Annotated in this window: 36 protein-coding genes (1 of these 36 cut by a window edge); 16 read left to right on the forward strand and 20 right to left on the reverse strand. The window is 67.3% G+C overall.

The annotated features are described in order from the left end of the window. The 9 genes from OXG83_14210 to OXG83_14250 all read left to right on the forward strand — a co-directional run. On the forward strand, positions 1 to 955 hold the 3' portion of the coding sequence (locus OXG83_14210; protein ID MCY3966185.1) for an acyl-CoA carboxylase subunit beta. Its footprint begins 677 nt before the window's first position; the window shows 955 of its 1632 coding nt (coding positions 678-1632); its start codon lies beyond the left edge, outside the window; the stop codon is at positions 953 to 955. A gap of 102 nt (positions 956 to 1057) precedes the next feature. After that, complete coding sequence (locus OXG83_14215; GenBank protein ID MCY3966186.1) at positions 1058 to 3061, forward strand: ATP-grasp domain-containing protein; 2004 nt, start codon at positions 1058 to 1060, stop codon at positions 3059 to 3061. Between the two features lie 36 nt (positions 3062 to 3097). Then, complete coding sequence (locus tag OXG83_14220) at positions 3098 to 3901, forward strand: enoyl-CoA hydratase-related protein (GenBank protein MCY3966187.1); 804 nt, start codon at positions 3098 to 3100, stop codon at positions 3899 to 3901. Continuing rightward, positions 3898 to 4509, forward strand: a complete 612-nt coding sequence (locus OXG83_14225; protein ID MCY3966188.1) for a glutathione S-transferase family protein — start codon at positions 3898 to 3900, stop codon at positions 4507 to 4509. Before OXG83_14220 ends, OXG83_14225 begins: the two co-directional genes overlap by 4 nt. A gap of 26 nt (positions 4510 to 4535) precedes the next feature. Beyond that, positions 4536 to 5063: a cytochrome c3 family protein gene (locus OXG83_14230; GenBank protein ID MCY3966189.1), complete on the forward strand. Its 528-nt coding sequence runs from the start codon at positions 4536 to 4538 to the stop codon at positions 5061 to 5063. A gap of 7 nt (positions 5064 to 5070) precedes the next feature. Then, positions 5071 to 7362, forward strand: a complete 2292-nt coding sequence (locus tag OXG83_14235) for a molybdopterin-dependent oxidoreductase (protein MCY3966190.1) — start codon at positions 5071 to 5073, stop codon at positions 7360 to 7362. Further along, a complete protein-coding gene (locus tag OXG83_14240; protein ID MCY3966191.1) occupies positions 7359 to 8060 on the forward strand; it encodes a 4Fe-4S dicluster domain-containing protein in 702 nt (233 codons plus the stop codon). The genes OXG83_14235 and OXG83_14240 overlap by 4 nt, the downstream gene beginning before the upstream one ends. Beyond that, a complete protein-coding gene (gene nrfD / locus OXG83_14245; protein MCY3966192.1) occupies positions 8057 to 9454 on the forward strand; it encodes a polysulfide reductase NrfD in 1398 nt (465 codons plus the stop codon). The genes OXG83_14240 and nrfD overlap by 4 nt, the downstream gene beginning before the upstream one ends. Further along, positions 9451 to 9987, forward strand: coding sequence for a DUF3341 domain-containing protein (locus tag OXG83_14250; protein MCY3966193.1), 537 nt, complete (start codon positions 9451 to 9453; stop codon positions 9985 to 9987). The genes nrfD and OXG83_14250 overlap by 4 nt, the downstream gene beginning before the upstream one ends. A 24-nt stretch (positions 9988 to 10011) precedes the next feature. Here the strand turns inward: OXG83_14250 and OXG83_14255 are convergent, their stop codons facing one another. Beyond that, positions 10012 to 12645 carry a TonB-dependent receptor gene (locus OXG83_14255; protein ID MCY3966194.1) on the reverse strand — a complete coding sequence of 878 codons (2634 nt, stop codon included), beginning with the start codon at positions 12643 to 12645 and terminating at the stop codon, positions 10012 to 10014. Between the two features lie 459 nt (positions 12646 to 13104). Between OXG83_14255 and OXG83_14260 the strand changes: the two genes are divergently transcribed. Next, a complete protein-coding gene (locus OXG83_14260) occupies positions 13105 to 14379 on the forward strand; it encodes an acyl-CoA dehydrogenase family protein (protein ID MCY3966195.1) in 1275 nt (424 codons plus the stop codon). Between the two features lie 353 nt (positions 14380 to 14732). Here the strand turns inward: OXG83_14260 and OXG83_14265 are convergent, their stop codons facing one another. From OXG83_14265 to OXG83_14275, 3 genes are all read right to left on the reverse strand, one after another. After that, positions 14733 to 16094, reverse strand: a complete 1362-nt coding sequence (locus tag OXG83_14265) for a histidinol phosphatase (GenBank protein ID MCY3966196.1) — start codon at positions 16092 to 16094, stop codon at positions 14733 to 14735. Between the two features lie 2 nt (positions 16095 to 16096). Then, positions 16097 to 17119 carry an amidohydrolase family protein gene (locus OXG83_14270; GenBank protein ID MCY3966197.1) on the reverse strand — a complete coding sequence of 341 codons (1023 nt, stop codon included), beginning with the start codon at positions 17117 to 17119 and terminating at the stop codon, positions 16097 to 16099. 70 nt (positions 17120 to 17189) lie between these two features. Then, entirely contained in the window at positions 17190 to 18227 is a 1038-nt protein-coding gene (locus OXG83_14275; GenBank protein ID MCY3966198.1) for a DUF3500 domain-containing protein, read from the reverse strand. A gap of 94 nt (positions 18228 to 18321) precedes the next feature. Between OXG83_14275 and OXG83_14280 the strand changes: the two genes are divergently transcribed. Then, entirely contained in the window at positions 18322 to 20529 is a 2208-nt protein-coding gene (locus tag OXG83_14280; GenBank protein ID MCY3966199.1) for a DUF5916 domain-containing protein, read from the forward strand. Between the two features lie 31 nt (positions 20530 to 20560). On the opposite strand, the gene OXG83_14285 is transcribed toward OXG83_14280, so the two are convergent. Continuing rightward, positions 20561 to 22486, reverse strand: a complete 1926-nt coding sequence (locus OXG83_14285; GenBank protein ID MCY3966200.1) for a VWA domain-containing protein — start codon at positions 22484 to 22486, stop codon at positions 20561 to 20563. Between the two features lie 108 nt (positions 22487 to 22594). Between OXG83_14285 and OXG83_14290 the strand changes: the two genes are divergently transcribed. Beyond that, the gene (locus OXG83_14290) at positions 22595 to 23416 is read left to right on the forward strand and encodes a hypothetical protein (protein ID MCY3966201.1); all 822 of its coding nucleotides are present in this window, start codon (positions 22595 to 22597) and stop codon (positions 23414 to 23416) included. Positions 23417 to 23448: 32 nt separating this feature from the next. Beyond that, positions 23449 to 23880, forward strand: a complete 432-nt coding sequence (locus OXG83_14295) for a DUF6152 family protein (protein MCY3966202.1) — start codon at positions 23449 to 23451, stop codon at positions 23878 to 23880. Between the two features lie 35 nt (positions 23881 to 23915). On the opposite strand, the gene OXG83_14300 is transcribed toward OXG83_14295, so the two are convergent. The 11 genes from OXG83_14300 to OXG83_14350 all read right to left on the reverse strand — a co-directional run bounded on the left by OXG83_14300 (position 23916) and on the right by OXG83_14350 (position 34971). Then, positions 23916 to 25019, reverse strand: coding sequence for a hypothetical protein (locus OXG83_14300; GenBank protein ID MCY3966203.1), 1104 nt, complete (start codon positions 25017 to 25019; stop codon positions 23916 to 23918). Between the two features lie 380 nt (positions 25020 to 25399). Beyond that, positions 25400 to 26173: a YIP1 family protein gene (locus OXG83_14305; protein ID MCY3966204.1), complete on the reverse strand. Its 774-nt coding sequence runs from the start codon at positions 26171 to 26173 to the stop codon at positions 25400 to 25402. Beyond that, positions 26170 to 26955 carry an ABC transporter ATP-binding protein gene (locus tag OXG83_14310; protein MCY3966205.1) on the reverse strand — a complete coding sequence of 262 codons (786 nt, stop codon included), beginning with the start codon at positions 26953 to 26955 and terminating at the stop codon, positions 26170 to 26172. Before OXG83_14310 ends, OXG83_14305 begins: the two co-directional genes overlap by 4 nt. 51 nt (positions 26956 to 27006) lie before the next feature. Beyond that, positions 27007 to 28599, reverse strand: a complete 1593-nt coding sequence (locus OXG83_14315) for a hypothetical protein (protein ID MCY3966206.1) — start codon at positions 28597 to 28599, stop codon at positions 27007 to 27009. 491 nt (positions 28600 to 29090) lie between these two features. Next, complete coding sequence (locus OXG83_14320) at positions 29091 to 29390, reverse strand: hypothetical protein (protein ID MCY3966207.1); 300 nt, start codon at positions 29388 to 29390, stop codon at positions 29091 to 29093. Positions 29391 to 29837: 447 nt separating this feature from the next. Then, positions 29838 to 30143 carry a hypothetical protein gene (locus tag OXG83_14325; protein ID MCY3966208.1) on the reverse strand — a complete coding sequence of 102 codons (306 nt, stop codon included), beginning with the start codon at positions 30141 to 30143 and terminating at the stop codon, positions 29838 to 29840. A gap of 27 nt (positions 30144 to 30170) precedes the next feature. Then, positions 30171 to 30479, reverse strand: coding sequence for a hypothetical protein (locus tag OXG83_14330; protein ID MCY3966209.1), 309 nt, complete (start codon positions 30477 to 30479; stop codon positions 30171 to 30173). 70 nt (positions 30480 to 30549) lie between these two features. Then, positions 30550 to 31101, reverse strand: a complete 552-nt coding sequence (locus OXG83_14335; GenBank protein MCY3966210.1) for a cysteine peptidase family C39 domain-containing protein — start codon at positions 31099 to 31101, stop codon at positions 30550 to 30552. After that, positions 31091 to 31597, reverse strand: coding sequence for a redoxin family protein (locus tag OXG83_14340; GenBank protein ID MCY3966211.1), 507 nt, complete (start codon positions 31595 to 31597; stop codon positions 31091 to 31093). Before OXG83_14340 ends, OXG83_14335 begins: the two co-directional genes overlap by 11 nt. Then, the gene (locus OXG83_14345; protein ID MCY3966212.1) at positions 31594 to 31857 is read right to left on the reverse strand and encodes a hypothetical protein; all 264 of its coding nucleotides are present in this window, start codon (positions 31855 to 31857) and stop codon (positions 31594 to 31596) included. Before OXG83_14345 ends, OXG83_14340 begins: the two co-directional genes overlap by 4 nt. 132 nt (positions 31858 to 31989) lie before the next feature. Further along, a complete protein-coding gene (locus OXG83_14350; GenBank protein MCY3966213.1) occupies positions 31990 to 34971 on the reverse strand; it encodes a DEAD/DEAH box helicase in 2982 nt (993 codons plus the stop codon). A 943-nt stretch (positions 34972 to 35914) separates the two neighbouring features. Between OXG83_14350 and OXG83_14355 the strand changes: the two genes are divergently transcribed. Beyond that, a complete protein-coding gene (locus OXG83_14355) occupies positions 35915 to 36814 on the forward strand; it encodes a phytanoyl-CoA dioxygenase family protein (protein MCY3966214.1) in 900 nt (299 codons plus the stop codon). A gap of 2 nt (positions 36815 to 36816) precedes the next feature. On the opposite strand, the gene OXG83_14360 is transcribed toward OXG83_14355, so the two are convergent. Then, the gene (locus OXG83_14360; GenBank protein ID MCY3966215.1) at positions 36817 to 39084 is read right to left on the reverse strand and encodes a DUF5916 domain-containing protein; all 2268 of its coding nucleotides are present in this window, start codon (positions 39082 to 39084) and stop codon (positions 36817 to 36819) included. A gap of 2 nt (positions 39085 to 39086) precedes the next feature. Beyond that, a complete protein-coding gene (locus OXG83_14365; GenBank protein ID MCY3966216.1) occupies positions 39087 to 41333 on the reverse strand; it encodes a DUF5916 domain-containing protein in 2247 nt (748 codons plus the stop codon). Between the two features lie 67 nt (positions 41334 to 41400). Here OXG83_14365 and OXG83_14370 point away from each other — a divergent pair, with 67 nt between their 5' ends. Both OXG83_14370 and OXG83_14375 read left to right on the forward strand, forming a co-directional pair. Further along, the gene (locus OXG83_14370) at positions 41401 to 42705 is read left to right on the forward strand and encodes an MBL fold metallo-hydrolase (GenBank protein ID MCY3966217.1); all 1305 of its coding nucleotides are present in this window, start codon (positions 41401 to 41403) and stop codon (positions 42703 to 42705) included. Further along, entirely contained in the window at positions 42698 to 43216 is a 519-nt protein-coding gene (locus OXG83_14375; GenBank protein MCY3966218.1) for a hypothetical protein, read from the forward strand. The genes OXG83_14370 and OXG83_14375 overlap by 8 nt, the downstream gene beginning before the upstream one ends. Before the next feature lie 7 nt (positions 43217 to 43223). Here OXG83_14375 and OXG83_14380 read toward each other — a convergent pair whose 3' ends face one another. Beyond that, positions 43224 to 45452, reverse strand: coding sequence for a DPP IV N-terminal domain-containing protein (locus OXG83_14380; protein MCY3966219.1), 2229 nt, complete (start codon positions 45450 to 45452; stop codon positions 43224 to 43226). A gap of 59 nt (positions 45453 to 45511) precedes the next feature. Next, positions 45512 to 46021: hypothetical protein (locus tag OXG83_14385; protein ID MCY3966220.1), on the reverse strand; the 510-nt coding region annotated here is incomplete at its 5' end.

Below are 46021 nucleotides of genomic sequence, written 5' to 3' on the forward strand. Positions count from 1 at the left end.
CAAGATGGCGACCGGAGAGGACGCCGAGCCGGAGAGCATCGGCGGCGCGGACATGCACTGCCGCGTCTCGGGACTGGGCGACTACCTGGCGCAGGACGAGATGGACGGTATTCGCCTCTGCCGAGACGTGATCGCCCACCTGAACTGGCGCAAGGAAGGTCCCGGTCCGAGCCTGCCGCCCGACGACCCGGTGCTCGATCCGGAGGAACTGCTTGGCCTCGTCTCCCGGGACCTGCGCTCCCCGCTGGACATCCGCGAAGTGATCGGGCGGATCGTCGACGGATCGCGGTTCGAGGAATTCAAGCCGCTCTACGGGCCGACGATCGTCTGCGGCTGGTCCTCCATCCACGGCTACCCCGTCGGCATCCTGGGCAACAACGGCGCGCTGTTCTCCGAGTCGGCGGAGAAGGCGACCCAGTTCATCCAGCTCTGCAACCAGATCGACGTGCCGCTCCTGTTCCTGCACAACATCACCGGCTACATCGTCGGTACCGACTACGAGCAGGGCGGGATCACGAAGAACGGCTCGAAGATGATCAACGCGGTCTCGAACTCGACTGTGCCGCACCTCTCGGTCATCGTCGGCGCGTCGTACGGCGCCGGCAACTACGGCATGAGCGGTCGCGCGTACGGCACTCGCTTCACCTACATCTGGCCGACCGCGAAGATCGCGGTCATGGGCCCGGAGCAGATGGCCGGCGTGATGACGATCGTGACCCGCAGAGCGGCGCAACGGCGCGGCATCGAGTTCGACGAGGAGGCCGACCGGAAGCGCGCGGCCGGCGTCATCCACTGGGCCGAGAAGCGCTCGCTGGGTCTCTATGCGACCTCCCGGGTTTCCGACGACGGGATGATCGACCCGCGCGACACCCGTACGGTGCTCGGTCTTTCGCTGTCGGCCTGTCACAGCCGGGCGGTCGAAGGGGCGAAGGGCTATGCCGTCTTCAGGATGTGAGCACGGCGTGATCCCCGGGGTACGACGAGCAACCGCCGCGGCCGAAGGGGCACGGTGCTTCTTGCGGTCTTCAGGATGTGAGCGTGGCGCGATGAGGGCGGCATGATCACGCGGCTCCTGGTCGCCAACAGGGCGGAGATCGCGCGGCGGATCTTCCGCTCCGCGCGCGAAATGGGCATCGCGACGGTCGCGGTCTATGCCGACGGTGACGCCGATGCGCCCTTCGCGGCCGAGGCCGATGAAGCGATTGCGCTCGAGGGGCGGTCGTCAGTCGAGACCTACCTGGACATCGGCAAGGTGCTGGCCGCGGCCGCCCGCACCGGCGCCGACGCGGTTCATCCCGGCTACGGCTTCCTGTCCGAGAACGCGGACTTCGCCCGGGCGGTTACCGACGCCGGCCTGATCTGGGTCGGCCCGTCACCCAAGGCGATCGCCGCGATGGGAGACAAGCTCTCGGCCAAGGAGTTGATGCGCAAGGCGGACGTGCCCACGCTTCAGGCCGTCGAACTCGACGAAGGCGCCGACCTGGCCGCGGCGGCGGCGGAAGTCGGCTTCCCGGCCCTGGTCAAGGCCGCGGCGGGTGGCGGCGGCCGCGGCATGCGGGTGGTCGAGTCAGAAGACGAGCTGGCCGAAGCCGTCGAGGGCGCGCGCCGCGAGGCGGAGGCCGCGTTCGGCGACGGCACCGTGTTCCTCGAACGCTGGCTTGCCTCCTCGCGGCACGTCGAGATCCAGATCCTGGGCGATCTGCAGGGCAACCTCGTGCACTGCTTCGAGCGCGAGTGCTCGATCCAGCGGCGCCACCAGAAGATCATCGAGGAGGCGCCCTCGCCGGTCGTGAGCGAGGAACTGCGGGCCCGTATGGGCGCAGCCGCGGTGGCCGCCGGCCAGGCGATCGGCTACAGCTCGGCGGGGACGGTGGAGTTCCTGGTCGAGCAGCCGGCGGATGGTTCCGCTCCGACGGACTTCTGGTTCCTGGAGGTGAACACCCGCCTGCAGGTCGAGCACCCGGTCACCGAGGAGATCACCGGACTCGACCTGGTCCGGGAGCAGTTGCGGGTGGCGCAGGGCGAGGTGCTCGGATTCGCCCAGGAGGATCTGGCCATTCGCGGCCACGCGATTGAAGCGCGGCTCTACGCCGAGGATCCGGCGAACGACTTCCTGCCCCAGACCGGGCGGATCGAGCGCTGGCAGCCGGCCTCCGGATCGAACGCGCGCTTCGACTCGGGCATAGAAAGCGGCAGCGACGTCGGCATCGAGTTCGATCCGATGCTGGCCAAGGTCATCGTCGGCGCGGCGACGCGACGCGAGGCCGCGCTCCGGCTCGCCCGGGTGCTCGAGACGACGCGGGTTCAGGGGATTCGGACCAACCGGGACTTCCTGGTGGCGACACTTCGCTCACCCGAGTATCTGGCCGGCGACACGACGACCGACTTCATCGAGAGGGTGGCGCCGCAGCCACTGCGGCAGCCGTCGGCCGACGAGGTGGTCGCCGCGGGAATCTGCGTCGCGATGGCCGCTCAGCACGACCGCAGGCAGACGGCGCGGATCCATCCGACGATCGTGACCGGCTGGCGCAACACGGTGATGCCCTACGAGCGGGCCGAGTTCGAGATCGCCGCCAGCGAAACGCTTCGGGTCCAGTACCGGATCCAGCGCGACGGCCGGTTCGATACGCGCGCCACGGTCGGCGACGGCGAGCCGAGCCGGCATGCGGTCGAGTTCCATCGACGGACGGAGGATGGCGTCGAACTCGTCATCGACGGCCGCAGGTTCCGGTCGACCGTGACGCCGGATGGCGACCGCTGGCTCGTGCACGGTCCGCGCGGCGATGTCGAACTGAAGGAACTGCCCCGTTTCCCGGTCGCCGGGTTGGAAGCGGTCGCCGGCGGTCTGACGGCGCCGATGCCGGGCAAGGTGATCTCGACCCACGTCACGGTTGGAGATCGGGTCGAATCGGGTCAACTCCTCCTGGTTCTGGAAGCGATGAAGATGGAGCACCGCGTGACGGCGCCGGAGCCGGGCACGGTCTCGGAGTTCCGGGTTGGCGAGGGCGAGCAGGTGGGGAACGGCGAGTTGCTCGTGGTCATCGACGAGGATGCGGCCTAAAGGGTCCGGCGCCGAACTGCTTCGAGGAGGATTGGCATGGGGAACCAGCCGGGGACCGAATACACGCTCTACGAGGTCCGCAGTGGCGCGGCCGTCATCACGCTCAACCGACCGGAACGGCGCAACGCGCTGTCACCGGGTCTGATCACCGAGGTCTATGACCACCTGACGGCGGCCCAGGCCGACGACGCCGTCCGGTCGATCGTGATCACCGGCGCCGGAAAGGGATTCTGTTCGGGGGCAGACCTCAAGCGGCAGCCGGGCGAGGGCGAGTCGGACCGGATCGTTCCCTACCCTGATCTGCTCACTGCGATCTGGGAAGGTGAGAAGCCCGTGATCGCCGCGGTGAACGGCCACGCCTTTGCGGGTGGGCTGGGCATGGTCGCGGCCTCCGACCTGGTCATCACCGCCGAGGAGGCAATGTTCAGCTTCAGCGAAGTGCGGATCGGCGTGATCCCGGCGATCATCGCCGTCGTCTGCCTGCGCAAGCTGGGACCGCACCACGGCATGAGGCTGTTTCTGACCGGCGACCGCTTCAACGGCCGGCAGGCCGTCGAGTACGGCCTGGCCCACAAGGCGGTGCCGCGGGACGACCTGTGGTCGGTGGTCCAGGAGGAGATCGACGCGATCAACCTGGGCGGCCCGACGGCTGTCGTCGAGTGCAAGAAGCTGGTGCGGGCGGTGCCCGACATCTCGCTGGCAGAGGGGTTCGAGCTTACCCAGGGCTGGAGCCGTCGCATGTTCCAGGGCGAGGAAGCCGCGGAGGGTATGGCCGCTTTCCGCGAGAAGCGCAAGCCGAGCTGGGCCGTGGCCGTTGGCTCGGGCGGAGAGTCCTCGTGACGATTCAGCTCTACCACTGTCAGGGCGCCCGGTCGTTGCGTGCCGTTTGGACGCTGGAGGAGATGGGCATCGACTATGACCTGCACGTCCTGCCCTTCCCGCCGCGGGTGTTCAAGAAGGACTACCTCGGCACCAACCTCCTCGGCACGGTTCCCTACATGATCGACGGCGACGTCCACATGACGGAGTCTTCGGGGATCGCGAAGTACCTGGTCGACCGCTACGGCCCGACGCCGCTCGCCGTCGACGTGGACGACCCGGAGTACGGCGCGTACCTGAACTGGCTGTTCTACAGCGACGCGACGCTGACCTTTCCGCAGACGCTGTTCCTCCGTTACACGCGGCTCGAGCCCGAGGAACGCCGGGTGCCGCAGGTCGCTGAGGACTACCGGAAATGGTTCCTGGGCCGGTTGCGGCTGGTCGAGGCGGCGACCTCGGACGGGCGCGATTTTCTGTGTTGCGGCCGGTTCACGATCGCCGACATCTGCGTCGGCTACGGCCTGAAGCTCGCTGCCTCGCTCGGCATCGACGACTTCGGCGACAACGTGCGGCGCTACTGGACGGGCCTGCAGAAGGTCCCGTCATACCAGCGGATCCGCGAGGTCTGAGGCTGCGCGGAGTGGTACGGCGTCGGTTGTACCCGTCCGGTGCGTGGCCGCATTGTCGGTGCGCCGGCCCTCTGGCCGGCATCTGGATTCTGGGACTCGCCCTCGTCGCCTGTGGGCCTAGACAGAACCTGCCGACCCCCGAGCAGCCGATCGCCTACGACCACCAGGTCCACATCGAGGCGGGCCTGGAGTGCACCCGTTGCCATCGAGGCGCGGAGGAGGGGGTCCATGCCGGGATGCCTTCCGTTCAGGCCTGCGCCGGCTGTCATCGTCGTGAGATTCCCGACCACCCGGAGGTCCAGAAGGTCCTGCTCGCGAACGAGAACCGCGAGCCGATCCTCTGGGCCAAGGTCAACGTGATCCAGGACAAGGCGATGGTCCACTTCAACCACCGGGCCCATGCCCGCGCCGGCATCGAGTGCCTGACGTGCCACGGCGATGTCGCCACGATGACGGTCGCCGAGCCCGTCCGTAACGTCGCCGACATGGGGTGGTGCATCGAATGCCACCGCGAGAACGAGGCCAGCGACGACTGTCTGGCATGCCATCGGTGAGGAGGGCATGAGCGACAGCAACAGGCCGCGCGGCGAACCCCGGGTGACGATCGGCCGGCGCGACTTCTTCAAGGTCTACGCCGCAGCCGGGGTCGCGGTGCTGCAGGGTTGCCGCCGCCGGGACGAAGAGTTGATCGCGTCGCCGGTTCGGCGGAGCACGGCTCTGCCGGGAGCGTCCGTGTGGCGTCGCTCGATCTGTGGACAGTGCGGCGCCGGTTGCGAGGTCGAGGTCCGGACGGTCGACCGACTGGCGAAGAAGATCGAAGGGTTGCCGGAGGGCTTCATCAACGGGGGCGGCGTCTGCGCGCTGGGACACTCGGCGCTGCAGGAGCTGTATCACCCGGACCGGGTGACGGAGCCGATGCGGCGGGGCGCTTCGGGCGAGTTGGAACCGGTCTCGTGGGAGGAAGCGCTGGAAGCAGCGGCGACGGCGATCGCGGCCGCGCCGGATTCGACAACTGTTGTCGCCGGCGCGCCGTCGGGGCCACTCCTTGGCCTGTGGCGGCGGTTCGCGACGGCCGTCGGTGCGCCGCCGCCGGTTCACTGGCAGCCGGCCGACGCGGTTGTCGAGCGTGAAGCGGCCCGTTCGGTCTTCGGGGAGTCGACCCGCCCGGCCTATGACCTCGCCCGAGCCGACTACGTGCTCAGCATCGGGGCGCCCTTCCTCGACGGTTGGCGGAGCGCCGCCCATTTCGCAGGCTCCTGGGCTGAGCTGACCGCCGACCGGCGCGGCAAGCTGGTGCAGATCGAGGCGCGCCACTCGTTGACCGCGGCGAATGCGGACGACTGGCTGCCGGTGCGTCCGGGTAGCGAGGGTTTCTTCGCGCGCGGCCTCGCCGGTCTCCTGCTCGGATCGGGAACGGTCGGGGAGGAGGAGCGCGCGGCCTACGAGATGCTGTATCCCGAAGCACCGCCCGACCTGGCGGCCACCGCCGAACGCTGTGGCATCGACCAGACCCGGATCGAGCGACTCGGCGCCGAACTCCAGCGCAGCCGCCGGCCCCTGGTGATGGTCGGCGGCTCGGCGCTCGACGGTGAGAACGGCGTCGCCGCGGGTGCCGCCGGGCTGGCGCTCAATCGGCTGCTCGGTGCGGTGGGCCGCGAGGGCGGCGTCTTCGCCGGGGTCGACTTCGGCTTCGAAGACCGATTGGCCGGCGATGCCGAAGCGGCCCTGCCGTCGGCGACCCTGGCCGATCGCTTGACCGGGGCGCGGAACGCGAGCGTAGTTGTCGTTGCGGAGGCCGATCCGCTCCACGGGATGCCGGGGTTCGCGGCCGCCTTCGAGGGTGCGGCGACGGTGATTGCGCTCTCTGCGTTCTTCGACGACACGACGTCGCGGGCCGATCTGGTGCTGCCGATTCAGACCGACCTGGAACGCTTCCAGGCGGTGGAGCCGGACCCGGTGCGCGGCATCCCGGCGCTGCTCGTCGCATCGCCGACCGTGGCGCCGCGGGGCGAGGCCCGGCATCCGGGCGACGTGGCCCTGGCGCTCGCGGCGGCCGCAGGCAGCGCGCTGCCCTGGCCAGGTTTCCAGGAGGCCGTCGAGGCCTCGCTCAGCGATGCCTACATCGGGACGAGAGCCGATGCCGAGGGTGCCGGAGCGCTGCCGGCATCCCTGATTGCGGGCGCCCTGAACGCCCGTCAGTTCGTGCGCCGCACGACGGACGCCGGGGGCCTGGTCGGAACGGCGGAGATGCGGCGCGCGCCGGCGGGTTCTTCTCAGGTCGACGAGGACGGCGCGCCTGCCGGGCTACCCGATCCTGCTGCGATGCCGGCGCCAGTAGCGCCAGAGGGGGTGGAGTCCTTCACGCTGATCCCGTTCGAGTCGGTGAAGCTCGGCGACGGCCGCGGCGCGAACCGTCCGTGGCTGCAGGAGTTGCCGGACCCCCTGTCGACCGTGATGTGGGGGTCGTGGGCCGAGGTCGCCGCCACGGACGCGGACCGCCTCGGTGTTCGCACGGGCGACATCGTGCGGCTGACCGGTACCGCGGCCGAGATCGAACTGCCGGCGATCGTGCTGCCGACCGTGCGACCCGGTTCGGTCGGTGTGCCGGTTGGCGGCGGTCACGCGGACTACGGCCGCTACGCCCGTGGCCGGGGCGTCAACGTGAACTCGCTACTCGATCCGGACCGCCGGGTCGCTGGCGCCGGCGCGTACGCGCGGAGCGGTGTGCGGGTGCGGGTCGAGCGGCTGCGCCGGCCTCGCCGCGCCGAGCGGCCGGTGATCTACGGCCGCGGCCTGCGCCAGGCCGAGGAAATTCCGGTCGGCTGGGCGCCGCACGATGGAGAGAAGGCATGACGCGCTGGGGCATGGCCATCGATCTCGACCGCTGCACCGGCTGCGAGGCCTGCGTCGTCGCCTGCGCTGCCGAGAACAACATCCAGACCGTCGGCGAGGAACAGGCGCGCGAGGGCCGGGCGATGCACTGGCTGCGGATCGAGCGCTACTACGAGGGCGAGTTCCCCAACGTCCGCACCCGCTTCATGCCCGTGCTCTGCCAGCAATGCGGCGCCGCTCCCTGCGAACCGGTCTGCCCGGTCTACGCCACGTACCACAACCCGGAAGGGTTGAACGCGATGGTGTACAGCCGCTGCATCGGCACGCGGTTCTGCGCGAACAACTGTCCTTACACGGTGCGGGTCTTCAACTGGTTCGACGCCGAGTTCCCGGCGCCGCTCGATTCCCAGTTGAACCCCGACGTGAGCGTCCGCCCCGGCGGCGTGATGGAGAAGTGCACCTTCTGCGTCCAGCGCATTCAGGCCGGCAAGGACGAGGCGGCCCAGGAAGAGCGTGACGTCGCGGACGGCGATGTGAAGACAGCTTGCCAGCAGTCGTGCCCGACGAAGGCGATCGCGTTCGGCGATCTCGAGGATCCGGACAGCGAGGTGTCGAGGTGGGCCGAGTCGCCGCGAGCCTTCAGCCTGCTCGGCGATCTTGATACGCGGCCGGGAGTCGTCTACCTGAGCGGTACGGAGTGGCGGGAGCCGGCGGAGTGACGAGCGAAGTCCAGGCCTCGGCCAAGGCCCTCGACGGCGAGTTGCTTGGCCGCCTCGACCGGCGGCGTCCGGGCCTGCTCGTCGGCTCGCTCGCCAGCGGCGCCCTGGTCCTGGTGTTCCTCTATTGCTGGGGCTACCAGATCACGAACGGCATCGGCGTCACCGGCATCAACCGGCCGGTGTTCTGGGGCTTCTACATCATCAACTTCGTCTTCTGGATCGGCATCAGCCACGCGGGCACGCTGATCTCGGCGATCCTGCGGGTGACGAAGGCGGAGTGGCGGCGGCCGGTCACGCGTTCGGCCGAGGCGATCACCCTGTTCGCGCTCGCGATCGGCGGCCTCTTCCCGCTGATCCACCTCGGCCGGGTGGCGATCTTCTACTACATGATCCCGTACCCGAACAGCCGGATGCTGTGGCCGAACTTCCGCTCGCCGCTGGTGTGGGACATCGCCGCGATCACGACCTACATCATCGGCAGTGCCCTCTACCTGTTCCTGCCGCTGATCCCGGACGCGGCGGTCATGCGGGATCGCGCGGCGGCCGGTCTCAAGAAACGCTTCTACGCGGTTCTGGCGCTCGGCTGGCGCGGCACCGCGCAGCAGTGGCACAGCCTGGAGTGGGGGATCCGGATTCTGGCGGTCGCGATCATTCCAGTGGCCGTCTCGGTCCACACGATCGTGTCCTGGGACTTCGCGATGACCCAGACGCCGGGCTGGAAGAGCACGATCTTCGGGCCGTACTTCGTCGTCGGGGCGATCTTCTCGGGGATCGCGGTGCTGATGATCGCGATGGCGCTGCTCCGGCGCGGCCTCGCGCTCGAGCGCTTCCTGACCGACCGGGTGTTCAACAACCTGGGGCTCCTGTTCGTGACGATGTCCCTGGTCTGGGGCTACTTCACGTTCGCCGAGCACCTGACCGTCTGGTACAGCGGCGATCTGTTCGAGAAGAACGTGCACCATGTGTTGCTGCACGGCGACTTCGCGGTCCCGTTCTGGACGATGGTCGTGGTCAACCTCGTGATTCCGGTCGCCGTGCTCTCCTTCCCGCGGGGGCGGCGGCCGCTGCCGACTGCCCTGGTCGGCTGCGGCGTGCTGGTCGGCATGTGGCTCGAACGGTTCCTGATCGTCGTGCCGGCCCTGTCGACGCCGCGGCTGGCCTACAGCATCGGCGACTACCTGCCAAGCTGGGTGGAGCTCGGGATCATGATCGGTGCGATCGGCGTCTTCGCCTGCCTGTACTTCACCTTCACCCAGTTGCTGCCGATCGTCTCCGTGTGGGAGATGCGGGAAGGCTGGCGGCACGCGGGGAGTGGCGGCGAGAGCGGGCAGACTTCCGAGCCCGCGCCGAGGTCTCCCTCTCCGTCACCGGTGCCGGGAGGAGGGGCTGCATGACCGCGCCCGTCCAGGACCACGTCGTCGAAGCCGTGTTCGAGCGCGTCGAGGACGTGCGGGCGGTCGTCGAATCCGTGCTGGAGTCAGGGGTTGCGGCCTCGCAGGTCGAAGTGCGCAGCCCGGCGCCGCTGGAAGAAGACGAACTGCCGCTGCCGAAGCCGAAGTCCCGGGTACTGCTGTTCGCCCTTGCCGGGGCCGTCCTCGGCGGCCTGACCGCCTTCGGCCTGGCGGCCGGCACCGCGCTGGCTTACCCGTTGCCGACGGGCGGCATGTCGATCGTCGCCGGGCCGCCGGTCGGCGTCGTGACCTACGAGGGCACAGCGCTCGGACTGATCATCGTGACGGTCCTGCGCGTGCTCTGGGAGGGCGGGCTGCTACCAGGCCGGGCGATCCGGAGCGGCCGCGGCCGGGCTTCGGAGCTGGATCATCACGTCGCCAACGGCCGGTTGTTGCTGAGGATTCATGGTTTGAGCGAGAACGAGGCCGGCCAGCTACGCGAGCTGTACCGGCCTCGTGCCTTCAGGCATCGCTGAAGGCGGCACCTCTGGACGATTCGTCTAGTAGGTCAAGCGGAGACCGACCTCGAAGCTCCGCGGCTGCCGGTAGGCGCTCGCTGTGTGCTGGTCGACGCCGGCGCAACCTGGGAGGCTGCCGCAGATGCTTGTGACCTGCTCGCTGTCGAGCGCGTTGTGGACCGAACCGATCACGTTGAGCCGGAGATTCCCGGGAAGATCGAAGTACCTGGTGACATAGAGGTCGATGCGGTACTGATTGTCGGGTGCTTCGCGGCTGCCCCGTGGTTCCAGGAACTCCGTGCCATAGGGATCTCCAGGCTGTGTCGACGAGTAGACGAAGGGAGACCACCAGAACGTGCGGAATCCGACTCCGAAGTCAAGCGGCAGGTCGACATAGCCGTTGAACTTGACCCGATGCTTGCGGTGATCCGCCATGTAGCCGTACCGGTTGTCGAAATGCACGGGGTAGACGTCGAAGGCCGTGCCAGCGTTCTGCGTGTAGCCGACGTTGCCCTCTGAGTCGGAGCGAGTGTAGGAGCCTCGGAGTTCCATCCAGTCGGTGAACCGGGAAACGAACTCAAGAACCGCTCCTCTGTACTCCCGGGTTAAGCCGGGCAGGTTCGCCATGACGTAGTAGTCACAATCGGCGCCCTCGCGAGGAGTCGGTATATTGCCGTTGCAGGTGTCCTCGAAGATGTCTGAGGTTTCCTTGTCAATGTAGGTCAGGGCGATCGACGTTCGGCGCGCCAGATGCCTCTCGACGCCCACCTGCCACTGGTCCGCGAACGTCGGTCTGAGGTCCGGCACGATCGTGCTCGGTGTGCTGGCGAACGTCGTGTTGAAGAACCATCCGTTGGGATCGAACCCCACCGGATCGCTCGTCCAGTTCGGGAACGTGAGGCCCCCGACAGTCTGCTCGCCGGGATACGCGTCGCGGCAGTTGGCACCAAGGCTGGACCTGAACGTCGAACAGGAAATCCACCGAACAGTAGGCTCCGAATTCACTCTTGCGAAGCTGGGCAAGGTCAGAGCGTTGGGGTGCATGTAGCGGCCCCAGTTCGCCCGGACGACCGTCTTGGAGTCGCCGGTGATGTCCCAGGCGAAGCCGATGCGAGGCTGAAGCTTGGACATGTCGGCCACTTCCTCGCCAACATCGTTCGTGAAGGAAACCTCGTCGTTTCGGACACCGAACTTGAGAGTCAGATTGGGCGTGGCTCGCCAAGTGTCCTCAGCGTATGCCGTGAGAGAGCGACCATCGTTGTTGGTCGATGCCTCTATCGGCGAGAAGAGAAAAGTGTAGGGCTGGCCGAATCGGTCGCCGAAGGAGTAGCCGCCACCAGTCGAGTTGTTTTGCGTACGGAAGAAGTTGTCCGCGTGGACGATGCCGAATCGCAGCTCATGGTCGCCGGCGGCGCCATCCGTGAACCACGTGAGACTCGTGTTGTACTCATCGCGCTCGCGATCCGAGAACTGCTGGTTGGTGTAGTTGACGGTACGGGAGCCATCGCCGAACGAGTCGACATGTCCGATCGTGTCGAAGTCGCCGCTTTCCGGATAGGCATCTAGCGAGTTGCGAATGATGGTTGCTTGGAACTCCCACTGAAGATTGGAGGTGGGCACGGCCAGCAGGGTGGCGCCCACGATCTGCGCTGCCTGATCCTGTCGGCTTCCCGCCTCAGCGGCGACGAGGCGACCAGCATTGTCGTTATGGATGGCTGTGTCTTCGCCGTGGTAGCGACCAACGATCTGGTAGTCGTCTCGGGCTTGCCAGGTGATTCTGCCGAAGAGGTTCGTGCCATCGAAGTCCCTGGTCAGCACAGAGCCGGTGGGAGTGCCCTTGGAGCGCACTGGATTCGCGGCGGTGCTGAACCAGAGCTTGTCTCGGGTGATGGGACCTCGGAAGGTAACGCTTGGTTCGGAGAACTCCGTGATGTTGGCGTCCTTATCGAAGTGCTCGCCGTTCGTGTTGAAGTCGGTATCGCGGTAGCGGAGATCGACGGAGCCCGCAAAGCGGTTGCCCCCGGCCTTGGTGACGACATTGATGACGCCACCGGTAGCCCCTCCGTAGCGCGCCTCGTAGCCCCCGAGTTCGAAGTTCACTTCCTGGATCGCGTCGTAGGGGAGATTGAGACCCCAGGTGGCGGTCACGGGATCGGTGGTGTTCGCGCCATCCACGTACCAGGCGTTTTCGCCCAGGGTTGAGCCGTAGACGTTTGGATTGGAGCCGCCGGCGACGCCGCCCGCCTGTTCAAGCATCGTCTGGTAGCTGCGGAAGAGCGAACTGACGGCAGCCTTCTCAAGATAGTCCGTGGAGAAGGTGACGGCCGTAGAGACCTGCTCCGGGTCAACGACCGGGGTTTCCGCGGTTACGACGACTTCCTCGGCGAACTCGCTGACCAACATGGAGAACCTGACCTCCGTAGCGCGGTTGAGGCGGACTTCAACCTCGATCCGCTGCTGAGGAACGAAGCCGTCCAGTTCGGCGTCGACGGTGTAGACACCCGGTGGCAGGCTGGGGAAGCTGAAGCTGCCTTCAGCGTCGGCGAAGTCGGTGCGAGAGCCCATCAGGTTGGGCGAGTTGACGGTGATCGTGGCGCCTGGAAGCGGCGCGCCGTCGGCGTCCATGACCTGGCCGGCAAGCCGGCCGGTGAGCTGAGCGGCCGTCGGGGCGGCCAAGAAAGCAAGCGCCAGGGCGGCGCATAGACCGAGGACCGCGCCTCGGCTCAGGCCGGTACGGTTTCCCCGGTTGTTGGTTTGAAGATGTGACACGAAGGAAGGCCCTCCTGGTTGCGGGGCACAAGGCCGTTCAGCAAGGCGGGTGCCAGTTGTTGTGACGAGGGTCGGACGAGCACCCGGTCGGGCCGTTTGGTGTTGTTTCTACGCAGGTTTCCCGAGTTCGGGCGTCGGTTGTCTCTCAGACGTGCCAGGATGGCGATTCACTGTCCTGGACGGATCTCCTTCGAGTCGCTGGATCCAGCGGATCCATGATTTGGCTCCCGGATTCCGGTTCTTGAATCGGCCGGCCACCGAAGCGGTACCCGCGTGGCTCGGCCTGTGGCGCCAGCGCGCCTGCTGCGATAGCTTCGCGGCCTCAAATCACAGCGCTCTCTATCTGGGAGAAGGAGCAAGCGAGCCATGCCCGATCTCGACCCGTTCGGCATCGACGCCGAGTTGTACGACCTTTCGATGTCCGAGGAAGCGAAGCCGCTTCTGACCAAGGTCAAGAACTTCGTGGCCGACTACGTCGAGCCGATCACCGAGGAGTACTACCGCCGGGGTGAGGGGAGAGAGGACCGCTGGAGCTACGGTGAAGGGCAGTTGGAGCTGCTCGACGGGGCCAAGGCGAAGGCCAGGGAGATGGGCCTGTGGAACTTCTTCCTGCCGGACGCGGAGACGGGCGAGGGGCTGAAGAACCTCGACTACGCCTACATCGCCCAGGTGCTTGGCAAGAACCCGCTCGCCTCGCAGTGCATGAACTGCAGCGCGCCGGACACCGGCAACATGGAGGTACTCGAGCGCGTCGGCACGCCGGAGCAGAAGGAGAAATGGCTGGAGCCCTTGCTCAACGGTGAGATCCGGTCGTGCTTCGGCATGACGGAGCCGAACCTGGCTTCGTCCGACGCGAAGAACATCGGCACCCGGGCCACCCTCGACGGCGACGAGTGGTTGATCCAGGGAGAGAAGTACTACATCTCCGGCGCCGGCGACCCGCGTTGCAAGATCATGATCTGCATGGTGAAGACGAGCCCCGGTGGGCCGGCCCATCGCCAGCAGTCCCAGATCCTGGTGCCGATGGACACCCCGGGCGTGAACGTCCTGGGACCGATGAAGGTCTTCGGGCACGACCACGCACCTCACGGCCACATGCACATCAAGCTGGACAACGTCCGGGTGCCGAAGGAGAACATCCTGCTCGGCGAGGGCCGCGGCTTCGAGATCTCCCAGCTCCGACTGGGGCCCGGCCGGATCCACCACTGCATGCGGTCCGTGGGCCAGGCCGAGAAGGCCCTCGACCTGATGGTCAAGCGCGGCATGTCCCGCGAGGCCTTCGGCCGGCCGATCATCCAGCTCGGCAAGAACATCGAGCTCGTGTCACGCGCACGGATCGACATCGAGGCGATGCGCCTGATGGTGCTCCGCGCCGCCAAGGCGATGGACGTGCTGGGCAACCGCGAGGCGCGGGTCTGGGTCCACGCGGTCAAGGCGATGGTCCCCGAGCGTACCTGCCAGATCATCGACCAGGCGATCCAGATGCACGGCGCCACCGGCGTCTCGCAGTGGACCCCGCTCGCCGACATGTACACCGGCCAGCGGACGCTGCGTATCGCGGACGGCCCGGACGAGGTCCATCACCTCGTCGTCGGCCGCGCCGAACTGCGGCGGTACACGGAGGAGAGCGCGCCGAACTAGCCGGAGACGCGGCGTCGTCGGTTACACCCGCCCGGGCGAGCGCCGGAAGGCCGTCCCTGCGGCCGCTCGCGCTTGATCGGACGATGAGGAGTCGGCGCTCGCTGCGGTCGGCTGCGCTCCGGTTGGGCGTCAGTCGATGTAGGGCATCGGCCGTCGCTTGCCGACAGCCCGCTGGGACGGCCTTCCGGCGCTCGCCCAGGCTGGAGGTCGTCTACGTGGCGTCCTGGTGGCCCGCGGTTGGGGCTCGTGCGTCGACAACGCCAAGTCCTGCGTACAGTGATTGACTAGGGATCCCCGGTGCTGGCGGCGTTCTGGCTGAGCGTCGGTGGGATCCGCGCGAGGCGGTTACCGGCTTACTTCACGTACACCGGATTCGAGTAGATCCACGTTCGCCATTCGCCGTCGACCTCTAGCCAGCCTTCGACTCGGTAGGCACCAGGGCGGTCGAGGCGGTGGGTGAAGGTTCGGGCTTCGGTAGCGGCGATCTCTTCGCCGTTGCGGATGAGTCTGATGTAGGCGGGTAAGGGGAAGTGGGCCTTGAGTTCCGCCGTTCCTCTTGCATCTAGCGTCCACTCATCGCCCATGATGGCGGCCGGCGCTCCGGGTTCGCCGACGAAGAACTGGAAGCCGGTCGGGTCGGCCAGCCAGTCGTGGGCGACGTAGACGTGGCCCGCGGCGACGGCGGCGCGGATGGATGCTTCGTCCAGTACCGGAGCCAGGATGTGGGTCGTTGAGTTGTGCATCGACACCCAGTAGGGGTCCAGGTCGTAGCGGCCGATGACGTCACCGGGCTCGTGGTCGCGAACCAGTTCCGGGATTCGTGGCGCGTCGGCCGTCGTCAGGACCCGCATCTCGTCCGGATCGTCGACGATCGTGCCGACGCGGACGGAGTTGTCGTCGACCTTGATCACGACCAAGACCTGGTTGTGGTGGCAGTCGTTCGCGTTGACGCCGACGATCCGGCGGCGGGCCGTTTCCCGGTCCCACTTGGCGAGGTAGAGAGCCGGGTAGTCGAACTGGGCGCCGAAGACCTCCTCGGGGTACAGCTCGACGGCACGGGCCAGGGCCTTCGACTGGTCCGGGTCGACGATCCAGGCGACCAGGGCGCGCATCGAGTCGCCGTCGTCGAGGGCGTCGGCGTGGCGGTTGTAGATCTCCATGCCGGCCAGGCCGTCCATCGGATGGTCGACCCGCTCTTCGACGTGGGAGAGGAAGGCCATGCCGGCGCCGCGGTTAACCTGGCGGAGCAGGCCGGCGGCGTCACCGGCCATGTACTCGACGACCGACGCCTCGGGGTGGATCAGGAAGCCGTGCGCCTCCGAGCCAGGGACAAACAGAACGCCGTCGCGAAGTCCGCGCCAACCGTCCATGAAGTCGCGCGGCGGCCGGTAGTGGTCGGACAGGAAGACGACATCGACATCGATCCGCCTGGCGTCCCGGAGCAACTCCTCAGGCGTGCCGCCGGTGTGATCCGAGTCGCCGGCGTCGGCGTGGAACACGCCGCGGTAGTCGGTCAGGCCGGGGAGGGGCGGCGGCGGCTGAACCGCCGCGCGTAGCCGTCCGATGTCTGCGTGCGCCGCCGCGAGGCGCTCGGCGCTCAGACGTTCGAGAGTGGTCCAGCGTCGTGGCGGCGGTTCGCCGGACCTCGATTCCTGAGCGTGGCTCCAGGCGGACGCGGCGGCCAGAAGGCCGCAGGCGACAGCCTGGAGCCGCAACCTCACAAGGAGTAGACCCGGGCGGCGGTCCGGTAGAACATCGCGTCCTGCTCGTCGTCCGGGAACCCGGCCGCGATCTTCTTCAGGCCGTTGTACATGGCGTGGTAGGGGATCGAGAACTTGTCGACCGGGAAGTTGCTCTCGAACATGCAGCGGTCGGGACCGAAGCACTCGATCGTGTGCAGGTAGTAACGGCGCTGGGCGGCTACGAGTTCGTCCGAGGTCGCAGGCGTGGCCCGGGTGTTCCAGCCGAAGCCGTTGTCGGGCATCGCCAGGCCCCCGATCTTGGCGACGACGTTGGGGCACTCGGCGATCTCGGCGATGTCGTCCTTCCAGCTCTCGAAGATCTCCTCGCGCTTGTCCGCGTAGGGGCCCACGCCCAGCGGCGTGCCGAAGTGGTCGAGGATCATCGTCGTTTCGGGCACTGCCCGAGCCAGATCGGCGAAGTCGCCGTTCTGGTGGTGGTAGTGCCAGGTGTCGAAGGTCAGGCCGCGCTGTCCCAGCACCGCCATGCCACGCCGGAAATCGTCACGGGCGTAGAGTCCCTCGGGCGCCCGGCCGGCGATCCGCAAGGCTTCGGGGTGGGGATCGCGGGCGCCGGAGTGGCGGATGCCCCGGAACAGGCCGTTGCCGGCCTCCTCGTGGGCGTCGAGCACTTCCGCTACGCCTTCGCCAAGGGTCAGGTTCGCGTGGCTGACAATGCCCGAGATCACAGCACCCTCGCCTTCGGCCGAGGCGGCGGCGTTTTCGGCCACGAACTCCGTCTCACCCACGCACCGCAGGTGCTCGGGACCGTCCTCGCGGTAGCAGGCTCTGCACTCCACGAACACCGTCTTCTCGATGTTGTGGCTCTCGCCGTCCGTGCCGATCGCCTCCGTGTCGCCCCACAGGTCCTCGAGCAGGTAGTCGCCCGTGGGCCGCCGCCACAGGTGATGGTGCGGATCGACGATCCGCCGCGACGGGTCGACGGTTTCTTCCTGAACCTGGGCCAGCCACCCGGCCGTGCCGGGCTTGGGTGCGGACATTGGGCGCCTCCTCTGTCGTCTTGAGGGGCGCTACCCTAGCAACGGAATTGCCGGTCCCGTTGCTTTCCGGTCAGTGCTCGTAGTCGCGGTGATGCTCGGCCAGCAGGTCGCGGCCGAAGTCGCCGTCGAAGTCGCGCCAGACCGTGTGGCTGTGGTTGGCGTTGTTCTGGACGTTGTCGTACTCGATGACGAAGTCCGGCGCCTGGACGCGGTAGTAGTGGGGCGCTCCGGGGTCGCCCGATCCCATCCAGGCGAAGTGGATCGCATTCCCGGCGGCCTTGACCTGGGCGCGGCGCCGTTCGGCGAGGTCGGGCGGCACGTTGCCGGCGTACTCCTCGATCAGCGCGTCCAGCAGAGCCCGCTGCTCCTCGCTGAGGGCGCTTGCCGGCAGGCCCTTGGGAACCTGGCGCTCGACGCGCGGCTGGTTCGAGCTGAAGATGTCGCGGGGTGCCTCCTCGCCGATCGTGGCCCGTTCACGCTGCTCCTCGTCCAGGGACTCGAGCAGGGCCCGGGCAAGGTCTTCTTCGCTCCCCAGGGCGCGGAGTCCCTCGCGCGGCCCGCTCGGCACGCGGTGCGGGTTGGCGCCCAGGAACAGCGGCGTGGAGGCGGTCGCCTCTCCGGCGACGACTGTGAAGTTGAGCGAGACGTGGTGCCCTTCGAAGCTCCAGCCCCAGTCGCCGTCCTCGCTGGGTTCGCCGAAGAACGTGACGTGGTAGCGGAGGGGGTCGCGCATCGACGTGAACCGGTTGGCGCCGGCCGCTTCCTCGAGCCTGCGCAGCACGGTTTCAAGACTCATCACGGTGGTCGTCTTGCCGTAGCCCGTGCGGCTGAGCGATGCGCTGAGCAGGGCGTGGAGCAGGTGGTGCTGCGCCGGGTCCATGTCCAGCATCGAAAGCCCCTTGCGCTCCTTGGGGATGAAGTGCCAGTCGACTCTCTCGGCGGCGTTGAAGTCGAGCATGACCGTCTCGCGCTGGCCGGCGGTCAGGGCGGCGAGGAGGTTGTTCGCGGCCGAGGCCATCGTGTCGGAGGTTCTGTCGTTCCCGGCCGCGCCGAGGAAGCCCGCGGCGCCGGCGCAGCCCAGTGCGAGCAGCAGCATGCGTGTCGACATCGTACGTCTCCTGGTGGAGGTGGGGTGAAGTGCACGATATCGTGCCGTTGCGATGGCTGGCGCCCGGTTCCGAAGCGGATGGGACCGGACTCGGTTGATCGTCCTTCTGCTGGCTCCGATCCTGACCGTCCCGCATCTCGCGGCGGCCGAGGATGGGCCTGTCATGGAGGCGCTCCGCATCAAGCAGCCTGTTCGTGTGGACGGTGAGTTGACGGATTCCGCCTGGTCCACGACCGAGTGGGCGGGCGGCTTCGTCCAGCGCCAGCCGCGCACCGGCGAGCCGTCGAGCGAGTCGACCCAATTCGCGATCGCGTACACGCCCGACACCATGTTCGTCGCGGTGCGGGCGAACGACCGCGAGCCGGCGAGGATCGTCGCGAAGGAGATGGAGCGGGACAGCGACCTGTTCCAGGACGACTCGATCCTGCTGCTCTTCGACACCTTTCACGACGGGCGCAACGCCTACCTGTTCCAGACCAACCCGAACGGCGCGCGTACCGACGCGCTGGTTACCGACGAAGGCAGGGACGTGAACTGGGCCTGGGACGGCGTCTGGGATGTCGCCGCGCGCAGGACGGGGCAGGGCTGGGTGGCGGAGATCGCGATTCCGGTCTCGACGTTGCGTTTCGATCCCCGCGGCGAGGTGTGGGGCCTGAACGTGCAGCGGGTGATCCGGCGCCGAAACGAAGAAACCTACTGGGCGCCCTTGCCGCTGGAGGCGAGCCGCAACAGTGACCTGGTGCAGTACCAGCAGGTCGCCGTCTACCGGGTGTCGCTGGCCGGGGAGATGACCGGACTGCGAGGGCTTCGGCCGTCGCGCCAGCTCGACATCGTGCCCTACGCGGTCGCCGGTCAGAGCGACGACCGGGTCCTCGGGAGCAGCAGAGACGACTTCGACGGCGGACTGGATCTGAAGTGGGGGCTCACCCGTTCCCTGGTGCTCGACCTGACGTACAACACGGACTTTGCCGAGGTCGAGGTCGACGACCAGCAGGTCAACCTGACCCGGTTCTCGCTGTTCTTCCCGGAGAAGCGGGACTTCTTCCTTGAGAACGCGGGCGTCTTCGACTTCGGGCCGCGGCCTCGAGTGCCGTGGGGCCAGCCATTGATGAGGCCGTTCTTCTCCCGGCAGATCGGGCTCGAAGGCGGTCGCACGGTGCCGATCGACGTCGGTGCGCGGCTCACGGGGCGGGCGGGCGGCTGGAACATCGGCGTTCTGGGGATCGGCACTGCCGGCCTCCCGGCGGGGGAGGATGGAGAGCGTGCGGTGCCCGCGGCGACGTACGGCGTGGCCCGGTTCACCAGGAACATCGGCGAGCGGTCGACGATCGGAGGCATCTTCACCCAGCGCGGCCGGGAAGGGCACGGCAGCGAACGGCTGGCGGGCCTGGACTTCGACCTGAAGCCGACCCAGCGGACGGAGGTCTCGGGATTCTGGGCGGAAAGCGACCTCGGGTTGGGTGGGGCCGAGGAGGAGGACAACCAGACCCGGGGCGCGGGCTTCGCCTACCAGGGGCCGGAGTTCAGCGCCACCGCGGACTACGTGGAGGTGCAGCCGGACTTCGAGCCGACGGCCGGTTTCCTACTGCGGCGGGACTTCAGGATGTTCTATCCGCGCCTGGAGTTTCGGCCCAGGATCGAGAAGTGGGGCCTGCTCAACTGGTGGTCCGACCTCGGTGTCGAGCGCTTCGAACGGAGCAGCGACGGCCGGTTGGAGAGCGAGAGAATCGCCTTCTCGCCTCTCGGCTTCGCCACCGAGAGCGGTGAGTTCCTGTGGCTCGGCCGGCGCTGGTCCAAGGAGCAGTTGTTCGAGCCGTTCGAGATCTCGCCGGGCATCGTCGTTCCGACCGGCCTGTACGACAACGATGGCTTTGCGGGTGGTTTTTCCACCAGCGGCAAGCGGCCGGTCTGGTACGACAGCCTGACGTTCTGGGGAGGGTTCTTCGACGGCGACTGGCTGACGACGTCGTCGACCGTGACTCTTCGGCTGTCGAGGCGGCTGCGGACCTCGACTTCCTGGTCGTACACCGACGTGTCGCTTGCCGCCGGGAGTTTCAGCTTCGATCAGTTCCAGCAGCGGTTGGACGTTTCGTGGACCCCCAATGTTCGTCTCAACTTGCTCGCTCAGTACAACACGGCGGACGAACTGCTCGGCGTGAACGCCCGCTTCCACTGGATCTACCGGCCCGGATCGGACCTGTACGTCGTCTACAACGAGAACTGGACCGCGGAGGCGATCCACCGACGAGTGCCCCTCGGCCGGCAGGTGATCGTCAAGCTGAACTACCGCATGCAGCGCTGACGTTCGACCGGGCGGCCGGTGTGCCGCTCGTTCAGGCGACGCTCGGGTCCGGCTGCACCGAGAGTGCCCGCACCACGAAGGAGGAGCGCCCGCTGTTCTCCTCCCAGAGACCGACCGCCAGGCGGTAGCTCCCGGGCGCCAGCAGCAGACCGCTGCGGACGGCGATGTACTGCTCTCCCGCCGCCTCGAGTTCGGCCAGAGGCACCCTGAGATCGAAGTCGAAGTGCTGGGGCGGCATCCGGCTCCCGTCGTCGCGCTGAACCTGCAGCACGACGCGGTAGGTGCCGCTGGCAACAGGGTTTCGGGCAGCTCGCACCGGCACGAGCTCAAGCTCGCCGATGCGCAGGCTGGCAACGACCTCGAGCGGCGTCTGCCCTTGGCTTCGGCCCTTCGGCGGGTCGGCGACCCGGCGGACCTGGACCTCCATGTTGTGCGGATTCTCTTCCCAGCCGAACAGCAGGGTGCCCCAGGCGCGACTGGCGAGGTTCTGCTGGATCGTCACCGGCACATAGCTGGCGCGGTAGCGCACCTTGCCGTGCCGAGCCGCGGACCGCTTCCGCAACCGGAGTGTGACCTCCCGGATACCGGTATCGCCCATCGAGTCGGGCGGTGCGAAGGAAAGCGAGTAGTAGGTCGAGATGTCGACCCTGGTCGACTGCAGGAACTCGCCGACACCGGTCTCGGCGGCGAAGGACAGGCCGCCGGTCAAGCCGGCCAGACTCTCCATGCCGGAGCGAACATCCGACAGTTCGACGATCGAGCCTCGCCCCGCGGCGCTCTCACCCAGATCGCTGATCGACGGGTCGACCACCGGCGGTTTGAGCGGATAGAAGGTGACGCGGTGCGTGTTCGCCAGGGCCGCGAGTTGTTCGAAGGCGTCCGCGCAGCTCAGTTCCGCGGCCAACGTCTGGAAGGACATAGCGCCTCCGTCGTCGAGTTGGGGGTTGTTGGAGGGCAGGCCCATGTCGTCGGCCCGGTCGACGCCGAAGGGCAGGTGGTTGCGGTCGTGCATCTGGAGAGTGCCGGGAGCCCGGATCAACTCGTCCCCTTCGAGCTGACGCGATGCGCCCGCGAGCCGGTCGTACATCGTCTTCGCCGCGCTGTCGAGCGGATGGCGTGGCAGGCCGTCGCTCACGAACAGGATCGCCTTTCGGCCGGGGACGAAGGCCAGGGCCTCGACCAGGGAGCGCACGGCGGCGACGGTCTGCAGGGTGTCGAGCCGCAGAGCTTCGCCGTAGTTGCGCAGGTTCGACTCGACGCTGGCGAGAGACGCTTCGCCGAGCCGGTAGCGGCTGCCCTTGGCGGCCATCAGCCGCAGAGCGTCGCGCAGGGCCACAGAAGCTACGCGCTGCTGGTTGCGGAGACCGGTAGCCGGCGGTTCGCGGTCCGAGATCGCGGTGATTACCGCCTTGACGGCATCGCGGTCGCGTGTGGGCGAAAGCAGCGGTTCGAGGCGCTCCCCGAAGGCGGCAGCCGCAACCCAGGTGGGATTCGCCTCGATCTCCGCGTCCAGGGCCCCGGCGATCTCGGCCAGGGCCATGTCGCGGTGCTTCCGCTGCAGGTGCCGCTCGTCGATGAAGAGCAGGAGCGTGAGGCGGCCGCTGATCGTCTCGCGCAGTTCCTCCCCGGCCGAAACACTCAGGATCTCCACCGGCTCTCCCTGTACCTTGAGATCGAAGTCGTCCTTCGTCAGGCCGGTGACGGGTCGGTCGGAAGAGTCGGTCACCACGGCGTCGAGGCTGATCAGCCGCACGTCGATCGACTCGCGCAGGACGATGTCCTCGCGGATCGGGCGCTGGTCCGGCGGTCGGTCGTCCGGTGCCTCCTCGGCTGGCGGCTCGGTCTGCGCGGCTGCCTGCGGGGGGGCGTGCCAGAGCGTCAGGGCGATGGTCGCGGCCGCGGCGACGGTTGCCGCCAGCCGTTCCGCGGAGCTTCGGAAGAGTCGTGAACCGGGCAAGGCGGCTTCATGTTAACTGGCCTCGTTCACCGGCCTGGCCGCCCGAACCGCGGGCCGCGACGGCTGCTATCCTCACCGTTCCCGGCTCAGAGGATAGGAGATCGTGTGATGAAGCGGAGTCTCATCGAGCGAACGGCGGTCGTGGTGCTGTTGGTGGCCGTCCTTGCGGCGGCGCCGGCCTCGGCGCAGGGTACGGACTACACGGCGCCGCGCACCCATGACGGCAAGCCCGACCTGAACGGGATCTGGCAGGCCCTGGGTGCGACGCATTGGGACATCGAGGCCCACGCGGCCCGTCATGGACCGGTCGTCAAGATGGGCGCTCTGGGCGCCGTCCCCGGCGGCCTCGGCGTCGTCGAGGGCGGGAAGATCCCCTACCTGCCGGATGCGCTGGAGTTGCGGAACAGCAACCGGGAGAACTGGCTGGAGCTCGACCCGGCGGTCAAGTGCTACATGCCGGGTATCCCTCGGGCCAACTACCTGCCCTTTCCCTTCCAGATCGTCCAGACGCCGGATCACATCCTCATCGCGTACGAGTTCGCCAGCGCCAGCAGGGTGATCTACATGAACCGGCCCGACTTCGAGGCTCCCTTCGATACGTGGATGGGGCACTCGCGGGGACGCTGGGAGGGTGAGACCCTGGTGGTCGACGTGACCAGCCAGGTGCCCGACACCTGGTTCGACTCAAGCGGCAACCACCACACGGATGCGATCCACGTCGAGGAGCGCTGGACCGCGACGAGCCCCTACCACCTTCAGTACGAGGCGACGATCACGGACGAGAACGTGTACAGCGAGCCCTGGAAGATCAGCCTGCCGCTCTACCGGCGGATCGACCCGAACATGCAGCTCCTGGAGTTCAAGTGTGTCGAGTTCGCCGAGGAACTGATGTACGGGCACCTGCGCAAGGGCGCCGATTCAAGTCCCTGACTCCCAAGCTGAACGTCGAAGAGGAGACAACGATGAAGTTCCAGCGGATCGTTCTGCTCGCCGCAGGCGCGGCCGTAGTGATCGCCATACCCGTCGCGGCTCACCACGCCTTCTCGGCCGAGTTCGACGCCGACCGGCCGCTCCAGCTTCGCGGCACGGTGACGAAGATGGAGTGGATCAATCCCCACGCATGGATCCACCTCGAGGTCGCGAACGACGACGGCACGTCGACGGTCTGGATGGTGGAAGGCGGAACGCCGAACACGCTCGCCCGTCGCGGCTTCACCAAGAACTCGCTCTTACCCGGGACCGAGATCGTGGTCGACGGCTACCAGGCCAAGGATGGGTCGAACAAGGCGAACGGCCGTGACCTGACCTTCCCGGATGGCCGGAAGCTGTTCATGGGCTCGTCGGGCACCGGCGCTCCTCGCGACGGACGCGACCCGACCGAGCCACCTCGGTAGGAGGCCGCCAGTTCCTTGGGCGGTGAGGGGCGAAGCTACTCGCCGCCGCTGCTCGCGGCGCTTCGCGCCTCGTCTTCCAGTAGCCGCGCGCCCTTGAGAATGCCGCCCATCGAGTAGTTCCCCTCGTGGCAGGCGTACTCGTAGACGTTGCCGGCAATGCCTGGCCATAGGTACTCACCGCTCCAGGGTGCGGTCCAGATCGTGGGGTCCTCGACCGTGAAGCCGTAGAGCAGGTCGTCGGCGTTGACGCGAGTGAATCGCTCGGTCACCTTGAGATTCCGTGAGGCCAGGAAGAGCGCCGGCCGGTCGATGAAGTTCGTCGTTTCGACCACGAGCGTGTCGCCTTCCCACCAGCCGATCGAGTCGCCGAGCCAGCGGCGTTCGCCCGCAGGTGCGTGCTCGCCGCCGATGCGCACGATTCGTGCGTCGTGCACCATCTCGATCAGGATCATCACGTGGTTCTCGGTCTGCACGATCCGCTTCGCGTTGTTGTAGAGCGTCGGCAGCATCGGCGGTCCGCCGGTTGAACCGAAACCGATCAGGCAGCGCTCGGGTACGCCCAGGGACTCCGGCCCGTCGTATGGCCCGGGCCCCTCGACGTCCAGCCACCAGGCGGTGCCGTCGTTGCCGCGGCGCCGGCCGCGCTGCTCGGACATCCGCTGCATCGTCTCGGCGGTGAGAGCGGGCATTCGTCCGTTCGGCGGATCGACGATGATCGACGTCCGGAACTTTCCGTCGATCGAGAACACGTCGCTGCCGCGGTCGGTCCAGAAGTTGTTGTAGCCGCCTACGTTGCCGGCGCCGCTTCGCTCGCGGAACTCGTCGCCGAGTCCGATCGGCGGCGCGCCGCCTGGGGGAGGCGCCTCGGTGATCTGACGCACGGCGGCGCGCGCGGCCACTCGCTGCCTCTCCCTCTCAACGATCTCGTCGGCCTGCTCGGGCGTCAGGAATGCGTTGTCTCCGAACTCCCGGGGCCGGCTGAGCGGCGTCAGCGTTGCGACGTCATAGGTGCCGGTGAGGTCGGGGCGTCCCGAGGGCGTGCGTGGAATCGCGTCGTCGTCAGTAGCTGTCGCGGCCGGGGTCGCGAGAAGAACGATGGCGGCTGCCGCGGCGACGGCTGGAAGAACCCTGGTCTGCATCGTGTGCCTCCTCCTGGACGGACTGGCGAGTGTTCTCGTTATACCAGCATCGGCGGCAGCAGCCGGTGCCGGTGACATCTTCGAACCAACGCGGCCCGATGGAGGGATGGCGCCGGGCCTTGTTGGTCGCCATGCACAGTGGGCACGTACGCCTGCTTATTCACCGGACGCCGGGAGCGACCCCGCGCCGTTTGTCGGCTGTTGTATTCAGCAGGGGACCCGGCTCGCAGGCCCACTACACACCGACGACCAACGCACGGAAGTTACCGTGCGAGCCTCTGATGCGTCAAACGATTTGAGGGTGCTTACTTATGAGGCCGGAAGGCGCTCCACATGGAGTCCCGCGATCGCCAGCCTCATCCGTCGTGGCGGCTGTGCGGCTAGCCGGGCATGACTGCGGCTCCGACGCCTGCGAGGGCAGTCGCGAATGCCGTCGTTGCCGCCCAGTAGACACCGGCGAGCAGGTAGGCCTTTCGCTGGGGCAGCCCCAGGACCGACGCCGCGCCCAGACCGAGCAGGCACAGGAACCACAGCGTGAAGGGATTGAGGCTTGCCCACACCACATTGAGAGCAACGCTGTCTCCTGCCAGCAGCAGGTTGAGGCCCGGGACCGGCTGCGCGTCCTCCATCGATTGGACGGCATCCAGCCCCCTCAGACTGGCGATGAGGAACGTGGCGAACCCCTGAACCAGGAGGATCAGCTTGAGGTGGACCATCAGCGACAGTGCTTGCGGGAAGCGCGCCTGACCCTGGAAGGCCAGCGCGAGGAGCCACAGGAGCAGGGTCTGGATCAGCAGGACGACCGCGAAGGTGACCCCGGCTACGGCGCGCCCGGTCCAGAGTGCGACCGGCCCCGCCTGTTCTGCTGTTGCCATCAGCAGGTCGGCCTGCTCGGCGCCTCCGGGCAGCACTTCGGCCAGTTGGGCCCTCATGCCGCGTTCCTGATACGGCCGGCCCAACTCGCCGACCGCGAGCGTGCCCAGCAGTACCAGGAGCAGAGTCGGAAGCCAGGGTGAGTTCCGGCGGATGATCTCGAAGCTCGCCCGCGGCGAGATGACGATTCCGACAAGGGCGTTGAGCCAGCCCGCTCGAGGTCGGTCGCCCGTCGCCTCGGTCTCGCGCGGGTTGTCGGTGGTCTGCTGGTGTGCGGTCATGTCTTGCTCCGGTTGCCGATCCACGAGAGACGGGAAAACCGCTCTCGTCTGGAGATGCTGAGGATGAGGTTCTCGAGCCGGCCGGCACCGTCTTCTCCCCCGGCGTCGGGCAGTTCGCGGAACTCCTCCAGGGAGCACGACAGAAGGACCTTGCCGTCGCGAATGACCGCGATGTGGCTCGACACGCGTTCGACGTAGTCGAGCATGTGGGAAGTGAGGAAGATGGCTGCTCCCTGCTCGGCCATCTGCTGCAGGATCGACATGACGGTCCGGGCGCTCAAGGCGTCCATCCCCTCGAACGGTTCATCGAGGAACAGGACCCGCGGCGCGTGAAGCGTCGCTGCCGCCAGCCGGATCTTCTTCCTCATGCCGTGCGAGTAGGTCGTGATCGGTCGCCTGGCGGCGTCCTGTAGGTCGAAGACGGCGAGTGCTTCGTCGGTTCGTTGCCCGGCGTCCTCGCGGCTCAGACCGTAGATGCGGGCGTAGGACAACAGCAGCTCCTCGCCGGTCAGGCTCTCGAACATGGTGCTGTGGTCGGGCACGATCCCGAGCTGCTGCTTGAGTTCCGTGTCGTTCACGTCGACCGGTCTGCCCAGCAGGTGGACCGTGCCTGCCGTGGGCTTGACCACTCCAGTCAGCATCGACCAGGTCGTCGTCTTTCCAGCGCCGTTGGGACCGACGAACCCCAGGATCTGGCCTTCCCGGACGTCGACATCGACTCCATCGACGACGACATTGCCGCCGTATGATCGGGTTAGGTTCTTTGCCTTGATTGCTGCCATGAGTTGACGTGTTCCTTGTGGTTGCGGGTGGCCGGGTGGGGTTCGCCGCCTTCAGCGTGGCTCGTCCTTGTCCGCCAGCAGGAGTTCACGGCCTCGACTGTTGAGCACGTGTTCCTGCCAACGACGGGAGGCGTACGCGGCCGCGACGGCAAGGAGCAGCGTCCCCGCCGCAACGAGCCCGGCGGTCGCAGCGCTGACGCGTTCCCGCTCGATGAGCGTGTACAGGGCGAAGCAGAGGAAACAAGGGGCAAGGGCCGGCTGTGGAATCAGAAGGGAGGCGGTGAACTTTGCGGGGTTCGGGTTGTCCGTCGGCCCCGCACTTCGTTGGGGCCAGTGGAGCTGGATGAGGCCGTACGCGGCGTCGCCGAGGAGAATGGCCGCGAGTAGCAGGCAGGCCGCCACGAAGAAGAACGGCCATCCGAACCAGTCGAAGAGCGTCATCCCGAAGATGAAGGCGACCAGGAAGGCGATCACCACGCTCGGAGCGCGCCCGGATGCCCGAAAGACCTCGGGAAGGGAGAGAGGCAGGGTGAGCGATTCCCGCCAGACGTAGCAGGTCGGCGGTTGCTTCTCGACGCGAAAACCGTGGAAGGCCACCACGAAGATCCCCGTCATGCCGATAGCCAGCCCGGCGTCGATCGGGAGCCAGACTAGGGCGTAGGCGATCGCGATCGCCAGTACCAGGCGCGCTGGTTTGAGGCGCAGGAGGCACTCGGTCTCGAGCACCGTAAGGATGCCCGCGGGGGCGAGTCGGCTCGATCCACGCAGCAGTCGTGCGAGAGGCAGTACCCGGGAGGCGGCGCGGCGGTCACCGCCGGGATGCTCCAGGTAGCTGCGAAGCAGGAGCCGGTTTTCCAGCACGATCAGGGCACCGAGTGAGGCAAGCAGGCCTCCGAGCCTCCCCAGATTCGCCGCCGACCAACCGGGCTGATTGACGATCCCGGCGACGAGCCCTGGCGGCGTGTAACCGAGAGCGCCCAGACCGGCCGAGTCTTCGATCGCTTGGACAACTCCCTCGGTGTTGAGCTCCCCTGCAAGGCCCGCCGTACCGGCGAGAACCGCCATCTGGACGAGCGTCATGGCCGCCAGCAGGGCGAGCGTGCCGAGCAGGCCTTCAACCCAGCGGCTGGCGAGAAGGGACAGGATCGCCGCAGCCCGGCCGAAGATCCAGACCAGGCTCAGGATGGCCAGCAGCGTCACCGGCGCTCCCGCGACCCCTCCCGACCTCACGATCGTGAGATATGCGGCGACGGGCCCCAGGACGAACAGCCAGTAACCCGTCGTGCTCAGAGCAAGACGGAGAGCGTAGAGGTCCCGGAAGCCCACTGGCAGGCGGAGCAGGTCCTGCAGATCGAGCAGCCACGTGACCGGCGTTCGAAGGGCCACCTGGGCGAGCAACCCGACCGCCACGATGAAGCAGGCGATCGTGTTTAGCAGGTTGCGCCGCAGGACGTCGCTCTCGATGGCGAAGAGAACGGGAAGCAGTCCGAGGGCGGCGGCGGTCGCGAACGCCAGGAACAGGACCGCGACCAGGACGGTCACCGCGATCTGCTGGTTGGCCTGCCGCAGGGCGTCCGGAAGTGCCAGCCGCGCGAGGATCAGCAGAACGTTCACCCGGCTGCCCGGGTTCATCAACGTAGCCATCGTGTCCTCGGGGTAGCTCTAGCCGGTTCTCGGGAAGGGTGGGCCGGCACCGGGACTGGTGGCGGGCCGAATCGGCCGCTCCACGCAGGACAAACGAGACCCCCCACCGACTCGCCTGGCGAAGGGAGCGACCCTAGGCCCAGGGGCGATGGCTAGGTCCGGCAGGGGGTCCGGCTCGCAGGCCCACTGCGCCTCTGACGACCAACAGACGGACGCTACCGCGCTCTTGTGGCGTCCGTCAAACAAGTTTGCACCGTGCACGGGTACGGGGCAGAGAGGGCCTAGGGATGTTCTCCCCGCAAGAGTGGTTGGCGGCGGCGTACCCGTTCGGTTTGTCGTTCCACTGCCGAATCCGTAACACGCCGGAGCGAGAGGCACGCGATGGTAGCGCCGACAGCGTCGACCTCAAACGGGTCATCCGAGGTTTCCGACCTGTTGACGTTGCCATCGCGACCTCTCTGACGAGTGCTATCCGGAGTTGCCGCGTCTTCCTAGACGCAGAGCACTACGGCCAGGGGCGCATAAGCGCCCAGAAGCGCGAGTCCTGCTCCGCCAGTAGCGGCCCCGACGACGAGGCCAGCCACCGTGGCTCCCGCAACAGCTCCCAGGCACATCATGCTGACTTCGCCTCCTACGGTCGCAAGAAGCAGTTCATCCCCCAGTGTGTCGACCTCGGTCGGAAGGTGGCCCTGGGGATTGGCCACAGCCGTCGCTTCCATAGCCGTGGCCGTCGATGCCACGCCGAGAACTATGAAGCAAACCAGGATGAAACGGAGGGCCTTGTCGTTCATTTGCTTTTTTCCTTTCTACGTTGGGTGTGATTCGAGTGTGCCGGTGTCATGGTTGCGTCGATTCAGGAGAAGAGAGCGCATGCGAATCCGACGGTAGCCAGCGTGATGCCGACGGGTGCGGCGACGCCGCTCAGCGTCATGACCAGTCCAGCTCCGGCAGCGAAGCCGCACGCGAAGTCGGTAGCGGCTCCCGTCCCTGCGAGGGCCCCCAGGTCGTATGCACTGAGAGTCGTCAGACCGGCGGCGCCTCCGTGGAACTGAGGTGCGGCAGGCAGGCTGCTACTGATGGCCGTATCTGTGAACGAGCGCGAGTCCGGCGCCGATGCGAGTCCGGGTGATGCCGGAACAAGCAAGGCGGCGAAGGCAATGGATGAGAGTAGTTTCATGAGAGGTTGTCCTCGGGGTTCGTAGTGTTCAGTGGTGGTGGTAGGTGATCGCTCGGTTCCGCTAGTAGAGAGCCAGGCAGACGACGGCGAGCGCAGCCGATGCGCCGGCGCCGACGGCGGGGCTACCCGCCAGACTGGCGCCGACCGCGACGGCAACGACGCCGGTCCAACAACCGACCTTGCGCCAGTTCACGGCACCGTTGACGGCCTCGAGGGTTGCTAGCGGCAGGACGACGACGTCGGCCCTGGTTTCGTGCGGCGAGTCTGGAGTGAGGAAGTCCGCGTGAGACAGCGTACTGGCGGCTGCGACCTGCGCGATCAGCGCAAGTGCCACGCAGGCGACGAGCTTGTGGAGAGGTTTCTTCATTGATTTGGTTCCTTTCTCTTGCAGCCACTAAAACGGCCAGGGGAGCGGAAGACACTTGGTCGGATCGAACGGGCCGGTGGTCGGTCCCATCGGACCGAGAATGTAGATCGGGCCGAACGGATCGTCGTCGCAGGGCCACGGCATGTAGATGCTGATCTGCGGCGGGACTTCGGATTGGGTCCCGGGGAACCCGAGCCGCGAGGGAGCAGGGGGCCTCTCAAGAAGGTCCACCAGCACCGGGGCCGGATCCGTGGGGACAGTGGCTGTGGGAATCGCGGCGGCGGTGCCGGCGACGAGCATCAGAAGTACGGTCAGCAGGGCTTTTCGCGTTTTCATGTGGGGGCGTCCTTTCGGTGGTTTCGGTTTTCTTGTGTGGAATGGACGGATTCCGGTTCCGTCCACGGAATCAGGGTGGTCCGCCGGTGAAGGCGAGGAGAACGCCGTCCCAGGAGCGCTCGAACGTGCTCCGGCTCATGCGCAGGCGGCCGAGGGACGGATCGTCGATGACCAGTTCCGGTCCGGCGCTGCGAATGACGACGAAGTGATCGCCGTGTACATGAGCGATGGCGGGCATCGGAATGTCGTGCAGCCGCTCTACCGGCAGGCGCAGTCCCTGGCTGCCGAGACCGCGCTCCTCGGCAGTTTTCTTGAGGGCGAGCATGCTGGTGCCGTCCGGGCCGGTGCCGGTGGAGAACTCGAGTTCGGCGAGCGAGACGCCGGTGATGCCGTGGTGCTCGAGGATCATCTTGAGCGCGGCCGGGCCGCAGTCGGAGCGCTTCTGCTGCCGAATCACCTGGCCGGATCCGGGCGCCGAAGGGTCGAGGGAGGATGCCCACGCGATGCGGTCCAGGGTGGGGCCGACGGCGCGTACGGCGACGGCTACCAGGCCGCCGGCGAGGATGAGCCCGGCCGCGGCAAGGCGTCGATTGCGCGCCACGCGCGACCGATCAGAGCGCATCGCCCTCGAGTCCCAGAAAGGAGCGCCAGGCGGCCTCGGGCCGTTCGCCGGTCGTGACGCCCCGGACTCGGGAGTGCTCGTCGACCAGGAACACGAGCGGTACGTGGATGACGCCGAAGCGCTTCGATAGCGACGCGTCCGGGTCGGCGATCGAGTACAGGCCGGCGGTGTCCTCGAGCCCGGTCGCTTGCGCGGCCGCGACGACCGCGATCAAGTCGAAGTCGCCTTCACCGCTTGCCGTGACCCTTCGCAGGGCGCCGATCGTGCGGTCGCAGTTTCCGCAACCTGCCCTGGCGAAGGTAACGACCCGAAGCCGGCCCGGAGAGGCCGGTAGGGACTCGCCGTCGGCGAGGCCCGGCAGGGCGGGGAACAACATGCCGACTTCGGGTCGCTGAGACCGTCTTGCCTCGAGGTTCGACTCGAACCAGATCAGGCCGGCCAGGGGGCCGAGGACGGCCAGAGTCACGATCGCGATCGCGAGGCGCCGGCGGTTCATGGCCTGCGCCCCCGGTGGCTGTGGTGCACCTGGCGTCGGGTGGAGGGGCCGGGGTGCCTACGGAAGCGCAGCATCGAGATCAGGGGCCCCGAGTGGGAGCCGAGCATCCGGAGCGCGTGCGCCAGGTGCACTTCAAGGGTCCGCGGGGGAGGCTCGGCGAGTCGGAGTCGCGGGGTCTTGCCGATGCCGGTGCCCGGCCCGGACCGAACGGCTTCCCGGGGCGCGGTGCGCAAGTCGTGAGTCAGGTTCAGGGGCTTCATCGTGTTCCCAGTGGCGTCGTGAGTAGCGCGCTGCCGGTTCAGCAGCGACGTTCATTGACATAGACGCAAAAGGCCCTCGGAACCCGGATTCGGGTTCCGAAGGCCCCTATCTGGAGGCCGAGGTGCCCGGCCTCAGCTCAGCAGCAGACGCAGATCGTCGGCGGTCAAGTCCCGCAGGGACGACCCGCTGCCTTCGAGGATCGCGTCGGCGATCTTCCTCTTCGAGCGCTGGAGTTCGAGCATCTTCTCTTCGACCGTGTCGCGCGCGATCAGGCGGTAGGCGAACACGGGCTGGGTCTGGCCGATGCGGTGCGTGCGGTCGATCGCCTGCGCCTCCACCGCCGGGTTCCACCACGGGTCGAGCAGGAAGACGTAGCCGGCCGCGGTGAGGTTCAGGCCGACGCCGCCGGCCTTGAGGCTGATCAGGAAGATGTTCGTGTCCGGGTCGGTCTGGAAGTGCTCGACGACTTCGCCGCGGTTCCGCGTCTGGCCGTCGAGGTAGGCGTAGGGCACGTCGTTCTCTTCGAGGTGCCGGCGGACGTAGGCGAGCAGCGACGTGAACTGGGAGAACACGAGGCACTTGTGGCCCTCGGCGAGGACCTCGGAGACCTGCTCGAACAGGGATTCGAGCTTGGCGCTGCCGGCCTCTTCCCACGAGTCGTCGATGAGCCCGGGGTGACAGGCCACTTGGCGGAGCCGAAGCAACGCCTCGAGCACCTGCATCGTGGAACCGGCGACTCCTTTGTCCTCGACCTGCTTGAGCAGGCTGTCGCGATAGCTCGCGCGGAGCTGGTCGTAGAGGTCCTGCTGCTTGGGATTCAGCGTGCACTGCAGGATCTGTTCGGTCTTCTCGGGCAGGTCGGGGAGGACCTCTTCCTTGCTGCGACGGAGGATGAACGGCCGCAGCCCCTTCGCGACGAGGGCGAGTTCCTTCTGGCTCGGCACCCTGCCGCCGGCGAGCACGTCGAGGACCGGCAGCCGGCCCAGCAGTCCCGGGTTGAGGAACTCGAAGATCGAGCCCAGCTCGCCCAGGTGGTTCTCGATCGGCGTGCCGGTCAGCGCGAGGCGGTTCTGCCCCACGAGGAGGCGGCATGCCTTGGCCGTCTGCGAGGCGGCGTTCTTGATTGCCTGGGCCTCGTCGAGGATCACGGTGTCGAACTCGACCGTGGCCAGATAGCCGATGTCGCGGCGGACCGTGCCGTAGGTGGTGACCACGAGGTCGGCGGCTTCGAGTTCGCCGCGAAGGTCTTCCCGGTCGCGTCCCGCGTACTCGAGCACCTTCAGGTCGGGGGTGAATCGGGAGGCCTCGTCGATCCAGTTGTAGACGAGGCTGCGCGGTGCGACAACCAGATACGGCAACTTCGTCGTCTTCGAGGCCGTGCGGTACATCCGCAGCAGGGCCAGCGCCTGAATCGTCTTGCCCAGGCCCATGTCGTCGGCGAGCACACCGCCGAGGCCGAACTCGCGCAGGAAGCAGAGCCACCCCAGACCGAGTCGTTGATACTTCCGGAGCGTGCCGACGAAGCTGCGGGGTTCCTTCTTGGGTCGGATCGAGGAGAACGTCTCCAGCTTCTCGCGGAGTTCGGCGAACGTCTTGCTTACGTTGACCGGCGGCGTAACGGCCAGCAGGGCGTCGACCAGCAGCGCCTGTGACGGCAGGAAGCGCAGACCCTCCTCGTTCGAGTCCTGGGCGAGTTGGCTGAGAGAGCCGTAGTTCTCGACCCAGGCGGCCGGGAGCAGTCCGGTCGAGCCGTCCTTCAGGTCGACAGAGCGGCGGCCGTCCGAGATCGCGGCGAGGATCTTTGAGAGCTCGATCTGATCGCCGTCGAAGTCGATCTCTCCGCTGAGTTCGAACCAGTCGACGCCGCTCTCGATGCGAAGTGCCGGCGGGCTGGGCGATCGGATCGAGGCACCGTGCGCTTCGACTTCCCAGCCTTCGAGGAGCAGCGGCTCGGCGACCGCCGGCAGATCGCGCGGTTCGAGTTCCAGACTGTGGCCGCTCTTCGATGCGACCGGCTTGAGACCAAGTTCAAGCAGCCGGACCAGCGCGTCCTGCTCCGTCTCCAGGTTGCGGCGAACGAAACGGTGCTCTTCCCAGTCGACGACCGCGGATCGCGGATCGCCGGCGTCGACGGTGAGGCCGCCGTAGCCGAACGAGAGCCGGGCTTCGAGCTGCGGGTTCATCCATTCGGGGGCGTCCTCGGGTTCGAGTGCCAGGCGGGGCTGCGGTACCGGCTCCTCCTCCGACAGGTAGACCTCCTCCGGAAGCTCGAGCGGCGGCAGTCGGGGCAGCTCGAGCAGACTGGTCACGGCAGCCTCGAGGTCCTCGTCGGGGATCACGAGCTCGCCGCTCCCGCCGAGCAGCGCATACCACGGCTGATCGCGAATCGGGTCGAGTTCCAGGCGGCTGATCGCGTCGTCGAGCAGGAGCATCATGTTGCCTTGCCCGTTGGAACCGGAGTCAGGGGCCGTTCCGGCACCGTCCGGGAGGGGAAGAACGAGTGCGGCCCGGCTCAGCGGCACGGTCTCGTCGCCGCGCCTGAGCAGACCTCTCAGCCGGACCCGGCTGGCTGCCGCGAGTTCCAACTGCAGCGCCAGGCGCCAGGGTTCCCCGTCGTCGATGGTGACCGGTCGCGGATCGCCGAGTGAGCGGCCATCCCACCAGTAGAGGTGGCCTTCCGCGCTCAGCCGCGGTAGCAGGGGGCCGGTCCAGTTCATTGGCACGTAGACCCGCTGTACGAGCGGACGGGCGGGTTTTCGGGCGGCCCGGCCTCCCTTGCGCTTGCGGCTGGCGCGGGCCGGAACTTCGGGCGGTAGCGCAGTGACCATTGCGGGTCCAGTGACGGGGGGCAATCCGTTGACCGCGGAGCCGGCCATGTCCGTCGTGAGTCCGAGCAGCTCCTCCAGCTTTGCGTGGTCGATGCTCAGCCGCTTCAACTTGCCGAACTCACCCTGCGGGTTCTGCTTGCGGCCGAAGATGTCGATCATCAGGCCGCCGGCGTTGCGGCTGGTGGCGGCGTTGAGCAGGAGGTGGATCTGGGGCGGGGCGTTCCTTGGGGTCGCGCGCTTGCGGGGTCGAGCCTGCCGGTCGATGTCCTGGCGCACGGCTTCCACGACAGATCGCCAGCTCGTTGTAGCCGGGGTTCTCCGCCGCCGCCGGTTTCGGCTTCGACGCGAGCGGCGGACCGGACGGGGAGCACCCTCCGGATCTTCGTTCGCGGGCTGCACGGCGTCCAGAGCCGATCCCGGGATCGACACTCTGGGCGGTCGGGTCTTGCGGAGCGAGACGCGGCCTGAACCCGACGGCTGCTTCTTCGGCTCGTTCGCGGCCAGTTGCAGCAAGGACGCCCAGATGTGGCCGCAAGCAGTGCCGGCGGCGAATTGGTCGCAGCCGCAAACCGCGTGGAGAATGCGCTCGTCAGGCACCCTGGACCAGTCGAGCTCGACGTTGGCGACACCGTTCGAACTCGGATCCGAGTCGGCAGCGTCGTCGTCGATCGGCGGTGGAGAGATCAGGATCCGGGCGCTTGCGCCGTCGATCTCGAGCTTGATGTCTCCCTTCGAGAAGACAGTCTGTCCCTCTTCACGGTCCTCTGGCCGGAAGTGGGACGCGCTGCGCTGATGCAGTGCGACCGTGCGCCCGCCGCGCCCTCTGCCGCGTGGCCGGCCGCGCCGCCTGCGGCGAGCTGGCCGCGAGCCCTTGGTCGCGGGTGGGGTCTTGGTGGGACTTTCGCTCTGTGCTTCTGGCATTCCGGTGGGGTTTCGACCCGTTTGAATACGCCGGCGCCGCCGGCTAGCAGTTCTGTCGCTCCCCGAAGGACGGTGCGACGTGGCGAACGTCTCGGGAAGCTGAGTCGCGGCCGCTATGAGCGGGTGGCGGGGCGTTAGCCGGTATGGCGGTCGCCTGCCTCGCGGCGCCGTGCAAGCTGCATGAGTGTAGCCCAAGAACGTAGATAGGCCAAGTGTTCTTCTTCGTTGGGGTCCGCGTGGCGCCGGTGCCGGCTGCTACGATCGGGGCCGATCGAACGTCGATATCGAGTGAGAGGAGGGTTCGACGATGGCGCAGGCCGCGACCACGCAGCTCGAACGACCGGACGCCGGTACCAGGGCGCGGTCCGCGCCGGATCGCCTGACCGAGACCCGGCAGCCGTTCGACCTCTCGGATGCCGTCACCTTGGAGGTGGAGCGCCTCGACATGGCGCAGAACGTCCACGACATGCAGGAACAGGGCTACACGATTCTGCGCGACGTGGCGCCGCCCGAGTTCACCGACCGTTTGCGGGCAACCTGTCTGCGCCTGGCGGAGGAGACGGAGGGTCGTGCGAAGGGTCGGTCGGCTGCGCTCCTGCTTGGCCGTGACCCGATCTTCGAGGATGTCGTCCTGCGGCCGAAGATCCAGGCCCTGGTCGAGATCATGTGCGGCAAGGGGGCCCTGCTCTCCCAGTTGATCTGCAGCGTCCGACCTTTGGGCGCGGCGAAACTGCCTTTGCACGCGGACCAGAACTGGCTGCCGGCCCCGTTCCCGGTGCACAACCAGCTCCTGACCCTGTGCTGGGCATGCGACGAGTTCACCGAGGTCGGCGGCTGCACCAAGGTCATTCCGGGGACCCACCGTCTGCGCCGCCACCCGAACGAGGAGGAAGTCGCGACCGAGCCCGGCGCGATTCCGACGGAGTGCCCGGCGGGTTCCGTCGTGGTCTGGGACGGTTCGATCTGGCACGGCAACTACCCGCGCGCGATTCCCGGAGAGCGCGTCGTGCTGCACATCACGTTCTCCCGTCTGGCGCTGCGCCCGGTGGAGGACTACAGCCACCTGGACGAGGGGTGGCTCGAGGACAAGCCCTGGCCGCTACGGGTGATGCTGGGCCGGGAGGACTTCCTGGGTAGCACGACGATCGCGCGCGGGCACGCGGACTACACGCATCTCGTGCGCACCTTCAACTGGGCAAAGACCTAGCGCTACGGCTGGATCAGGTAGGTGAACTTCACCGCGATCTCGCGGTGCGTGCTCTGGCGGTAGCGGAGGTCCTCGGCCATCCAGTTCTCGTTGTAGACGACGAACAGGTCGGAGCCCGGCTTGTAGATCCAGTGCAGGCGGATGTTCGTTCCGAGGTCGCCGGAGAGATCGTTGTACTGGACGACCGTGTTGAGGCGCAGGTTCGGGGTGAACGTGAAGTTGACGATCTGGCTGTAGAGGCCGACGTCGAACGCGCCCTGGGGGAGTTCGACGTCGTTGAAGACCCAGCGGGTTTCCGTCTGCAGGTTCTTCGAGAGGCGGAGAGTGAAGGTGACGCGGCCGGAGGTCTGGGTACCGTTGTAGAAGTCGCCGGTGCCGATCAGCCCGCGGAAGCCGAACAGGCGGCTCTGGTTGGTAAAGCTGGCGACCTCGATGGTGTCGAACTCGTAGCGCCCCGGCGGAATCACGACTCCCGGCGACACTTCGAAGGGCGCGACCAGGTTCTCCGTTTCGTTGACGTAGCCCAGCCGCCACCGGTCCTCGGTGGTCATTCGCATGCCGATGGGCGAGAACTGGATCCGCCGGGTTTCCAACTCGCCGTTGTCGAGCGTCTCGTAGTAGTCGACGTACAGTTCAGTGAACCAGGCGCGGACGGGACCCCGTTCGATCCGGGGCTGCCACTGGATCAGCGGGTTCAGATGGCGGACGTTCCGGCGCAGGAGGAAGCCGGCCCTGGGGTCGTAGTCCTTTTCGATCTCCTGGGCGTCCAGGAACACCGTCAGGCTGCGGCCCTGGTAATCGAAGTTGAATCCGTAGGCCGATTCACCGGCGTCGGCGAAATCGCCTGACGTGGCGTTCCCGGAACTGGCCGACGGCTCCTCGCTGATGCCGCTGCTGGACCAGAAGCCGCCGAAGATCACCTTCGGGTCCGGCTTGTAGACGAAGTCGACGCCCGCGACCCGGTTCGCGAGTTCGCCGTCCGGGGCCGCTTCGGTGAGCATCGCGCCGACCGACGACCGCTCGCCGACGTTGCGCTTCAGGCGGGCGACCGTGAACGCGTTCGGAGGCAACGTTCCATCGTCCCTTTTGAGGCCGGCCGTCGCGACCCGCAGCACGCCGATGTCCCAGCCGCCCACTCGCCCGGTAAGGCGAGCCCCCCAGTCGATCGGTACCTGCCGCCCCGCATCCAGACCGACCCGTCGTGAGAAGAACGCCTTGAGCACCGGCGGTTCGTAGAAACGGCGGTGAGGAGGGCCGAAGTCGAAGATCCCCGCGTTCTCGAGGAAGAAGTCGCGCTTCTCGGGAAAGTAGAGGGAGAACCGGGTGAGATTCGTTTGCAGCTCATCGACTTCGACCTCGGCGAAGTCCGTGTTGTAGGTCAGGTCAAGGGCCAGGGAACGGGTGACGCCCCACTTCAGGTCCAGACCGTAGTCGCCGTCGGTGGCCGGGTCCAGGTCGAGGCGCGGATCCTCGCTGACGTCGCCGATGGCGTAGGGCTTGATCTGAAGCTGCGCCGACTGGCTGAGTCCGGTCAGCCCGGTCAGTTCTCCGGCCATGGACACCCGGTGCACGGGCTGGACTTCGGAGCCGATCTGCCCGAGGACACTGACTTCGCGCGGCAGACCGGACCAGTGGGTCATCTCGCGCTTGTGGGCGATGTAGCGCTGGACGTTGAAGCCCCAGGCCGGAGCGGCCGGATCGAAACGGAGCGTCGAGATGGGAATCGCGATCTCGGTGGTCCACCCTGCAGCGGTCTTCCGGGACGCGACGGACCAGATGCCGTCCCATTCCAGGTTCAGGTCGCGACCTTCGTCCGTGACCAGGGTGTCGGTCCTTGCGCCGTTCAGGTTCGTTTCGAAGGCGTATGCGTTCCGCCGGTCGTGGAAGGTGTCGAGGAGCAGGATGATCGAGTCGTCCTGGAAGATGCGGCTGTCGCGCTCCATCTCCTTCGCGATGATCGCGTCCGGCTCCGCGTCGAAGGCGGTGATGCCGAAGAAGATCGTGCTGTCCGTGAACACGACACGCACTTCCGTCTGCTCGGTCGCCGGCACGCCGTCGAGCGGTTCGTGCTGCATGAAGTCGGTGCCGACGTCGGAGACCTGCCAGGCCCGGTCGCTCAGGTCGCCATCGACGTTGGGACCCTGCTCGACCCGGGTGGCAGCCATCGTCGGACGCCCGGCGCCGGACGCTGCTTCCTGGATGCCGGCGGCCGGCCCCGCTGCCACGAAAGCGAGCGCAAGTGCACTGGCGAACTGCCTCGGCCTCGACATGCTCATGGCTGGATCAGATAGGTGAACTTCACCGCGATCTGGCGGTGCGTGCTCTGGCGGTAGCGCAGGTCCTCGGCCATCCAGTTCTCGTTGTAGACGACGAACAGGTCCGAGCCGGGCTTGTAGATCCAGTGTAGGCGGATGTTCGTGCCGAGGTCGCCGGAGAGATCGTTGTACTGGACGATCGTGTTGAGCCGCAGATTCGGCGTGAAGGTGAAGTTCACGAGCTGGCTGTAGAGGCCGATGTCGAAGGCGCCCTGGGGAAGTTCGATGTTGTTGAAGACCCATCGGGTCTCGGTCTGAATGTGCTTCGAGAACTTGAAGTTGATCGTGGTGCGGCCGGACACTTGCGTACCGGTGTAGAAGTCGCCGACGGCGATGCGGGAGCGCAGGCCGAAGAAGCGGCTCTGGTTGCTGTAGATGGAGAACCGCAGAGCGTCGAATTCGTAGTAGCCGGGCGGAATCACGACTCCCGGCGAGACTTCGAAGGGTTCCACCAGGTTCTCAGTCTCGTGGAGATAGCCCAGCCGCCAACGGTCCTCGCTCGTTGTCCGCATGCCGATCGGTGATATCTCGATCTGGCGGGATTCCAGCTCGCCCCCGTCCAGGGTCTCGTAGTAGTCGGCCCTGATCTCCGTGAACCAGGTCCGGACGAAGCCTCGTTCGATCCTAGGCAACCACTGGATCATCGGGTTCAGGTGACGGACGTTCTTCCGCAGCAGGAACCCTGCCGCGGGGTGGTAGTCCTCTTCGATGTCCTGAGCGTCGAGGTAGACGGTCAGTTCGCGGCCCTGGTAGTCGAAGTTGAAGCCGTAGGCGGCCTCTCCGGAGTCGCTGGATCCGCCGGCGCCGGCCGCTTCCTCGCTGGCGCCGCTACTCGTCCAGAAGCCGCCGAAGCCGAGCGTGGACGTGGGCTTGTAGTCGAAGTCGACGCCGACGACCCGGTTCGCCGCCGCGCCGTCGGGCGCCGTTTCGGTGATCATCGCGCCGACCGACGAGCGCCGGCCCACGTTGCGCTTGAGGCGGGCGACGGTGAACGCGTTGGCCGGAAGCTGCCCGTCGTCTCTTGCGATTCCGGCAGTCGCGACCCGAAGAACCCCGAGGTTCCAGCCTCCGACCCGTCCGGTCAGGCGGGCGCCCCAGTCGATCGGGACCTGTTCCCCCTCGTCCAGGCCGACCCGGCGCGAGAAGAAGGTCTTGAGCACGGGAGGCTCGTAGAAGAGCCGGTGGGGAGGACCGAAGTCGAAGATGCCGGCGTTCTCCAGAAAGAAGTCGCGCTTCTCCGGGAAGTACAGCGAGAACCGGGTCAGGTTCGTCTGCAGTTCGTCGACCTCGACTTCGGCGAAGTCCGTGTTGTAGGTCAGGTCGAGCGCCAGAGAGCGGGTGACGCCCCACTTCAGGTCGAGACCGTAGTCGCCGTCGGAGGCCGGGTCGACGTCGAGGCGCGGGTCCTCGCTGACGTCACCGATGACGAAGGGCTTGATCTGAAGTTGCGCTGACTGAGACAACCCGGCGAGCCCGGTGAGTTCTCCCGCCATCGACACCCGGTGTACGGGCAGGACCTGGGAGCCGACCTGCCCGAGCGTGCCGACCTCGCGTGGCAGGCCCGACCAGTGGGTCATCTCGCGCTTGTGGGCGATGTAGCGCTGCACGTTGAATCCCCAGGCCGGAGCGGCCGGATCGAACCGGAGGGTGGAGATGGGAAGCGCGATCTCCACCGTCCAGCCGAAGCCGGTTCGCCGCGCGGCGGACTGCCAGATGCCGTCCCACTCCAGGTTCAGGTCGCGACCTTCGTCGGTGACCAGGGTGTCGGTGCGGGCGCCGTTGAGGTTCGTCTCGAAAGCGTAGGCGTTGCGCCGATCGTAGAAGGTGTCGAGCAACAGGATGATCGAGTCGTCCTGGAAGATGCGGCTGTCGCGCTCCATCTCCCTGGCGATGATCGCGTCGGGGTTCGCGTCGAAGGCGGTGATGCCGAAGTAGATCGTGCTGTCGGTGAACACGACACGAACTTCCGTCTGTTCGGTCGCCGGCACGCCGTCGAGCGGTTCGTGCTGGATGAAGTTCGTCCCGACTTCCGCCTGGGCCCAGACGGCGTCGCTCAGGTTGCCGTCGACGTTCGGCCCCCGTTCGACGCGGGTCGCGGCCATGCTCGGGCGCTCGGCGCCAGCTTCCGGCTGCTCCTGACCGGCGACGGGGGCGCCCGCGAGGAAACCCAACAGGCCCACGGTCGCGGGCAGGCTCCGTTTCACGGGACGGAGGCTAACAGCAGCGTTCTTCGGCCGCCGGCCGCTCGCGCTGCGGTAACGTCCGCTCCCCATGCCCGACGAACAGCACCCGAGTCTTCTCGCTCTGGCGGAGCGCGCCTGGCGCGGCGAACTGGACCTTCAGTTCGAACACCACCCGGTTCACCGCTACTACCCGGGCTCCTGCCGGCTCACGGACGGTCTGCTCGGCTTCAAGGGCATCGCCGGCTTCTACGTCATCGACAGCGGCGACGGGCTGGTGATGCTCGACGCCGGCCACCTGCTCGACGTGAAGCGCTGCTTCGAGGAAACGAGAAGGGTATGGCCCGAGACGCCGGTCGTCGCCGCGATCTACTCGCACCACCATGTGGATCACGTGTTCTCGGTCACTGCGTTCGACGTGGAGGCGGACGAGCGCGGGTGGCCGCGGCCGACGGTCTACGCCCACGAGCGGGTGCCGGCGCACTTCGACCGCTACCGCGCGACGCTCGGCTGGAACACGGCGATCAACCGTCGCCAGTTCGCGATCGACGCGCCTCACTACCGCTGGCCGGACAGCTACCGGTACCCGGATGTCCTCTACCGCAGCAACCTGACCTTCCGGCGCGGCGAGCTGACCTTCGAGCTGACCCACGGCCGCGGCGAGACGGACGACATCACCTGGACTTGGATTCCGGAGCGCCGCGTTCTCCACGCCGGCGACCTGTTCATCTGGGCGGTGCCGAACGCCGGCACCCCGCAGAAGGTGCAGCGCTACGTCGGCGACTGGGCGGACAGCCTGGAGCGGATGGTGCCGCTCGGTGCCGAGATCCTCCTCCCGGGGCACGGCCTGCCGATCCTCGGCGCGGACCGGGTGCGCCGGGCACTGGACGGCACGGCGCGGTACCTGCGTTCGATCGAAGAACAGAGCGTGGCGGCGATGAACCGGGGGCTGAGCCTCGACCAGGTGGTCCAGGCGGTGGAGCCTCCCGCCGACCTCGCCGACGAGCCCTACCTGCAGCCGGTGTACGACGATCCGAGCTTCCTCGTGCGGATGGTCTGGCGGCGCTACGGCGGCTGGTGGGACGGCGAGTTCGACAACGTCGTGCCGGCGACGAAGAAAGAGCAGGCCGAGGCCTGGGTCGAACTGGCAGGCGGGATCGATCGGGTGATCGAGCGGGCGCTGGCTGCCTCGTCGGGCGGCGACCACGCCGTGGCCTGCCACCTGATCGAAGCCGTGCAGCACGCGTCTCCCGGGAACGTCGAAGTCCACGAGGCCCGGGCAGCCATCTACCGGGCCAACGCCGGCGCGCAGGTGTCGTCCATGGCGCGCAACATCCTGAACCATGCGGCGCTGGCCAGCGACCGGGGCCGGCGGGATCTCGTATCGGATGAATGAAGCCGGAACCGCCGACGACGAGGCGCCCGGCATCGGCCGCGCCGTGGCGACGGCCGGCGCCCTCTGGGCCGTAGGCGGCATCGTGGGTCTGCTCGTGTGGGCGGTCTACCGGCTGGCCCGGATCTCCATCGCCGCGTTCGACCATCCGTTCGCCTGGTATCACTGGGCTTCGCTGCTCGCGATCATCCCCTTCATGGCCTGGTCGGAAGGGCTGCGCGGCTTCCAGTTGCGGTTCTCGCCGCGCGTGGCGGAGCGCGCGATGACGGTCCGCAGGCAGCCGACGCTGCTGCGAGTTGTGTTGGCGCCCCTCTACGCTGCCGGCTACTTCGAAGGAACGCGGCGCGAGCGTCTCGGCGTCTGGTTCGGAACCGTCGGCATCCTGGTGCTGATCGTGCTCGTCCACCGGCTGGACCAGCCGTGGCGGGGCATCCTCGACGCGGGTGTCGTCGTGGGGCTGTCCTGGGGGACGATCGCGACGCTGGCGCTGAGCGTGCGGGCCTGGCGGAACTAGCGCGGCCCTAGGGCTCGATCGTCCTCAGGATGAAGCGGGCCATCGTCTCGCGCAGGTGCAGCGAGAGGTCGGGATCGGTCACGCCGTGGCGTGACTTCGGGTAGAGCATCATCTCGAAGGGCTTGCCGGCCTTCTGGAGCTTCCAGGCCATCTGTAGGGTGTTCTGCATGTGGACGTTGTCGTCCATCGTGCCGTGAATGATCAGCAGGTCGCCGTGGAGATCGCCGGCCGTCTCGAGCACCGAGGTCCGGTCGTAGCCGTCGGGGTTGTCGTCCGGTGTCGACATGTACCTCTCGGTGTAGATCGAGTCGTAGGCGCGCCAGTCGACGACGCTGCCGCCGGCGATACCCGCGCGGAAGCGGTCGGAGCGGGTGAGCGCGAAGAGCGTCATGTAGCCGCCGAAGCTCCAGCCGTCGAGGCCGATCCGCTCCGCGTCGACCCACGGCTTCGCGCCGAGCCAGTCGACGGCTTCGACCAGGTCGATAAGTTCCTGCTCGCCGAAGTTTCTGTACACCGGCCAGGTCGACTCGACACCCTTGCCCGAGGCGATCCGGTTGTCGACGACGAGGACGACGATCCCCTGCTGGGCCAGGTACTGGAACCACATCCCGCGCGATCCCTGCCAGCCGTCGCGGACCTGCTGGGCGTGGGGGCCGCCGTAGACGTGCACCCAGGCCGGGTAGACGCGGTCGGGATCGAAGCCGTGCGGCCGGATCAACATCGCCGCCAGGTCGACGCCGTCGCCGGTCTCGATGGTCAGGAGTTCCGGCTGCGAGATGTCAAACCGTTCGATATCCGGCACCTCGCCGCCGCCGAGTTCTCGGACCGTCTCGCCGTCGGCCGCGCGCTTCAGGGTCATCGTCGTCGGCGCGTGGAGGTCGCTCGAGGTGGCGATCCAGTGGTCGATCGGCCCGTCCTCCGGGAAGCTCGCGCGATGGCTGCCGGGGGCGCTGGTCAGGAGCGTCGTGCCGGAACCGTCAAGAGCGACCCGGAGCACGTCGGCACCGATCACCGTGCGGTAGGTCCCCGAGACGTAGGCGGCTCCAGCCTCTTCGTCCACCGCGTTCAGGGAACGCACTTCCCAGCGTCCTTCGGTGAGCGGCTTGACCAGCTTGCCTTCCTGGTCGTAGCGGTAGAGGTGCTGGAAACCGGTCCGTTCGCTGAGCCAGAGGAAGCCGCCATCCTCGAGGAAACGTGGCGGACCGAGCACGTTGACCCAGGCGTGGGACTCCTCCCGCAGCACCCGTTCCGACTTGCCGGTGTCGGGGTTGGCCCGGTGCAGATCGAGGAAAGTCTGCCGCCGATCCTGGACCTGATACCAGACGTGGCCTTCGGGCGAGAACGCGACATTGACGATCAGGATCTCGTCATGCCCGTAGAGCCCTGGATCGATCCAGGTGATGTCCCCGCCGCTGGCCTTCGCGACGCCCAGTCGGACGCGCGGGTTCGGATCGCCGGCCTTGGGATAGGGGTAGACCTCGAGCGGCGGCCTGAAGGGGACGTGGTCGACCACGGTGAAGCGGGGCACGTCCCGTTCGTCGCTCTGCAGGAAAGCGATATGACGGCTGTCGCGACTCCACCAGTGGGCCTGGTAGTTGCCGCGGCCGTAGATCTCCTCCTGGTAGACCCAGTCGAGCTTGCCGTTCAGGGTGTTCTCGCCGCCGCCGGTGGTCAGGCGAACCTCGTTGCCTCCGAGATCCACGACGTGCAGGTCCGCGTCGCGCACAAAGGCGACGCTGCGGCCGTCGGGCGAGAAGCGAGCCAGTTCCTCATCCTCCGGACCGTGAGTGAGGCGCGTCAGCGTCTCGGCGGAGAAGTCCCAGACGAACAGGTCCGAGGCGAGTTGGAGCAGGAGCCGGTCGGTGTCCGGCGCAAGGCGCAGGGACCCGGGCCGCGCCCTGGCGGCAGCGTCCTCACCGTCCAGTCGAAGTTGTCCTTCCAGGGCCTCAGCGAGAGGCCGCGGATCGTAGAACGGCTCCGCGTCTCCGGTCGCCGCGTCGACGAACATCCAGCTCGTGCCGTCGGCGTCCTCGTCGTCCTTTGCCTGCAGATAGTCCTGGCCGCCGGGCAACCAGCGGATTCGCGGCAGGTCGGGCGAGAAGTCGAGCGCGTCCGGCCCGTAGATGTGGTGAAGCTCCAGGGGCTCCTTCTGCGCCGTTGCCGGCTGGAGGGCAGTAGCGGCCAGGATGGCCGCAGGAAGACAGGCGCGTGTGAGTCGTCGGCTGATCGTCTGCATGGCCGAACAGTAGCGGAGGATTGCCGGTTGGTGACCGGACCGTTCCGCTGGTGCCGGCTCTATGCGAACGCGATCCTGAGTAGTGCGAGCATGATCGGAATTGTCGCCGCCAGGAGCAGACCCAGGAACCACTTGATCAGGACCAGTTGACCGTTCAGGGCGGCAATGCGGCCGCCCAAGCGCCCCTCGACCGCTTCAAGCCGCCCGAAGAACTCGTGCCGGAGGCTGTCGATCCGTTCACGGACTTCCTGGCGAAGCCCTTCGAGCGCAAGGGTCAGGCCGTCAATCCGGCCGTTGACGGCCGCCATATCGATCTTCAGTCCGGCGACATCGTTCTTCAGTCCGGCGACATCGTTCTTGAGCAGGCCGACATCGTCCTTCAGTCCGGTGACATCGTTCTTGAGCAGGCCGACATCGTCCTTCAGTCCGGCGACATCGTCCTTCAGCCCGGCGACATCGTCCTTCAGCCCGGCGACATCGTCCTTCAGCCCGGCGACGTCGTTCTTGAGCAGGCCGACATCGTCCTTCAGTCCGGCGACATCGTTCTTGAGCAGGCCGACATCGTCCTT

The organism is Acidobacteriota bacterium (genome assembly GCA_026707545.1).
GTDB lineage: Bacteria > Acidobacteriota > Thermoanaerobaculia > Multivoradales > Multivoraceae > Multivorans.

Bases quoted from the DNA above. Each gene is read 5' to 3' on its own strand.
- OXG83_14215 (MCY3966186.1), top strand. From the start codon at position 1,058: ATGATCACGCGGCTCCTGGTCGCCAACAGGGCGGAGATCGCGCGGCGG.
- OXG83_14220 (MCY3966187.1), top strand. From the start codon at position 3,098: ATGGGGAACCAGCCGGGGACCGAATACACGCTCTACGAGGTCCGCAGT.
- OXG83_14235 (MCY3966190.1), top strand. From the start codon at position 5,071: ATGAGCGACAGCAACAGGCCGCGCGGCGAACCCCGGGTGACGATCGGC.
- OXG83_14240 (MCY3966191.1), top strand. From the start codon at position 7,359: ATGACGCGCTGGGGCATGGCCATCGATCTCGACCGCTGCACCGGCTGC.
- OXG83_14250 (MCY3966193.1), top strand. From the start codon at position 9,451: ATGACCGCGCCCGTCCAGGACCACGTCGTCGAAGCCGTGTTCGAGCGC.
- OXG83_14260 (MCY3966195.1), top strand. From the start codon at position 13,105: ATGCCCGATCTCGACCCGTTCGGCATCGACGCCGAGTTGTACGACCTT.
- OXG83_14270 (MCY3966197.1), bottom strand. From the start codon at position 17,119: ATGTCCGCACCCAAGCCCGGCACGGCCGGGTGGCTGGCCCAGGTTCAG.
- OXG83_14275 (MCY3966198.1), bottom strand. From the start codon at position 18,227: ATGTCGACACGCATGCTGCTGCTCGCACTGGGCTGCGCCGGCGCCGCG.
- OXG83_14290 (MCY3966201.1), top strand. From the start codon at position 22,595: ATGAAGCGGAGTCTCATCGAGCGAACGGCGGTCGTGGTGCTGTTGGTG.
- OXG83_14295 (MCY3966202.1), top strand. From the start codon at position 23,449: ATGAAGTTCCAGCGGATCGTTCTGCTCGCCGCAGGCGCGGCCGTAGTG.
- OXG83_14300 (MCY3966203.1), bottom strand. From the start codon at position 25,019: ATGCAGACCAGGGTTCTTCCAGCCGTCGCCGCGGCAGCCGCCATCGTT.
- OXG83_14305 (MCY3966204.1), bottom strand. From the start codon at position 26,173: ATGACCGCACACCAGCAGACCACCGACAACCCGCGCGAGACCGAGGCG.
- OXG83_14310 (MCY3966205.1), bottom strand. From the start codon at position 26,955: ATGGCAGCAATCAAGGCAAAGAACCTAACCCGATCATACGGCGGCAAT.
- OXG83_14315 (MCY3966206.1), bottom strand. From the start codon at position 28,599: ATGGCTACGTTGATGAACCCGGGCAGCCGGGTGAACGTTCTGCTGATC.
- OXG83_14320 (MCY3966207.1), bottom strand. From the start codon at position 29,390: ATGAACGACAAGGCCCTCCGTTTCATCCTGGTTTGCTTCATAGTTCTC.
- OXG83_14325 (MCY3966208.1), bottom strand. From the start codon at position 30,143: ATGAAGAAACCTCTCCACAAGCTCGTCGCCTGCGTGGCACTTGCGCTG.
- OXG83_14330 (MCY3966209.1), bottom strand. From the start codon at position 30,479: ATGAAAACGCGAAAAGCCCTGCTGACCGTACTTCTGATGCTCGTCGCC.
- OXG83_14335 (MCY3966210.1), bottom strand. From the start codon at position 31,101: ATGCGCTCTGATCGGTCGCGCGTGGCGCGCAATCGACGCCTTGCCGCG.
- OXG83_14340 (MCY3966211.1), bottom strand. From the start codon at position 31,597: ATGAACCGCCGGCGCCTCGCGATCGCGATCGTGACTCTGGCCGTCCTC.
- OXG83_14345 (MCY3966212.1), bottom strand. From the start codon at position 31,857: ATGAAGCCCCTGAACCTGACTCACGACTTGCGCACCGCGCCCCGGGAA.
- OXG83_14355 (MCY3966214.1), top strand. From the start codon at position 35,915: ATGGCGCAGGCCGCGACCACGCAGCTCGAACGACCGGACGCCGGTACC.
- OXG83_14360 (MCY3966215.1), bottom strand. From the start codon at position 39,084: ATGTCGAGGCCGAGGCAGTTCGCCAGTGCACTTGCGCTCGCTTTCGTG.
- OXG83_14370 (MCY3966217.1), top strand. From the start codon at position 41,401: ATGCCCGACGAACAGCACCCGAGTCTTCTCGCTCTGGCGGAGCGCGCC.
- OXG83_14375 (MCY3966218.1), top strand. From the start codon at position 42,698: ATGAATGAAGCCGGAACCGCCGACGACGAGGCGCCCGGCATCGGCCGC.
- OXG83_14380 (MCY3966219.1), bottom strand. From the start codon at position 45,452: ATGCAGACGATCAGCCGACGACTCACACGCGCCTGTCTTCCTGCGGCC.